The sequence below is a fragment of the Bradyrhizobium sp. AT1 genome (assembly GCF_001590795.1).
Taxonomy (GTDB): Bacteria; Pseudomonadota; Alphaproteobacteria; order Rhizobiales; family Xanthobacteraceae; genus Bradyrhizobium.
This window is the reverse complement of the sequence record NZ_JXDL01000001.1, coordinates 6,351,079-6,406,982: the sequence shown is the minus strand read 5'-3', so window position 1 is coordinate 6,406,982 and position 55,904 is coordinate 6,351,079. Positions and strand designations below refer to the sequence as shown.

The 55,904-nt window shown below is 64.8% G+C and carries 59 protein-coding genes and 1 tRNA gene (1 of these 60 running past the window's edge); 11 read left to right on the top strand and 49 right to left on the bottom strand.

What is annotated here, in order from left to right:
- From flhA to motA, 32 genes are all read right to left on the bottom strand, one after another.
- Positions 1-522, bottom strand: partial view of a flagellar biosynthesis protein FlhA gene (gene flhA, locus SE92_RS29735; protein ID WP_063201535.1) — the 5' end (the start) only. 1,560 nt of this gene lie to the left of the window's left edge; only the first 522 of its 2,082 coding nucleotides appear in the window; it begins with the start codon at positions 520-522; the stop codon falls past the left edge of the window.
- A 78-nt stretch (positions 523-600) separates the two neighbouring features.
- Positions 601-867 (bottom strand): flagellar biosynthesis protein FliQ, encoded by a 267-nt coding sequence (gene fliQ / locus SE92_RS29730; RefSeq protein ID WP_061020746.1) that lies wholly within the window; start codon positions 865-867, stop codon positions 601-603.
- Positions 864-1,283, bottom strand: coding sequence for a flagellar hook assembly protein FlgD (flgD, locus tag SE92_RS29725; protein WP_063201532.1), 420 nt, complete (start codon positions 1,281-1,283; stop codon positions 864-866). Before flgD ends, fliQ begins: the two co-directional genes overlap by 4 nt.
- A gap of 14 nt (positions 1,284-1,297) precedes the next feature.
- Positions 1,298-1,708, bottom strand: coding sequence for a flagellar biosynthesis repressor FlbT (gene flbT / locus SE92_RS29720; protein ID WP_063201529.1), 411 nt, complete (start codon positions 1,706-1,708; stop codon positions 1,298-1,300).
- Positions 1,708-2,052 carry a flagellar biosynthesis regulator FlaF gene (gene flaF, locus SE92_RS29715; protein ID WP_063201526.1) on the bottom strand — a complete coding sequence of 115 codons (345 nt, stop codon included), beginning with the start codon at positions 2,050-2,052 and terminating at the stop codon, positions 1,708-1,710. Before flaF ends, flbT begins: the two co-directional genes overlap by 1 nt.
- A gap of 56 nt (positions 2,053-2,108) precedes the next feature.
- On the bottom strand, positions 2,109-3,167 hold the full coding sequence (locus tag SE92_RS29710; protein ID WP_063201523.1) for a flagellar hook-associated family protein: 1,059 nt from the start codon (positions 3,165-3,167) through the stop codon (positions 2,109-2,111).
- 3 nt (positions 3,168-3,170) lie between these two features.
- The gene (gene flgK / locus SE92_RS29705; RefSeq protein WP_063201520.1) at positions 3,171-4,649 is read right to left on the bottom strand and encodes a flagellar hook-associated protein FlgK; all 1,479 of its coding nucleotides are present in this window, start codon (positions 4,647-4,649) and stop codon (positions 3,171-3,173) included.
- A 34-nt stretch (positions 4,650-4,683) separates the two neighbouring features.
- Complete coding sequence (locus SE92_RS29700) at positions 4,684-5,913, bottom strand: flagellar hook protein FlgE (protein WP_063201517.1); 1,230 nt, start codon at positions 5,911-5,913, stop codon at positions 4,684-4,686.
- A 120-nt stretch (positions 5,914-6,033) separates the two neighbouring features.
- Positions 6,034-6,615: a transglycosylase SLT domain-containing protein gene (locus SE92_RS29695; RefSeq protein WP_063201515.1), complete on the bottom strand. Its 582-nt coding sequence runs from the start codon at positions 6,613-6,615 to the stop codon at positions 6,034-6,036.
- On the bottom strand, positions 6,566-7,912 hold the full coding sequence (gene fliK / locus SE92_RS29690; protein WP_063201513.1) for a flagellar hook-length control protein FliK: 1,347 nt from the start codon (positions 7,910-7,912) through the stop codon (positions 6,566-6,568). Before fliK ends, SE92_RS29695 begins: the two co-directional genes overlap by 50 nt.
- Positions 7,909-9,081, bottom strand: coding sequence for a chemotaxis protein (locus SE92_RS29685; protein ID WP_063201510.1), 1,173 nt, complete (start codon positions 9,079-9,081; stop codon positions 7,909-7,911). Before SE92_RS29685 ends, fliK begins: the two co-directional genes overlap by 4 nt.
- A complete protein-coding gene (locus SE92_RS29680; RefSeq protein ID WP_063201508.1) occupies positions 9,078-10,436 on the bottom strand; it encodes a MotB family protein in 1,359 nt (452 codons plus the stop codon). Before SE92_RS29680 ends, SE92_RS29685 begins: the two co-directional genes overlap by 4 nt.
- 6 nt (positions 10,437-10,442) lie before the next feature.
- Positions 10,443-11,135, bottom strand: a complete 693-nt coding sequence (locus SE92_RS29675; protein ID WP_063201504.1) for a hypothetical protein — start codon at positions 11,133-11,135, stop codon at positions 10,443-10,445.
- Entirely contained in the window at positions 11,132-12,757 is a 1,626-nt protein-coding gene (gene fliF, locus SE92_RS29670) for a flagellar basal-body MS-ring/collar protein FliF (RefSeq protein ID WP_063201501.1), read from the bottom strand. The genes SE92_RS29675 and fliF overlap by 4 nt, the downstream gene beginning before the upstream one ends.
- Before the next feature lie 304 nt (positions 12,758-13,061).
- The gene (locus tag SE92_RS29665; RefSeq protein ID WP_063201499.1) at positions 13,062-13,973 is read right to left on the bottom strand and encodes a flagellin N-terminal helical domain-containing protein; all 912 of its coding nucleotides are present in this window, start codon (positions 13,971-13,973) and stop codon (positions 13,062-13,064) included.
- A gap of 256 nt (positions 13,974-14,229) precedes the next feature.
- Positions 14,230-15,135 carry a flagellin N-terminal helical domain-containing protein gene (locus tag SE92_RS29660; RefSeq protein WP_063201497.1) on the bottom strand — a complete coding sequence of 302 codons (906 nt, stop codon included), beginning with the start codon at positions 15,133-15,135 and terminating at the stop codon, positions 14,230-14,232.
- A gap of 264 nt (positions 15,136-15,399) precedes the next feature.
- The gene (fliP, locus tag SE92_RS29655) at positions 15,400-16,140 is read right to left on the bottom strand and encodes a flagellar type III secretion system pore protein FliP (RefSeq protein WP_063201495.1); all 741 of its coding nucleotides are present in this window, start codon (positions 16,138-16,140) and stop codon (positions 15,400-15,402) included.
- The gene (locus tag SE92_RS29650) at positions 16,137-16,580 is read right to left on the bottom strand and encodes a flagellar basal body-associated FliL family protein (RefSeq protein ID WP_063201492.1); all 444 of its coding nucleotides are present in this window, start codon (positions 16,578-16,580) and stop codon (positions 16,137-16,139) included. The genes fliP and SE92_RS29650 overlap by 4 nt, the downstream gene beginning before the upstream one ends.
- Before the next feature lie 39 nt (positions 16,581-16,619).
- Positions 16,620-17,327, bottom strand: coding sequence for a flagellar basal body L-ring protein FlgH (gene flgH, locus SE92_RS29645; protein ID WP_063201490.1), 708 nt, complete (start codon positions 17,325-17,327; stop codon positions 16,620-16,622).
- Positions 17,328-18,095, bottom strand: a complete 768-nt coding sequence (locus SE92_RS29640) for a MotE family protein (protein WP_063201487.1) — start codon at positions 18,093-18,095, stop codon at positions 17,328-17,330.
- A gap of 67 nt (positions 18,096-18,162) precedes the next feature.
- Positions 18,163-19,293, bottom strand: coding sequence for a flagellar basal body P-ring protein FlgI (flgI, locus tag SE92_RS29635; protein WP_063201484.1), 1,131 nt, complete (start codon positions 19,291-19,293; stop codon positions 18,163-18,165).
- The gene (flgA, locus tag SE92_RS29630) at positions 19,290-19,742 is read right to left on the bottom strand and encodes a flagellar basal body P-ring formation chaperone FlgA (RefSeq protein ID WP_063203836.1); all 453 of its coding nucleotides are present in this window, start codon (positions 19,740-19,742) and stop codon (positions 19,290-19,292) included. Before flgA ends, flgI begins: the two co-directional genes overlap by 4 nt.
- Before the next feature lie 37 nt (positions 19,743-19,779).
- Entirely contained in the window at positions 19,780-20,568 is a 789-nt protein-coding gene (gene flgG / locus SE92_RS29625) for a flagellar basal-body rod protein FlgG (RefSeq protein WP_063201481.1), read from the bottom strand.
- 18 nt (positions 20,569-20,586) lie between these two features.
- A complete protein-coding gene (gene fliE, locus SE92_RS29620; protein ID WP_063201478.1) occupies positions 20,587-20,916 on the bottom strand; it encodes a flagellar hook-basal body complex protein FliE in 330 nt (109 codons plus the stop codon).
- Positions 20,917-20,918: 2 nt separating this feature from the next.
- Positions 20,919-21,335 (bottom strand): flagellar basal body rod protein FlgC, encoded by a 417-nt coding sequence (gene flgC / locus SE92_RS29615; RefSeq protein WP_063201475.1) that lies wholly within the window; start codon positions 21,333-21,335, stop codon positions 20,919-20,921.
- A gap of 11 nt (positions 21,336-21,346) precedes the next feature.
- Positions 21,347-21,748: a flagellar basal body rod protein FlgB gene (gene flgB / locus SE92_RS29610; protein WP_063201472.1), complete on the bottom strand. Its 402-nt coding sequence runs from the start codon at positions 21,746-21,748 to the stop codon at positions 21,347-21,349.
- A gap of 64 nt (positions 21,749-21,812) precedes the next feature.
- Positions 21,813-22,898: a flagellar biosynthesis protein FlhB gene (gene flhB / locus SE92_RS29605; RefSeq protein ID WP_063201470.1), complete on the bottom strand. Its 1,086-nt coding sequence runs from the start codon at positions 22,896-22,898 to the stop codon at positions 21,813-21,815.
- A gap of 13 nt (positions 22,899-22,911) precedes the next feature.
- On the bottom strand, positions 22,912-23,952 hold the full coding sequence (locus SE92_RS29600; protein WP_063201467.1) for a flagellar motor switch protein FliG: 1,041 nt from the start codon (positions 23,950-23,952) through the stop codon (positions 22,912-22,914).
- A gap of 2 nt (positions 23,953-23,954) precedes the next feature.
- Positions 23,955-24,344, bottom strand: a complete 390-nt coding sequence (fliN, locus tag SE92_RS29595; protein ID WP_063201464.1) for a flagellar motor switch protein FliN — start codon at positions 24,342-24,344, stop codon at positions 23,955-23,957.
- Positions 24,345-24,420: 76 nt separating this feature from the next.
- Positions 24,421-24,735: a hypothetical protein gene (locus SE92_RS29590; RefSeq protein ID WP_063201462.1), complete on the bottom strand. Its 315-nt coding sequence runs from the start codon at positions 24,733-24,735 to the stop codon at positions 24,421-24,423.
- Positions 24,716-25,657 (bottom strand): flagellar motor switch protein FliM, encoded by a 942-nt coding sequence (locus tag SE92_RS29585; protein WP_063203835.1) that lies wholly within the window; start codon positions 25,655-25,657, stop codon positions 24,716-24,718. The genes SE92_RS29590 and SE92_RS29585 overlap by 20 nt, the downstream gene beginning before the upstream one ends.
- A complete protein-coding gene (gene motA / locus SE92_RS29580) occupies positions 25,657-26,553 on the bottom strand; it encodes a flagellar motor stator protein MotA (RefSeq protein WP_063201459.1) in 897 nt (298 codons plus the stop codon). The genes SE92_RS29585 and motA overlap by 1 nt, the downstream gene beginning before the upstream one ends.
- 142 nt (positions 26,554-26,695) lie before the next feature.
- On the opposite strand from motA, the gene SE92_RS29575 reads away from it, so the two are divergent.
- The 4 genes from SE92_RS29575 to SE92_RS29560 all read left to right on the top strand — a co-directional run bounded on the left by SE92_RS29575 (position 26,696) and on the right by SE92_RS29560 (position 31,067).
- Positions 26,696-27,481, top strand: a complete 786-nt coding sequence (locus SE92_RS29575; protein WP_063201458.1) for a DUF1217 domain-containing protein — start codon at positions 26,696-26,698, stop codon at positions 27,479-27,481.
- A gap of 3 nt (positions 27,482-27,484) precedes the next feature.
- The gene (gene flgF / locus SE92_RS29570; protein ID WP_063201455.1) at positions 27,485-28,213 is read left to right on the top strand and encodes a flagellar basal-body rod protein FlgF; all 729 of its coding nucleotides are present in this window, start codon (positions 27,485-27,487) and stop codon (positions 28,211-28,213) included.
- A 42-nt stretch (positions 28,214-28,255) separates the two neighbouring features.
- Entirely contained in the window at positions 28,256-29,581 is a 1,326-nt protein-coding gene (fliI, locus tag SE92_RS29565) for a flagellar protein export ATPase FliI (RefSeq protein WP_063201452.1), read from the top strand.
- Positions 29,582-30,431: 850 nt separating this feature from the next.
- Positions 30,432-31,067, top strand: coding sequence for a MarR family winged helix-turn-helix transcriptional regulator (locus SE92_RS29560; protein ID WP_063201449.1), 636 nt, complete (start codon positions 30,432-30,434; stop codon positions 31,065-31,067).
- A 430-nt stretch (positions 31,068-31,497) separates the two neighbouring features.
- Here the strand turns inward: SE92_RS29560 and SE92_RS29555 are convergent, their stop codons facing one another.
- Positions 31,498-33,069: a porin gene (locus SE92_RS29555; RefSeq protein WP_063201448.1), complete on the bottom strand. Its 1,572-nt coding sequence runs from the start codon at positions 33,067-33,069 to the stop codon at positions 31,498-31,500.
- A gap of 538 nt (positions 33,070-33,607) precedes the next feature.
- Between SE92_RS29555 and SE92_RS29550 the strand changes: the two genes are divergently transcribed.
- A complete protein-coding gene (locus SE92_RS29550; RefSeq protein WP_063201445.1) occupies positions 33,608-34,087 on the top strand; it encodes a MarR family winged helix-turn-helix transcriptional regulator in 480 nt (159 codons plus the stop codon).
- A 24-nt stretch (positions 34,088-34,111) separates the two neighbouring features.
- Here SE92_RS29550 and SE92_RS29545 read toward each other — a convergent pair whose 3' ends face one another.
- A complete protein-coding gene (locus SE92_RS29545) occupies positions 34,112-35,182 on the bottom strand; it encodes an alpha/beta hydrolase family protein (protein WP_063201442.1) in 1,071 nt (356 codons plus the stop codon).
- 680 nt (positions 35,183-35,862) lie between these two features.
- Here SE92_RS29545 and SE92_RS29540 point away from each other — a divergent pair.
- The 3 genes from SE92_RS29540 to SE92_RS29530 all read left to right on the top strand — a co-directional run bounded on the left by SE92_RS29540 (position 35,863) and on the right by SE92_RS29530 (position 39,595).
- Positions 35,863-36,927, top strand: a complete 1,065-nt coding sequence (locus SE92_RS29540; RefSeq protein ID WP_063201439.1) for a ketopantoate reductase family protein — start codon at positions 35,863-35,865, stop codon at positions 36,925-36,927.
- 234 nt (positions 36,928-37,161) lie between these two features.
- Positions 37,162-37,980, top strand: a complete 819-nt coding sequence (locus SE92_RS29535; protein WP_063203834.1) for a YkgJ family cysteine cluster protein — start codon at positions 37,162-37,164, stop codon at positions 37,978-37,980.
- A gap of 103 nt (positions 37,981-38,083) precedes the next feature.
- The gene (locus tag SE92_RS29530) at positions 38,084-39,595 is read left to right on the top strand and encodes a helicase HerA domain-containing protein (protein ID WP_063201437.1); all 1,512 of its coding nucleotides are present in this window, start codon (positions 38,084-38,086) and stop codon (positions 39,593-39,595) included.
- 4 nt (positions 39,596-39,599) lie between these two features.
- Here SE92_RS29530 and SE92_RS29525 read toward each other — a convergent pair whose 3' ends face one another.
- The 8 genes from SE92_RS29525 to SE92_RS29490 form a co-directional block, all read right to left on the bottom strand.
- Positions 39,600-40,340: an ABC transporter ATP-binding protein gene (locus SE92_RS29525; protein WP_063201434.1), complete on the bottom strand. Its 741-nt coding sequence runs from the start codon at positions 40,338-40,340 to the stop codon at positions 39,600-39,602.
- Entirely contained in the window at positions 40,337-41,185 is an 849-nt protein-coding gene (locus SE92_RS29520) for an ABC transporter ATP-binding protein (RefSeq protein ID WP_063201432.1), read from the bottom strand. The genes SE92_RS29525 and SE92_RS29520 overlap by 4 nt, the downstream gene beginning before the upstream one ends.
- Positions 41,185-43,008 (bottom strand): ABC transporter permease, encoded by a 1,824-nt coding sequence (locus SE92_RS29515; RefSeq protein WP_063201429.1) that lies wholly within the window; start codon positions 43,006-43,008, stop codon positions 41,185-41,187. Before SE92_RS29515 ends, SE92_RS29520 begins: the two co-directional genes overlap by 1 nt.
- A gap of 54 nt (positions 43,009-43,062) precedes the next feature.
- A complete protein-coding gene (locus SE92_RS29510) occupies positions 43,063-44,220 on the bottom strand; it encodes an ABC transporter substrate-binding protein (RefSeq protein WP_063201427.1) in 1,158 nt (385 codons plus the stop codon).
- A gap of 60 nt (positions 44,221-44,280) precedes the next feature.
- Positions 44,281-44,859, bottom strand: coding sequence for an alkylhydroperoxidase domain protein (locus SE92_RS29505; protein WP_063201424.1), 579 nt, complete (start codon positions 44,857-44,859; stop codon positions 44,281-44,283).
- A 15-nt stretch (positions 44,860-44,874) separates the two neighbouring features.
- A complete protein-coding gene (locus tag SE92_RS29500; protein ID WP_063203833.1) occupies positions 44,875-45,474 on the bottom strand; it encodes a CMD domain protein in 600 nt (199 codons plus the stop codon).
- Positions 45,475-45,511: 37 nt separating this feature from the next.
- Complete coding sequence (locus tag SE92_RS29495) at positions 45,512-46,546, bottom strand: putative FMN-dependent luciferase-like monooxygenase (protein WP_063201421.1); 1,035 nt, start codon at positions 46,544-46,546, stop codon at positions 45,512-45,514.
- 150 nt (positions 46,547-46,696) lie between these two features.
- Complete coding sequence (locus SE92_RS29490) at positions 46,697-47,479, bottom strand: MetQ/NlpA family ABC transporter substrate-binding protein (protein WP_063203832.1); 783 nt, start codon at positions 47,477-47,479, stop codon at positions 46,697-46,699.
- Positions 47,480-47,726: 247 nt separating this feature from the next.
- Between SE92_RS29490 and SE92_RS29485 the strand changes: the two genes are divergently transcribed.
- The 3 genes from SE92_RS29485 (at position 47,727) to SE92_RS29475 (ending at position 52,091) form a co-directional block, all read left to right on the top strand.
- A complete protein-coding gene (locus SE92_RS29485) occupies positions 47,727-48,113 on the top strand; it encodes a hypothetical protein (protein WP_063201418.1) in 387 nt (128 codons plus the stop codon).
- 321 nt (positions 48,114-48,434) lie between these two features.
- A complete protein-coding gene (locus SE92_RS29480) occupies positions 48,435-50,222 on the top strand; it encodes a peptide ABC transporter substrate-binding protein (protein WP_063203831.1) in 1,788 nt (595 codons plus the stop codon).
- Positions 50,223-51,194: 972 nt separating this feature from the next.
- Positions 51,195-52,091, top strand: a complete 897-nt coding sequence (locus SE92_RS29475; protein WP_084251905.1) for a 4a-hydroxytetrahydrobiopterin dehydratase — start codon at positions 51,195-51,197, stop codon at positions 52,089-52,091.
- A gap of 94 nt (positions 52,092-52,185) precedes the next feature.
- Here SE92_RS29475 and SE92_RS29470 read toward each other — a convergent pair whose 3' ends face one another.
- From SE92_RS29470 to SE92_RS29435, 7 genes are all read right to left on the bottom strand, one after another.
- Positions 52,186-53,073: a LysR family transcriptional regulator gene (locus SE92_RS29470; protein WP_063201413.1), complete on the bottom strand. Its 888-nt coding sequence runs from the start codon at positions 53,071-53,073 to the stop codon at positions 52,186-52,188.
- A gap of 344 nt (positions 53,074-53,417) precedes the next feature.
- Positions 53,418-53,705, bottom strand: a complete 288-nt coding sequence (locus SE92_RS29465; protein WP_063201410.1) for a DUF2934 domain-containing protein — start codon at positions 53,703-53,705, stop codon at positions 53,418-53,420.
- Between the two features lie 113 nt (positions 53,706-53,818).
- Positions 53,819-54,004: a hypothetical protein gene (locus SE92_RS29460; protein WP_063201407.1), complete on the bottom strand. Its 186-nt coding sequence runs from the start codon at positions 54,002-54,004 to the stop codon at positions 53,819-53,821.
- Positions 54,001-54,192, bottom strand: a complete 192-nt coding sequence (locus SE92_RS29455) for a DUF2934 domain-containing protein (RefSeq protein WP_063201404.1) — start codon at positions 54,190-54,192, stop codon at positions 54,001-54,003. The genes SE92_RS29460 and SE92_RS29455 overlap by 4 nt, the downstream gene beginning before the upstream one ends.
- Positions 54,193-54,426: 234 nt before the next feature.
- Positions 54,427-54,503: transfer RNA gene (locus SE92_RS29445), tRNA-Met, on the bottom strand.
- A gap of 196 nt (positions 54,504-54,699) precedes the next feature.
- A complete protein-coding gene (locus SE92_RS29440; protein ID WP_063201398.1) occupies positions 54,700-55,056 on the bottom strand; it encodes a hypothetical protein in 357 nt (118 codons plus the stop codon).
- Between the two features lie 44 nt (positions 55,057-55,100).
- Positions 55,101-55,739: a class I SAM-dependent methyltransferase gene (locus tag SE92_RS29435; RefSeq protein WP_063201395.1), complete on the bottom strand. Its 639-nt coding sequence runs from the start codon at positions 55,737-55,739 to the stop codon at positions 55,101-55,103.
- Positions 55,740-55,904: the final 165 nt, after the last annotated feature.

The window sequence follows — 55,904 nt, the reverse complement described above, 5'->3', positions numbered from 1 at the left end:
GTCGATCAGGCCGGCGGACAGGTCGGCGTCGATCGCCATCTGCTTGCCGGGAATGGCGTCCAGGGTGAAGCGGGCGCCGACTTCGGCGATACGCGTCGCACCCTTGGTGATCACGACGAAATTCACCGTGACCAGGATGGCGAAGATGATCAGGCCGATGACGAAGTCGCCGCCCATCACGAACTTCGAGAAGCCGGCTACGACGTGGCCGGCGGCCTGTTCGCCCTCTCCGCCCCGCGACAGAATGAGGCGCGTCGTCGCGATGTTCAGCGCCAGGCGCAGGATCGTCGCGATCAGCAGCACGGTCGGGAACGCCGAGAAGTCGAGCGGTCGCTGGATCCACAGCGCGACCATCAGGATCAAGGCCGACAGCGCGATCGAGAACGCAAGGCCGAGATCGATCAGGATCGGTGGAATCGGCAGGAACAGGATCGTGAGCATGGCCACGATGCCGCCCGCGAAGAAGGCGTCCGCCCCGAGGCGGCGCGGGCTGGGCAGGCTAGCAGCTAACGTATCGGCCATGGGTCACCGGCGGAAGGGTCCGGTTCGCAATCTGCCGCGCAAAGCTTACGCGAGGGTGGTGGCGGGCCCTGTCCGAGATCAGAAGCCGCGTTCGATATGCGAATAGACCATCTCGGTGAAGGTGGAGAGATGGGCGCCGATGAAGGAGCCGGAGACGGCAACGACCACGAGAATGACGATGATCTTCGGGACGAAGGTCAGCGTCACCTCCTGGATCTGGGTCAACGCCTGGATCAGCGCGATGACGGTGCCGACCAGCATCGCGGCGCCGACCGCGGGCCCGGAGGCGACGATGATGGTCCAGATCGCCGCCTGGACGATATCGAGAGCGTCGCGCTCGTTCATGACTGGCTGATCGTGAGCCCGGGCCCGACGGCGACCTTGGTGCCGTCCTGGAGGGTGGCGATGGAGCCGTCACTGTTGATGGCGACCGAAACGACCTTGCCGCTGAAGCTGGCACCGGTGGAGTCGGTGAAGCTGACGGTTTTCCCGATCAGGCCGTTGGCCTGCGACAACGACTGCGACGACAGCAGCGCGTCCAGCTTCGAATTGGTCTGCATCGCCTGCTCGACCGTCGAAAGCTGGGCGAACTGGCTCATATATTGCGAGGTGTCCATCGGATTGGTCGGATCCTGGTTCTTCATCTCGGCGATGAGGAGCTGAAGAAACGTATTGTAGTCGACGCTGTTGCTCGACGTTGTCGTCAGGGAGTCGGTCGAATTGGACTTGCCGGTCGTGTCGGTCGCGCTGGTGACGTTCATGTGTCTCTCCGCTGTCAGGCAGCTTCGACGGGGGAAATGGTGGCGGCGCCGGCCAGGATGGCCTGCTCCACCGGGAACAGAGCCCGGATCCGCTTGAGCGCCTCGAAGTAACGGGTCGCCTCGACCAGCTCGTCGACCGCGCCAAGCCCGTCCAGCATCTCGCGGCTCTCGCACACGGCACACAGGGCGGCGTGATGCTGCGCGTAGAGCGCCGCGGCATCGCGGATGTCGGTCGGGTTCATCAGCATGAGCTGGACGATGAAATAGAGCTGCCGCAGCGCCGTGGTGGCGTCGGAGGCCTGCATGACCTGCCCTTCGAGCAGGAACATCACGTCATTGACGAGCTCGACGGAGACCTTGCGGTCCACGCGAAGCACCGCGCCGTTGATGTAGATCCGTTCGCCCGCCCGCAAGGAGACTTTCATCAAAGAGCGTCTCGGATCAGGCGGTTGATTTCGATCAGCTGCATCACGTCGTTCGACCTCTCTTCGCGAAGACGGTCGGCTTCCTTGACGACCCACAGGCCGATCGAGATGATGTCGGCGCGCAGCTTCTCCGGCAGGCCGTTTTCCGGGTGCGAGAGATCCTCGATGAAGATGGTCCACAGCCGCCGCACATAGAGCAGGCTCTCGACCAGATCCTCGAGGCTGAAGCGCCCCCTCTGGAGCCGTTCGAGCCGGTCGATGCCGAGGCTGAGCGCCTGCCGCTCGCGGCCGCGCGCCTCGTAACCACTCTCGTCGACCACCGCTTCATAGGCTTCAAACGTCATCAGAACCACTCTGCGCAGGAGACCGAATAACAGGACAAAGGTTGCGAGCCCCGACTTTAGAGATAGTTGATGAGGCTGATCTGCTGGAGCTGCGAGGTCAGCGCGAGCGCCGTCTTGATCTGCGTCTGCAAGGTGTTGACGCGGACCGAGGCCTCGGTCGGATCGACCGCCTCCAGCTTGACGATCTGGTTGTTGAGGATGTCCTTCTGGATCTTCAGCTTCTCGGTTGCGCCGGTGACCCGCTGCTGGATCGAGCCGACGGTACCGCCGAGCACGGCGAGGTCGTTGATCGCGCCGCTGACGAGACTGATGGCCTTGTCGACCACGACCTGGAACGTGTCCTTGCTGAGGCTGGTGTTGCCGAGGTCCGTGAGCATGGTGTAGGCCTCGGCCAGCTTGCGGAAGCCGGGCTGGTTGGCGCTGACCGAGCTGTCGACGACCTCGGTCGTGGAGATGCGGCTCGACAGCGTCTGGTCCGTGGCCGTCGACCAATTGGTGTTCCAGGCCGGGCTTGCGAACTCGGGATCGAGGGTGTTGTTCAGGAAGGTCTGCATCTGCGCCGGCGTGATCGTGCTCACGCTGGCCGAGGATTGCGGGAAGCCGAAGCCCGTGGGCGGGATCGCCGCGAAATCCGCGTCGAGGGCATTCTTGCTGGTCGAACCGGCCACATAGTTTGCGACCGGCACGGTCTGCGTATTGATGCCGCCGAACAGATACGCCCCGTTATAGGAGACATTGAGCGCGCCGATGAGGTCCTGAAGGTTGGCGGACGCGCTCGGCAGGATGATCTTCGCACCGCTGTCGGCATCGCGTGCCGCGATCAGGTTCTTGAGGAATTCCGAGGCGGTCGTGCCGAGCTGCGTGATGCGGTTCTGGGTCACGTCGAGGCGCCCCGAAACCAGCTCGTTGGTGTCGACCAGTTGATCGGCGAAGTTGAAATCGGCCCGCAGCGCCAGGTCGCGGCCCGTTCCCGTCCCGAGCTCGAGGCCGACATCGGCGAAACGGCCGGTGGTCGCCTCCTTCGAGGCCTTGGTCAGCGCGGCCTGGTTGTTCGTGATCGACGACCTCAACGACGACGACAGCATCAGGGTCGAGATGTAGTTGGCGCTCATCATGACTTAATTCCCCACGGCAGCCAGCAGGCTCTGCAACATCTGATCGACGGTCGAGATGATCTTCGACGAGGCCGAATAGGTGCGCTCGACCTGGAGCATCAGCGACATCTCGTCGTCCATGTTGACGCCGGCGACGTTGGACAGCGCCGCGGTGCTGCGGTCGAGCAGCGTGTTCTGGTACTGGACGCTGTCGTCGGCGGCCTTGCGATGGCTTTCGATCCAGCTCGCCGAAGACGAGGCGAACTCGACCACGCTGCCGCTCGGCTTGCCTTGCGCCGTGACGTCGAACGGCTGCGGCGCGTTCATGTTGTCGATGAGCTGCTGGAGCCGCGTCGAGAAGCCGGCATTGCCGGTCGTGTTGTAATTATACGCGGCAACGCCGCTGATCGCGCCGTCGCGCAGCAGGTTCGGGTTTCCGCCCGCGGCCGGATCGACCGACGCGGCAACCGAGATCATGCCGGCGAGGCCGACCGAGATCGTGGCGCTCGCGGGCATCGCGGGCGCCCCGGGATAGGTGAACAGACCGGGCCTGTCGGCCAGCGTGGGGACCGGCGATTGATCGCTTTCCTTGAAAGCATCGATCAGGCCGCGCGCGATCTCGTCGAGCTGGCTCTGATACGTCACAGTGTCCTGGTCGCGCAGCTGAGCGAGGCCGGCGAGCTTGCCGGACTTGAGCGGCATGACGGAATTGGCGCCGGTCACCGGCACGCCGTCGATGAAGACCGCATTGCCCGTGGTGCCGGCGGTGTAGGCGTTGGTCGGCGCGAAGCTCACGGTGCGCGCGGTCTTGTCGAACAGCACGACGCCGCTGTCGGTGTAGAGCGCCGCATCGCCATTGGTCCGGAGCGACATGGTGACGCCGAGGTCCTGCGACAGCTTCGAGACGATGCTGTCGCGCTGGTCGAGATAGTCGGTGACGTCGTCGCCGGTGATCGTGCCCTTCACGATCGCGGTGTTGACGGTCTGGAACTGGGTCAGGAGCTGGTTGATGTTGGCGACCGACGTCGCCATGTCGGCGTCCGCGCCCTCGCGGACCGACTGTACCGTCCTGGTGGCCTGGTTGAGCGCGGTCACCATGTCCTTGGCGGAGGTCACGGCGGCCTGCGCCAGCGTCGCGTTGTCGGTGGAGTTGGCGTATTGCTGCAGCGCCTGCTTCAGCTTGGTGAGCTGTGCGGTGGGCGACTGCTCGAGCTCGGGATCGTCGACGGTCGCGGTCGCGATCTTCTGCAGACCGTCATAGATCACGCTCTGCTTGGCGGACGACGAGGTCGCGGTCAGGACGTTGCTGTAGAGGCCGGACGAGGCCGCGCGCTGGATCGCCGCGACATAGACGCCGGCGCCGGGAAAATTGTCCAGCATCGTGAGCTTGCGCGAATAGCCGGGAGCGCTGGCCCCGGCGATGTTGCGCGAGATCGTCGCCGACTGGATGCCCGACGCCATGAGCGAGGAGCGGGCGGAGTTGAGAGCGGCGGTAATGGACATGACGTGCCCTTGCCCGGAACGAGCGCTGAAGGGTTCAGCGCTTCAGGTTGACGACGACGTCCAGCAGGTCGGCGCCGGTCTGGAACGATTTCGAGTTCGCGGTGAAGCCGCGCTGAGCCTCGATCATCGAAGTCAGCTCGTCCGCGAGATCGACGTTGGAATCTTCCAGCGCGCCTGACTTGACGGTGCCGAGACCGCCCTGGCCGGCGAGGCCGACCTGCACGTTTCCGGACTCCAGGTTGGGAGAATAGACGTTGCCGACCTCGGGCGTCAGATGGTCCGGGCTCGGCACGGTGGCGAGCGCGATCTGGAAGCTCGGCAGCGTGGTGCCGTTCTTGAGCACGGCGGTGACGATGCCCTTCTCGTCGATGTTCACCTTCTCCACGGCGGACGGAGCGTTGCCGTCGACCGTCGCCTTGAAGTCGAAGGCGGCCGCGACCTGGGTCATCGCCGACATATCGATGTTGAAAGCTGCGGAGCCGCCGGGGATCGCGACCGACAGCGAGGTTGGGCTCGCCGCGGCGAGCTTGCCCTTGCCGGCCGCGGTGACGTCGAAGGTAAAGGTGGTCGTGGGGCCGGGCGTCGTCAGCGCAGTCGCGCCGTTATAGACCTGGATGTCCCAGGTGTTGGCGCCGGTCTTGGCGGCGTAGACGTCGAGCGTCACGGCATTGCCGATATTGTCGTAGGTCACCATCGACGTCTTCGACGTGTAGTTGGCGGGCCCTGCCGGCGCCGCGATCGCGGTTGCGCTCGGATCGAGATTGGCGGCCACGGTCGCCTTGGTCGACGGCGCGGCCTGCAGCGCCATCTGGTTGACGTTGATGACCTGAAGACCGCCAAAACCGTTGGCGGCGACGGTGGGCACGGCGCCGTTCGCGATGTTGTAGCCCATCAGCTGGAAGCCGGCGGTGTTGACGAGGTTGCCGGTGTTGTCGGGCACGAACGCGCCGGCGCGGGTGAGGAAGTTGTTTCCGTTCGCGTCCTGCACCACGAAGAAGCCGTTGCCCTGGACCGCAAGATCCGTCGTCGACGTCGTGAAGTGGTAATTGCCGGCGTCGGAGATGGCGTAGCGGACCGTGGTCTCGACCGCGCCGGAATCGTAATTGCCGGAGCCGCTCTTCAGGATCAGCGAGGAGAATTCGGTGGAAGCCCGCTTGTAGCCGGTCGTGTTGACGTTGGCGATGTTGTCCGAGACCGTCGACAGCTTGTTGGACTGCGCGTTCATTCCGGAAACGCCGGTGCGCATAACACCATACAGGCTCATGAAGGGGGCTCCTTTGGTAGGTTGCAGCTACAATGGGGGTTCTTGCTTGCGCGGGGCTGATGATTGGCAGCGATACACAACTTGTCGTGGTCGCGCCCGTCGTTGCTTCAGCTCGTCATGTCAGGTTGCCTTCGGCTGACAGAGCGAGCGCGCCTTGTCGGTCCACGCGCCGAAGCCGCTCGAGACGAGATGAGTGACGATGTGGCAGACATAGCGCTTCTGCGCCGGCTGGTTGTTGGGGCCGGCATTGTAGCGCGCGACCGCCATGGTCCAGCTGCCCTCGCGCTGCTTCAGCTCTTTCAGGAAGCGCGCAGCGTAGTCGACGTTTCTGGCGGGGTCGAACATCGCGCGCACCGAGGCGAACTTGTCGCCGTGATAGTAATGGTTGATCTGCATGCAGCCGAGGTCGATCAGCTTGATCCCCCTGGCCCGCATCGCCTCGAAATTCGCCATCGCATCGTTCATGTCCTTGGCGAACACGGTCTGGCCGTCGGCGCCGAGCGCGAAAGGATGCAGCGCGCCGCGCCGTCCGGTCTCGGTGAGGCCGACCGCATAGAGAATGCCGAGTGGAATTCCGTGCTGCTGGGCCGCACGCGCCATCTCGCGCTCGCAGGGGCGAGCGTTGTCGGTCGCCGCTGCCGCGCTGCCGGCGCTACAGATAAACAGGGCCGCGGCGGTTCTGCTGGCCCAATTCCTGATCATGACGCGTCTCCTGGTTGGACTGGCGCTCCTGCCGGGCCTGTCTGCCGTCGCTCTCGGACCGTCCCGACGACGAGCCGGCGCCGCCGAACGTTCCCTGCGATTGCGACGAAGGCTGTTGCTGGCTAGAGAGCTGCGGCTGCGACTGGCCGGAGCCGCTCTGGAATCCGTCGAGCGAACCGTGCTGCACGGGCGCGACGTCTGCGACGTAACCCGCCGACTGCATGAGATCGCGGATCTGGTCGCGCTGCTGGTCCAGCATCTGGCTGGTGTCCTTGCGCTCGGCCGCGAGGTTGATGGACACTTCGGTGCCGACCAGGCGAAGGCGCACGGTGACGTTGCCGAGCGCGGGAGGCTCGAGATTGATGGTCAGGATCTTGAGCGGCTGGTCCGGAGCATTGGTCTGGGACGCCGCGAGATCGGGTGCTGCGGCCGCCGCAGGGCTTGCCGTCTCCTTCAGCTCGGCGACGACCGCATTGGCGACTTGTTGCGGAGCGTTGAACTGCGCGGGCGGAAGATGGGTCTCCTGCTGGACCACGGTGACCTTGGTCGTCTCGGGCAGCGCATCACGCCCCGAAGCCTTGGCGGCGCGCTCGACATTGGCCGCGACCTCTTCGAAGCCTGACGTCGCGGGCATTGCGCCCGACCGCTCGCTGTCCTGTGCAGGCAAGGATTGCGGCGCCTGCGAACCCTGCGAAGCCGCCGCGCGCGGGTGCGCGGCAGCCGGAGCATCATCGGATGGGGCGGTGTCGGCCGTTGCCGCGGCCTTCGCCGTGCTTTGAACCTCGCGCTTCCCGGACGACCGCTCCTCGCGCGCGGGCGCATCCTTGTCGGCGGACTGCAATTGCAGATGCGGCTTCACGACAGGCGCGGCTGCGATCTCCTGCCCGATCACCACGACCGTGTTCGTTGAGGCCTGAACATCCGACTTAGCGGCATGATCGGCCGGGCGCTGCTTCTCAGATGCCTTATCGGTCTTCTTGTTGGACGACTCTTCGCTCGACTTCGAATGCTCCGACGTCGCGACGCGCCCGTGCGCCGCCGCGCTTTTCGGCTTCTCGGTCTCGGCCGGGTGGGCCAGACGCGGGCGCAGCGTTGCGGCCTTCGCGGTCGTCTCGCTGCCCTCATCGCTCAGGGCCTGCTTGGCGAGGTTCGAGACGGTGTGAAGCAGATCGTTGAACGATGAGCTCGGATGCGATTTGGCTCCGGCGCCTTTCGCCGAGCGCGACGTCCCGCGCATGTTGAGGCTCTCGGCGAGGCCCGAGAAAAGCTGTCCGGAGGTTCCAGTGAGCTTGGTCATGGACGGCGGTCCCTGGTGAGGAGTTCGAGTTCGCCGAGCTGCTTCTGCGCGCGCGCCAGCGTCACGGTCGATGACGCCAGATCGAGACGCGCCGGCGTTGCCGGCGGCTTGGCGGCGGTGGTGCCGCCCGGGAGCGGCTTGCGGATGTCGAGCGCAAGCTGCACCGTGGCATTCAGCAGCGGGACGTCGCGCTCGGGCAGTTTCGACCGGTCGATCGCCTTCAGCTCGGCGAGACCGCCGTCATATTCGTCGGTGAGCGCGCGCGAGACGCCGCGAAAGAAATGCGCCCGTTCGCGCTCGGTGGAGGCATCGGCGCTGAGCGTCAGCGCCCGCTCGCCGGCGAGCCGCGTCACGGACAGCTGTCCGCGCAGCATCGCCGCGCGCGCGATCACGAGATAGAGCTTGAGGCGGCTGGCGCGATCGATCTGCTCCAGCAGGGCAGCGATCCGCGCAAAGCGGCGCCCGTCGAGCGCCAGGCTCGATTGCGTCAGGCCCGTGGAGAAGCGCTGCCAGAAATCGCCGGCATAGACCGAGTTGCGGTAATGGCGGAGATAGGCCAGCGTCAGGAACTCGAACTTGTCGAAATCCTCCGCCTGCCCCACCAGCAGGATCTCACGCCGCAGCGCCGCTTCTTCCACCAGCGTACCGGGCAGCAGCAGGCGCGCATCGTCCAGGCGCTCGATCGCGAACGATGCCTCGGCGCGCGCGAACAGCGCGCCCTGGACCAGCGCGACCTGCCCGCCGAGGCCCGAGGGAAGCGTTCGCGGCTTGACGTCCTTGAGCTGCTCCCGCGCCTCCTCCTGGCGACCCTCGACATAGGCGAGCGCACCGTTGAACAGGTGTTCGTCGACGTTCATCTTGTCGCGCGGCAGCTTGCGGACGATTTGCGGCGCGCCGCCGCTGAGCAGATAGATGACCACGGCCTGGCCGTTCTGCGGATTGCTCCACACGGCGGGATCGGCGGCGAGAAACTTTTCTCCGATCTGCCGGATCAGCGCGACGTGGCTGCCATGCGCGGCGGTGTCGCCGTTGGCGATGCCATCCTGCACTGCCTGCAGCGCGCGGACGAGCTCATAAGGCTCGCCCGGCTGCCGCGCGGGCTGGGCAAGCACGTTCGCCGCCGTGAACGGCAGCAGCAGCACGGCGATGCGGAGCAGCGGCCTGATCAAGGGCGCTTCTCACGGATCAGGATCTCGATCCGGCGATTCTGCGCGGCAGCGGGATCGTTCGGAAGCTTCGGCCGCCGGTCGGCGTAACCTTCGACATGCTCGATCCGCTGCGCATCGACGCCGGAGCGGACCAGCATGTAATAGGCCATCTGGGCACGCGCGGTCGACAACCGCCAATTGTCGTAAGTCTCCGAACGATACGGCCTGTTGTCGGTATGGCCGCGGACGATGATCATGCCTTGGCGTTTCGTCAGCAGCGGCCCGATCTTGTCGATCACGCGGATGAGTTCGGGCCGCGGCTCGGCCGAACCGACCGCGAACATGCCGAAGCTCGCATCGTCGGTCAGGCTGATCAGGAGACCTTCCTCGACCTGGCGCACCTCGGCCGCCGGTCCTGCGCCGGCCTTGATGTCCGACAGCGCGTCCGCGATCGCGGATTGAAGCTGCTTGACGGTCGGCTGCTGGGTTTGCGCGGCATCGCGCGGCTCGCTCTCCTTCGCCGCATCGCCCTGACGCGCCTGCGCGGCGGCGTTGGCTTGAACGGAGGCTTGAGCAGTAGCTTGAGCAGTGGCTTGAGCAGTGGCTTGGGCAGTGGCTTGGGCGCCCTCGCGGGACGATTGCGCCGGCGCGGGCGCCGGGGGCAGCAGTGGTGACAGGTTTGCGGACGAGGCGTCCGCGCTCTGAGCGACGCTTCCGCCGGCATCGTCCGCCTTGGCACGACGCGCCTGCGGCTCGTTCTGACTTGTGGCGGGGGCGCTGTCGCGCGCGGAGACATTCGGCTTGGTCTCGCTCTCGATCAAGCGATCGGCGTCCTTGGACGCTTGCGGGGCCAGCTTCCAATAGCCGGGATCGAACGGATCGCGGTAGGCGTCGCCGCCCTTGAGGCCATCCTCTTCGGCCGACGTCAGCGCGCCGGCGCGCCGCTGGCCCGAGGCCTGGTTGGCGCTGCTCGCGATCTCGGCGAGCGTCGCATAGGGATCGCGGAACAGCACCTTCTCCTCATAGAAGGGCGGCTTCTCGGCCGTCGGGGAATCGCCGCGACGCTCTTCGCTCGGACCGGCCGGCTGACGCCTGCCGTCCTGGCCTTCGAATGTCGTCGGCTCCTTCTTGGACAGATCCTTCAGGCCCTTCGGAGCAGGTGCATTCTCCGCGAGCTTGATCGGGTTGAAATAGCTCGCGACCACTTGCTTCTGGTCCTGGTTGAGGGCGTTGATCAGCCACATCACCAGGAAGAACGCCATCATCGCCGTCATGAAGTCCGCATAGGCGATCTTCCAGACGCCGCCGTGATGCGCCTCCTCGGCGAAGGCGCTGCGGCGGCGGACGATCACGAGCTCATGCTTGACCTCTTCCATGGCGGACTACCGGCGCGCCTGCTTCAGTCGTTCACTCCAGGCCGTGATCTGCGTCTCGATCACGGTCTGATCGGCCACGACGCGAACCTCGAGAGACTCGGCCGCCTCGTATTCGATGCCGATCCGCCTCGACGTCTCGAGCTGTGTCTTGACGAGGTCGAGCAGCTCGCTGGGGCCGGTGACCTTGAACGCCGGCGCCGACGAATTGCCGGTCAGCGCCGCGATCTGCTCCACCAGCGATCCGATCGCCTTGTCGCGGACCGCGTCAGCGAGGAACGGCAGCAGGATCCGCGCAACCGAGCTTGCGATGTTGGTCTCGATCTCGCGGCAAGCCGCCTCGAAGCCGCTGACGATCGCGACCGCCTGCTGGTCGGACCATTTGGCGCGCTCCTCGCCGAGCCGGATCGCGCTTCGGACGCGCTCCTCGGCGAGCTTGGCATCGCCTTCCGCGACGCCGGCCGCCTGGCCGCGCCGGTAGGCATCCTCCAGCAGATTGGCCGGCGGGGCTTCCGCCTTCGGCGCCGAAGGCGGCGACTGGGGCTGCGGCTGAGGCTGGACCTGAAGCTGCGGCTGTGGCTCGCGCACGACCTCCTTCGGCCTGGTCAGCACGTCCTGGATCCGGGGCGGCGGAGGCGGTGGCGCCTTGGCCCGGCCGTTCGCGTCGAACTGCGTCAGGAACTTTCCGATTGCCGCGTTCATGCCGCCTCCTCGCGTCGCATCCAGTCTTTAAGGATCGCTGCCGCCTGCGCCTGGTCGAGCCGCACGATCTGCTCCAGCCGCTTCTGCGGCGTTCGCTGCATCTTGCCTTCGAGGTCTTCGACGAGATTGAGTTCGGGATCCTGATTCTCGGCCAGCGCCAGGGCTGCGGCAGCTTCGATCTCCGCGACCTCGGCAGCCTCGGCCTGCTCCTGCTCCGCGCGATGGGTCAGGATGCCATTGACGGCCGGGCGCAATCCGAACCAGACCAGCATCGACGCAACGGCCAGGATCGTCACCGCGTTGATGACGCTGCCCAGTTGCTTGTTGATCATCTCGACGAAGCTGATCGGAGGCACCGGCGCCAGCTCGCGCGAGCCCTCGATGAAGTCGACGGCCGTCACCTGAATCTGGTCGCCGCGCGTCTTGTCCAGCCCGCCGGCCGTCGCCGCGAGCTGGCTGATTTCGGCGAGCTTGCTGTCGACGATGGCCTGGTTGCTCTTGTCGCCGAGATCGGCGACCAGCCGCGCGCGATTGACCAGGACGGCGATGAAGAGTTTCTTCACCGAATAGCCATCGCTCACCGTCGTCGTGGTCTTGGACGAGACCTCGAAATTGGTGACGTCCTCGCGGCGGGTCTTGTCCTCGCTGGAGTTCTTGCCGCCGCCGGCGTTGACCTGCTGGTCGGGAAGGTTCTGCTGCACCGTCGTCGGCGTCGAACGGTCGGCGTTCTGCGACGATTCCTTCTCGCGCACGTTGCGCACCGAGCGCTCGGCGCGGCTCTCCGGATCGTACACGGTCTCGTTGATCTGCTTCTTGTCGGTGGAGAGCTGCGGCGAGACGCTGACCTCGAAATTATCGAGGCCGAGATACGGCGTCAGGGCCTTGCGGATGTTCTCCTGCACCATGCCGCCGACCGTCTTCTGCAGGCTCGCCATCTTGGTCGGGGCGGCGCTGGCCTCGTCCTCTTCGGCGAGCAGCATCGAGCCGTCGGCGTCCAGCACCGTCACCTTGTCGCGGCTCATACCGGGAATGGCGGCGGCGACGAGATGACGGATCGACTGCGCCGTGCGCGCCTCGATCGCACCGTCGGTGCGCAGCACGACCGAGGCCGATGGCGACTGCTGCGTCGCGCGGAACGAGCCGCGCACCGGCAGCACGATATGCACCCGCGCCGCCTTGACGCCCTTCATCAGTTGCACCGTGCGCGCGATCTCGCCTTCCAGCGCCCGCAGCTTGGTGACCTCCTGCATGAACGAGGTCAGGCCGAGCGAGCCGATCTTGTCGAACAGCTCGTAGCCGGAATTGGCGCTGGTCGGCAGCCCCTTCTCGGCGAGCAGCATCCGCGCTTGCATGGTCTGGCTCGGGCGCACCGAGAGCGCGTCGCCGGCCGTATTGACGTCGAAGGTGATGTTCTGCTCGCGCAGCGCCGCGCCCATGCGCGTCACGTCCTCGCGGGTCAGGCCGGTATAAAGCGTCTCGAACTCGGGACGGCTGAGATAATACGCGCCGCCGACGACGGTGACGAGAACGGCAAAGCCGATCAATCCCAAGGCCATCAGGCGCCGCGGCCCAAGCTCCAGCAGATTGTTGAGCAGTTGCTGTATCTGCGCACGACTGAGCATATGACCTCGTACCAAAGCGAACGGAGACGACACTCCGCTGCCAACCTTGTCTGAAGGTTGCGCGAGGCTACGATCGTGCCGGTTCGCGGGCACGGCGTTGCAATTTTACAAGAAGCTGGCGGAGGCAATCAGCCGGCGGCAACGCGCGGAAAGCCCCGGGCGCATCATGGTGCGGTCGGTTGCGGCGTGCCGTGTGAAATCTGGCGTCGGGTCGATTGCGGGCACGTCATGTGCCGTCACGTCCGCCGGTCACGGCGGGGACCGTGCTCCCATAAGGGAGCACGGCCGTTTTCGAAAGCGCCGCTTAGCCGCGGAACAGCGACAGGATGCTCTGGCTGTTCTGGTTGGCGATCGAGAGCGCCTGAACGCCGAGCTGCTGCTGGGTCTGCAGCGCCTGGAGCCGGGTCGATTCCGCGTTCATGTCGGCGTCGACGAGCTGGCCGATACCGCGATCCACCGAGTCCATCAGCGACTTCACGAATTCCGTGTTGTTCGAGATGCGGTTCTTGATGGCGCCGAGGTTGGCGGCCGACTGGCTGACCGTGTTGATCGCCGTGGTGACCTGCGCGATGTAGCCGTCGATGATGGTCTGGTGGGCGGCCGAGTCGGTCAGCGCACCGATGTTGAGGCTGTCGATCGACGCGGTGCCGCTCACCGTGTCGAGGATGCCGCTCGTGGAGGACGTATAGAGCGAGTAGTTGGCAACCGTGACCGTGATGGTGTTGATCGTCGGCGTGCCGCCGACGCGCGAGAACGACGACACCAGGTTGACGGTGGTCGGCGTGGAGGCGTTGGTGCTGAGCCAGTTGACGCCGTTGAAGGTCGCCGCGTTGGCGACGTTCTTCATGTCCTGCTGGATCTGGGTGATTTCAGCCTGGATCTTGGTGCGGTCGATGCCGGCGGTCTTGGCTTCGACCAGCAGCGCCTGCAGCTTGGTCAGGCCGGAGTTCTGGTCGCCGATGACCTTGTTCAGAGCGGTGTATTCGGTGTCGACGGTCGCGGCCGACAGACCGAGCGAGTCGGAGACGGCGGAGAGCGCGGCGTTGTCGGCGCGCATCGAGGTCGCGATCGACCAATAGGCCGAGTTGTCCGACGCGGTCGCAACGCGCTGGCCGGTGGAGATGCGGTTTTCGGTGGTCTGCAGGCTGGCGCTGACATTCCGGAGGGTCTGGAGCGCAGTCATTGCAGCGGAGTTGGTAAGCAGGCTGGAAGCCATCTTTGATGTCCCTTTGAATACAGATTGAATGGGGACATACCGGACTTGCACCGGTACGACAGGGCGGCATCATGCCTTTGGGTTTGCGCAAAATGCGCGTGAACCCAACCCGTCGTAACGGCCAGACTAGCCAGCGAAGCTTGTGCGGGGCTTGTGGCGCTGTGATTGCTCTGCAACAGGGCAGCCGGAATCGTGCGCGGCAAACGAAAGGGCCGCGCTTCGCGAGAAGCGCGGCCCTCCGCAGACTGTCGAGAACTTAGCGGAACAGCGACAGGATGCTCTGGCTGTTGTTGTTGGCGATCGAGAGCGCCTGAACGCCGAGCTGCTGCTGGACCTGGAGAGCCGCCAGGCGGGTGGACTCCTGGTTCATGTCGGCGTCGACGAGCTGGCCGATACCGCGATCAACCGAGTCCATCAGCGACTTCACGAATTCCGAGTTGTTCGAGATACGGTTCTTGATCGCGCCGAGGTTGGCGGCACCGGAAGACACCGTGCCGATCGCGGCGGTGACCTTCGCGATGTAACCGTCGAGAATGGTCTGGTCGGCCGCCGAGTCGGTCAGCGCACCGATGTTGAGGCTGTCGACCGACGCGCTGCCGCTCACCGTGTCGAGGATGCCGCTCGTGGACGAAGTGTAGAGCGAGTAGTTGGCAACGGTCACGGTGATCGAGCTGGTGGTCGGCGTGGAGCCGACGCGCGAGAACGACGACACCAGGTTGACGGTGGTCGGCGTGGAGGCATTCGTGCTCAGCCAGTTGACGCCGTTGAAGGTCGCCGCGCTGGCGACGTTCTTCATGTCCTGCTGAATCTGGGTGATTTCCGACTGGATCTTGGTGCGATCGATACCGGCGGTCTTGGCTTCGACCAGCAGCGACTGGAGCTTGGTCAGGCCGGAGTTGCTGTCGCCGAGCACCTTGTTCAGAGCGGTGTACTCGGTGTCGACGGTCGCGGCCGACAGACCGAGCGAGTCGGAGACGGCGGAGAGCGCGGCGTTGTCGGCGCGCATCGAGGTCGCGATCGACCAGTAGGCGGCGTTGTCCGCGGCCGTGGCCACGCGCTGACCGGTGGAGATCCGGCTCTGCGTGGTGGAGAGTTGCGAGCTGACAGACCGCAAGGTCTGGAGCGCGGTCATGGCGGACGAGTTCGTGAGCAGGCTTGACATTGCGAATGTCCCTTTATGTACGCGTTACATTTTCATCAGGGGACATACCGGACTTGCACCGGTACGGAGGGGCGGCATCATGCCTTTGGACTGCTGTGGGTGGGGTCCAACCCGCCGTGACGCGTTGCTAACACGCCGAATCTTGCTTCCGGATTAAGATCGGCTTGAATTCTTCAGCAATATCAGATGGTTAATATTACCCACCGCTAACCATAAGGCGGTACTTTTCGCTAACCATGACAGGGCACTCCGCGGCGCCTCCCTTTACGAGAACGAGCGCACCAGACCGGAGGCGAGCAGATTCCAGCCGTCGATCAGCACGAAGAACAGCATCTTGAACGGCAGCGCCAGGATCGTCGGCGGCATCATCATCATGCCCATCGACATGGTCAGCGTCGCCACGATCATGTCGATCACCAGGAATGGCAGGATGATGAGGAATCCGATTTCGAACGAACGCCTCAGCTCGGAGATCATGAAGGCCGGGATGATGACGCGCAGATCGACCCGCTTGTCGTCGAACTTCTTGCGGAAGCTCTCCGCGGCGAGCGACTCGAAGGTCTGCAGATCCTTGTCCCGGACATGGGCCAGCATGAACTCGCGGAACGGATCGGTGATCTTCAGATAGGCCTGCTCTTCCGAGATCTCGTTCTTCATCAGCGGCTGGACGCCGGTCTCCCAGGCGCGGTCGAAGGTCGGCGCCATCACGTAGAAGGTCATGAACAGCGCGAGGCTGATCATGACAAGATTGGCCGGCGTGGTCTGCAGGCCGAGCCCGGCGCGCAGGAACGACAGCGCCACCGCAAATCGCGTGAAGCTCGTCACCATGATGAGCAGTCCCGGCGCCACCGACAGCACCGTGATCAGGGCCATCAGCTGGATGATCCGGCCGCTGGTCGAGCCGTTGCCGGGCGGCAGCAGCGAGTTGAGGTCCGGGATCTGGGCGAGCGCCACTTCGGGCAGCACCACCAGGATCAAAGCGAGCAGCAGGGCTTTCACTCTCACTGAATCACCAACGTCTCAATGATCAATTCGCGGACCTTGCCGGACGAGCGGATGTTGGCGCGCTCGGTCAGGTCGTCGCGCAGATGCTGGAGCCCGCGCGATCCCTCGAACTGCGCGACCGAGGCCGATCGCAGGTAAGTGACGATGTCCTCGCTGATGTGCGCGGCCAGGATGCCGGCCTCCTCGTCGTTCATGCTATCGGTCACCATGGAGGCCTCGATGCGGGCCCAATTGTTGGCGGGCGCGGCGAGATTGGTCACGATCGGGGACAATTTCCGCAGGCGCGCGCTGCCGGCGTAGCTCGACGCAAGCGGCGGCGGGGTCGCGCTCTTCTTCGCGTCGGCAACGCGCTCGGCGGTCGCAAACAGATGCAGGCCGGCCAGCGCGCCTGCGCCGATCGCGACGAGGGTCAGCACCACGATGGCCGCAATCAGGCGCATGACGTCCCCTGCCCTCGCGCGGCCTTGCCGGCGCGGATCTCAGAATGGTGCCACGGCGTCATAGATCCGATGTCCCCATCCAGGCTGCTGCACGTCGGACAGATTTCCGCGACCGCCATAGGAGACGCGCGCCTCGGCGATCTTCTCGTAGGAAATCGTGTTGGTGCGCGAGATGTCGCGCGGGCGCACGATGCCGCCGACATTGAGCACGCGCATCTCGGTGTTGACGCGAAATTCCTGCGAGCCGCTGATCATCATGTTGCCGTTCGGCAGCACGTCGGTGACGATGGCGGCGATCGAGAGCTTGATATCTTCGGTGCGGTCGATCTGGCCGTTGCCCTTGATCTGGGTGTTGGTGCTGAGGTTGGCGTTGGTGGAGCCCTTGTCCTGCCATCCAGCGACGTCCATCAGCCAGTCGAGCCCGAACTTGACCTGCGAATCGCGCGAGCGTCCGGTCTTGTTGTCGAGCTTGGCCTTGTCCTGCATCGAGATGATCACCGTCACGACGTCGCCGGTGCGCCGGGCGCGCGGATCGCGGTAGAGATCGGTGCCGTCGTCCCAGGTCGAGCGATAGCTGACGGGCGTGCGCATGCGCGGCGTCACCGGGATCGGATCGGCCTGGGTCCGGAGGCCGCTGCCGACCGGCGACATCTGCGGGCCGGTCAGCACTTCGGCCGGATCGTGCATGCAGCCGGACAGTAGCGCGGATGCCAGGACGAGCGGGAGGATGAGGATCGGGTTCTTCATCTATTTGGTCTTTCCGTCGTCCACACGGCGCATGCCGCCCAGGAGGTCGGCGAGGTGCGCCGCGCGTGCCGTATCCATCTCGTTGAAGATCGCGCTCGAGCTCCTCGGGCTGAGCTTGGCAAGCACGGCGGCGGCGGTCTCGTCGGCCATGCCGGCGATCTGGGTCGCCGCGGCGTCGGGCTTCATGCGCGAATAGATCTCGACGACGCTCGCTTCGGCCTTCTTCAGGAAGTCGTCGCGCAGCGCCATCCACCTTTCATATTCCGCGCGCTTGGCCTCGACCTCGGCGATCCGCTCGCGGAGCAGGCTCTCGGCCTTCTCCAGTTCCTTGAGCTGCCAGGCCAGCCTCGCATCGACGGCGGGATCGGCAACATTGCTGCAAAACAGGGCGACCTCGTTGTCCGCGGGCACCGCGGCCTGCGGCGGCGCAGGCTTCGGCGGCACCGTGACGCTGGCAGGCTTGGCCGGGCGTGCGGGCGTGGGTGCGGGCGCAGCCGCCGGCGCAGGCGTCTCGGGCACCGCACCGGTGGTCGCGGGTCCGGAATCCTCGGCCGCCCATGCGGTCGCCCGCATCGAGGCATTGTCGCCGGGCATCGCCGTGACCGGCTGCGGCTTCTGTGGTCCGGATGCGCGGGCGCGCGCGAAGGAGAGCAGGTTGAGCGGCTTCGACGGCTTGGCTTCGTCCAGGGCGAGCACATGCGAGGTGCTCGCGAGCACCGACGCCGCGACCAGCAGGAGAAATTTGGCTTTGTGATCCAGCTTCAACATCGGGCCGCGTGCGATTCTCGGTCGAGACCTGAGCATTGAGCGACCAAGCTTGCACGACGCTTATGCATCATTGCACGATGACATCGGCCTGGAGCGCACCGGCCGTCTTGATCGCCTGAAGGATCGCGATGATGCCCGAGGGCTTGAGCCCGATCTGGTTCAGTCCGCGCACCAGGCGCTGCAGATCGACGCCGCTGAGGATCGCCACCTGTGATCCGGCTTCGTTGGCCTCGACCACGGTCTGGGGCACCACCACGGTCTGGCCCCGCGAAAACGGCGCCGGCTGCGACACCACGGGCATCTCCGTGACACGGACCGTCAGATTGCCGTGCGTCACGGCGACCGTCGATATCCGAACGTCTCGCCCGATCACCACCGTGCCCGTCCGTTCGTTGATCACCACCCGCGCCGGCGTGTCCGGCTCGACCGTCAGCTCGCCGATCTCGGCCAGGAAGCGGACCGGACCGATGTGGCGCGGCTTCGACAGCACGATGGTGCGGTAATCCCGCTCGAAGGCGATCTGCGCCCGGTAGCGTCCGCCGGCGAAGCGGTTGATGGCGTCGAGGATGCGCGTCGCGGTGACGAAGTCCGGGTTCTTCAGCTGCAACACCAGGTACTCCATCTCGTGGAGACTTCCCTTCACCTCGCGCTCGACCAGCGCACCGTTCGGGATGCGTCCAGCAGTCGGCGTTCCCTGGCTGACGTTCTGGGCCTGGCCTCCGACGCTGTAACCGGCGACCATGATCGCGCCCTGCGCCACCGCGTAGACGGCGCCGTCCGCCGCGCGCAACGACGTCATGACCAGCGTGCCGCCGAGCAGCGACGTCGCATCGCCGAGCGAGGACACCGTGACGTCCATGCGCTCGCCGGGCCCGATCGAGGGCGTGAGGTCCGCAGTCACCATCACGGCCGCGACGTTGCGCGTGCGCAGCGTGGTCGGACGCGGCGGATTGTTGGTGCTCGTGGTCTCGTTCCTGACGTTGATGCCCATGTTCTCGAGCATCGATTGCAGGGACTGCTCCGTGAAGGGCGCGTTGCGAAGCGTGTCGCCTGTGCCGTTCAGGCCGATGACGAGGCCGTAGCCGACGATCTGGTTTTCGCGCAAGCCCTTGATGTCCGCGATGTCCTTGATACGGACGGCGGCATGGGCGCTGGCGGCGGACAGCAGCAGGACGAACGCAAGCAGGATCCTGGTCATGACCCGTCCACGACCTTGACGGTGCCGTCCGGCTGGACGATGCCCCTGATGATGACGCCGGTATCGGTATTGCGCACCGGGATGAGCGCGCCGGCCGCGCCCGATTGCATCGCCGCGCCGTAGGTGACGATGGACAAGCCGCTGTCTTCCACCACGACCTTGACCTGGGCGCCGCGGGCGACGGTCCAGGGATCCTCCACCGCATTGCTGGGGATGGGCTGGCCCGGCAACAGCGCGCGCCGCGCCATGCGGCCGACCAGGACCTGGCGCCCTTCGATGAACATGGCAACGCCGAGCAGGCTCGGCGCGAAGGCGCGCTCGGTGATCATGTCGTCGCGGATCAGCTCGCCGGCGCGGATCGAAACCGCCGGCACGGGAAGCCGTTTCTCCTCGGCCACGGCGAGCCGTGCCGAAGCCAGAATCAACAGCACGGCGGCCAACCCGCGCATGATCAGGCCCACCCAGTTCAACATCGAGACACCGGAACTAGCGCATGCCCTTCGAGACGGTCTGGGCCATTTCGTCCGAGGCCTGGATGACCTTGGCGTTCATTTCGTAAGCGCGCTGCGCCGAGATCAACTCGGTGATTTCCTTGACCGGGTCGACGTTCGAGGCTTCGAGATATTTCTGGTTGATCTTGCCGTATCCGGAATCGCCCGGCAGGCCGACGACCGGCGTGCCCGACGCCGTGGTCTCCTTGTAGAGGTTGCCGCCCAGCGGCTCGAGGCCCGCTTCGTTGGCGAAGTTGGCGAGGTTGAGCTGGCCGATCTGCCGCGGGTTCACTTCCGTGTCCAGCTTGGCGAACACCTGGCCGGTCGCATTGACCGTGACCTCGACCGTGCCCTGCGGCACCGTGATCGCGGGATCCAGAAGATAGCCGTCGATCGTGACGAGCTGGCCGTTGGCGTTGGTGTTGAACGAGCCGGCGCGGGTGTATTGCACCTCGTTGTTCGGGCCGAGCACCTGAAACCAGCCGCGGCCGTTGATCGCCATGTCGTAGGGATTGCCGGTTTGCGTGAGCGCGCCCTGGATGTGCAGCTTGCGGATCGCCGCCGACTTGACGCCGAGACCGAGATTGGCGCCTTCGGGGATCGGCGACGAACCATTGACGTTCGCGACGCCCTGCATGCGGTCCATCTGGTAGAACAGATCGGTGAATTCCGCGCGCGCCCGCTTGTACGACGTCGAGTTGATGTTGGCGATATTGTTCGCGATGACTTCGATGTTGGTCTGCTGGGCGTTCATGCCCGTGGCCGCAATGGCGAGCGATTTCACTTATTCCACCCCTTCAGATCAAATCGACATCCGCACGACTTCTTGGTAGGCTTGCACGACCTTGTCGCGAACCGCGACCGCCGTCTGCAGGGCCTGCTCGGCCGACATCAGCGCCTCAACGACGCGCCGCGTCGATTCCTTGCCTTGCATCGCCGAGATCGACGCCGCTTCGCCGGCCTTCAGCGTCCCGATCGCATCGCTCGTCACCTGCTTCATGACAGAATCGAAGCCGACATCGTCCGAGGACTGGACTGCCGTCGTTGCCGCAGGCGAGATCGCCTGCGTCTCGGTCGCGCGCGATGCCGCTTGTCCTGCGGAGATCGCCGTGGATGAAATCGCCTCAAGCATTGTCAGCTCCTTAAGAGGTCGATGGTCATGCCGAGCATCGACCTGACCTGTTTCACGACCTGGAGATTGGCTTCATAGGACCGGTTGACTTCGCGCATGTCCGCCATCTCGATCATCATGTTGACGTTCGGCAGCTTGACATAGCCGGCCTTGTCGGCGGCGGGATGTCCGGGATCGTACTCGACACGGTACGGCGTGGTGTCGACGCCGATCTCCTTGACTTTCGCGAGTTGCGAGCCCGAGGCGCGGTCCATCGCGGCATCGAAGGTGATGGTCTTGCGCTGATAGGGATCGGCGCCGGCGGCGCGTCCGGTCGAGGTCGCGTTGGCGAGGTTTTCCGAGACGATGCGCATGCGCGTCGATTGCGCTTCGAGCCCGGAGCTCGCGACCGTCAGTGATGCGCTCAGTGAGTCCAGCATGTCAGTTCACCTCAGGCCTTGGCACCGGCCAGGACCATGCGGTGGAACGACCGCACGATCGCCGAATTCATCGAATAGTCGCGATTGACGTCGCTACCCTTGATCATTTCCTGCTCGAGGCTGACGGAGTTGCCGGAGTGAACCACTTCCCAGCTGTCCTTCTTCGCGGTCGCGCGCGTGTCGGTCTCGGCTGCGGCCAGCTGCATGTGCGACGGCGACGTCGTGGCGAGCCGCACCGGCATGCCGTCGAGCACCTTGTTGAAGGGCTCGACGTCACGCGCCCTGAAGCCGGGCGTGTTGGCGTTGGCGACGTTGGTGGCGATGGTCGACTGGCGGAGCTCGAGGTAGCGCGCCTGCGACGATGCGAGTTCGAAGAGATAAAGCGGTCCCACGACAGCCCCGTTCTGGTCCATTCGGGAGAAGCCTAGGGCGTTAAGCTTTCGTCAAGCTGTTGGGCCGGACGTCGTCCTCGGAAATCTACTGGACCTTCTCGGTGCGCGGCGCCTGCTTCGACTGCAGGAAGTAGATGATCTCGGCGACGGGCCGGAAAAACTCCGCCGGAATCACCTGATCGACCTGGACCGCCTCGTAGAGCGCGCGCGCCAGCGCCCTGTTCTCGATGACGGGAATTCGGTTCTGCTCGGCGACCTCGCGGATCTTCAGCGCGATCACGTCCATACCCTTGGCCACGACCAGCGGCGCGGGGTTTTCCTCGCGGTTGTAACGCAGCGCGATGGCGAAGTGCGTGGGGTTGGCGATCACCAGCGTCGCGCGCGGCACGGACGCGATCATGCGCTGCCGTGAGCGATCGCGTGCCAGCGAGCGCAGGCGCGCCTTGACCAGCGGATCGCCCTCGGCCTGCTTGTGCTCGTCCTTGATCTCCTGCTTGGTCATGCGCAGCTCGCGCCGCCAATGAAAGCGCGCCCAGGCGAGATCGATTGCCACCAGAACGATGGTCGCGATGCAGATCGCCGAGACGATCCGCATCGCGATGTTGAGGATCATCTCCGGCAGCGCGACGGGATCGGTGTACATCGCCTCGAACGCCCTCGCCTCCGACGCGCGCAAGACGAAGACGACCACGGAGGTCACCGCGGCGAGCTTGAACAGCGATTTGGCGAACTCGACGAGCCCCTGCGTTCCGAACAGCCGGCTCCAGCCGCCGATCGGGGAGATCCGCGACAGGTCCGGCTTGATGCGCTCCAGCACCAGGCGCGGCGCGTTCTGCAGCAGCGAGGACGCAAGCCCGAACACCATGAGGATGACGACCAGCGGCGTCAGGAAGCGCAGCGCCTGGAGGCCGACCACGGTGAGCAGGTTCTGCGCGTCCGCACCGGTCGAAAGCGGAAAGCCTTCGGGATCGTCCAGCAGGCTCGTCAACATCGGCGTCAATTGCTGCACGCCCTGACCGATCAGGAACGCCTGAATGACCAGCAGCGCGGCCATCGAGGCAAAAATGGAGGCCTCCCGAGAGACCGGGATCTTGCCCTGTTCGAGCGCATCACGGACTTTCTTCTCGGTCGGCTCTTCTGTCTTGCTCTCCTGATCGGATGATTCTGCCATGCCCGTTCAGCGGTCAGCGGAAGACCAGCTCATCCTCCTGCTCGGGATTGAGCTCGATTTCGCCCTTCTCCGCGAGGTCGAGCGCGAGATCGGTGATCACGCGCCGCGCCTCCAGCACGTCGCGCTGGTTCGAGGGTTCGCCGATGGCGAGCTCGTGCTCGACGACGCGGCGGACGCGCGATGCGACCGAGGACAGGATCAGTTCGCGGAAATGCTTGTCGGTTCCCTTCAGCGCGATGACGATGCGATCGGTCGGCACTTGGTCGAAGATCATGGTGCGTGCCTTCGGCGTCAGGTTGGTCACGTCGTCGAAGGTGAACAGCAGCTCCTTCAGCACTTCGGCCGACTTCGGCCGCTTCTCCGACAGGCTCTTCAGCATGTCCTCGATATGGCCACGCTCCATCTTGTTGATGATGTCGGCGACGCGGGCATAGGTGTCGGCGCCGAGGTTGCGGGCAAAATTGAGCGTCAGGTCTTCGTGCAGCGTCTTCTCGAGCACCTTCATCGCGTCGTCGACGATCGGCTTGAGGCTGAGCACGCGCCGCATCAGTTCGTTGCGCAGGCTCGAGGGCAGCTGGCTCATCACCTTGGCGGCGCAGGACGGCTTGACCTTGGACAGGATCAGCGCCGCGGTCTGCGGATGCTCCTTGGAGAGGTAGGTCGCCAGCGAGTTTTCCGACACCGACGAGACGCGATCCCAGACCGACCGGCTCGAATTGCCGAGCAGGTCCGACATGATCGCCGACACCTGGTCGGCGGGAAGCACGTCGCCGAGCACGGCCTCCAGGCCGCCGAGCGTGCCGAGAATGTTCGCGCCCATCGAGAACTGCTGGGCGAACTCCTCGACGATGGATTCGAGCTCCTGCGCCGTGATCGGTCGCAGCTCGGCCGCGGCCTTGGTGACAACGCGAATGTCCTGGGGCTCGAATTGCGCGAGCACGCTCGCGGCCGCCTGCCGGCCCATGGCCAGCAGCAGCGCCGCGACTTTTTCCGTTCCGCCCAGCGCGGCAACGCCTCGCTGCTTGATGGGAGCGATGCCGACCTGTGCCGCCATGGTCAGCTATCGCCCTGCCCCAGCGGACCGACGATCTCCGTGAGCGAGACGCCGAAGCGGGAATTGTCCTCTTCGACGACGACCACCTCGCCGCGGGCGACGATGCGGCCGTTGACGACGACGTCGACGGGCTCGCCGACCCGGTGGTCGAGCGGAACCACCGCGCCGCGGCCGAGCTTCATCAGGTTCGCGACCGGGATGGTCGCCGATCCCAGCACCACCTGCATGGTGACGGGAATGCGCAGGATGGCGTCGACATTGGCGAACTTGCCGCTCTCTTCCGCGGTGCGCGCGGCGATCTCCGCGAGCCGCTCCAGCGGGGTCGTTTCCGTATGCCCCTCGTCGGCGGCAGGTGCTCGCGTGGCAGAGTCATAGTCGAAGGATTGCGCCATCTGGTATCGCCTCTTGGTCGTTCCGCTCCCGGAACGCCCCAGCGTTCCGTTCGTATTGGTTCTGCCGGCTTCGGCTTCAGTGCTTGTTCACCTCGGGCCCGCCGGCGGTCGCGACCGGCGCGCACCCGCTGCGGGCATCGAGCGCCGCGATCGCCTCATGGGCCTGATCGATCTTGGTGCTCAGCACGTTGGCGAGGCGTCCTAGATTGGCGGTGGAATCATGCGCCGCGGTGATGACCGTGTCGAAGGCGCCCGCCGTCTCGTGCACGATGCTGGAGAATTCGCCCTGGTAGCTGCGCAGACGCGCCAGCTCACGATGCATCCGGGTCACCCGCATGCTGGTGAAGGCCAGCGCGATCAGCAGCACGGCATCAACGAGATAGGATATCATCAACGAACTCCCGTTTCTGATCCACGGGATCGGCCACCTGCATGGCGTAATAGCCATCGAGCTGGCCGATCTGACACCAGAACAACACCTGATTGTTGCTTTCGAGGCGCGCCAGCGTGCGCGGCGTGGCCTCCAGCTCCAGCACCTGCCCCACCTTGAACTGCACGACGTCCTCGAGCGAGATCATCTTCTCGTCGAGCACCGCGCTCAGCGTCACCTCGGTCCGATGGACCTCGCTCTCCATCTGCTCGCGCCAGCGCGGATCGGTCGTGCGGCCGTCGCTGGCGGTGACGGTTGCAAGCTTCTGACGCAGCGGGTTGAGCGCGGAGTGCGGAATGATCAGGAACATCTGGCCGCCGCGGTAGAGCGCCTGCACCATCATGTTCGCGCAGATCGACATGTTGCTGGCGCGCCCGATCGCCAGCGAGGCCATCGCCGTCTCGACCCGCTCGACGCGGAAGGTGACGTTGGACGTTCCGGCGAAGGCGCCTTGCAGCGCTTTGGCGAAGCGCTCGAACAGCGCCTGGACCAGGCGGATCTCGATGTTCGAGAAGGTGCGCTCGACGTCGAGCGGCGGTTCGGCGCCGTCGGAGCCGAACATGGCCTCGACCATCGTGAACACGAAGTCGCGGTCCAGCATGATGATGACGCGCGAATCCCACTGCTCGGCATAGAGCACGGCCGCGACGGCGTTGCCCTCGTAATCCTTGATGATGTCGCCGAGGGGATCGTTGGTGATGCCGTTGACCGAGAAATAGCACGGCGTTCCCGCCATCGGCTGCAGGCTGTCGGTGCACGATGCCGCCATGCGATCGAAGATCACATTGAGCATCGGCATGCGTTCGATCGATATGCCGGCAGCGTCCAGCAGATAGTTCGGGAGCTGCTTCTTGTGATCGACGCTGACGTCGTCTCCCATCATCATGCGCGGGCCGCCTTCGGTTCAGCTTCGGACACGACGGCCTTGGGGCCTGCGATCGTCTCGTTCTCGACCACGTCGATCGAGGGCCGCTCGCTGCTCGCGATCATCTTGCGGCCGTGCTCGACGGCGATCTGCGGCATGGCGCCGTTCATGAAGGCCAGCAGCGTCTGCTTGACGATGATGTAGGGACGGCACTTCTTCTCGCGCGTCATCTTGATCTTGATCGCGAAGGGCGAAAGGACGCCGTAGGACAGGAAGATGCCGGCGAAGGTGCCGACCAGGGCCGCGCCGATGAAGCCGCCCAGCAGCTTCGGGGACTGGTCGAGCGCGCCCATCGCCTTGATGACGCCGAGCACGGCAGCGACGATGCCCAGCGCCGGCAGCGCCTCGGACACCGTCACCAGCGCATGATAGGGCGCCAGCTTGCCCTTCACGATGGTGTGGATCTCCTCGTCCATCAGCGCTTCGATCTCGTGCGTGCGCGCATTGCCCATGATGATGAGGCGGACGTAATCGCAGATGAACTGGAGCAGCGAGGGATCGCCAAGCACGCTCGGGAACGCCTTGAAGATCTCGGAGGACGCGGGGTCGTCGATATGCGCCTCGACCTCGTTGCGGCCCTTGCCCCTGAGCTCGCGCATCAGGGCATGGAGCGCCCCGAGCAGGTCGAGATAATAGCGCTCACTCGGCACCGCGCCGGTGATGGCCTGCATGCAGGCAACCCCGGTATCGACGACCGTCTTCCACGGATTGGCCACGATGAAGGTGCCGATCGCGGTCCCCATGATGATCACGAATTCCCAAGGCTGCATCAGCACGCCCAGGTGCCCGCCCATGGCGGCAAATCCACCGAGCAGCGCCGCTACCGTGATGAAAACCCCCACGAAACTGCCCAACGCGCCGCTCCATCGCCGATCCCATCGGGAATATCTAGTCGGCGAGCCTTGCGCGAAGCTGGTTTCCCCATCGCCAGCCCCACGCAAGCAATTGGCGGCAGCTTGGGACGGCGTCGCAACAGCGGCCAGAGGGGCGCGTGTCATGCTATCCACCATCGCGGACTACACCAGACTGACCAAGGACATGGGCAAGTCGCTGACCCAGGTCGCGACACAGCCGGATGTCAGCCGCGAGACCGATTACTTCCTGAGCCATATCGGCAACGTGAAGACGATCGACGACTTCCTGAAGGACTATCGTCTCTATTCCTACGCGATGAAGGCCTACGGCCTCAGCGACATGACCTACGCCAAGGCGTTCATGCGCAAGGTGTTGACCGAGGGTGTCGGGAACAAGAACACCTTCGCCAACAAGCTGACCGACACCCGCTACCGGGAATTCGCCACCGCCTTCAATTTCGCCGCTCTCGGCAGCAACGCGACCAAGACCGCCCAGGCTACGACCGGCACGGCGACCCATTACGTCACGCAGACGATGGAGCAGAAGGCCGGCGACCAGAACGAGGGTCTGCGGCTGGCGCTCTATTTCACCCGCAAAGCGTCCACGATCACGACCGCCTACCAGGTCCTCGCGGACAAGGCGCTGACGCAAGTGGTTCAGACCGCGCTCGGCCTGCCCTCGACGATCAGCGCGGCCAACATCGACGCCCAGGCCAAGATGATCACGAGCAGGATCAACCTCGCCGATTTCAAGGACCCAGCCAAGGTCACCAAATTCGTGCAGCGCTTTGCGGCGATGTGGGACGCGACCCAGGCCCAGAGCAACAACTCGACCAATTCCGCGCTGGTCCTGATTGGGGGCGCATCCTCGGCCAGCATGGATACCAACATGCTCACGACTCTTCAGAACATCAGGTTCAACAGGTAAGTCATGCAATCGGCCCTCTATGTGGGATTGTCGGCCCAGGTCGCCCTCGAAAAGCGCCTCCAGACGATCGCCAACAACGTCGCCAACGTCAACACGGCGGCGTTCCGCACCGACGTGGTGAAGTTCGAGACCGTGCTGTCCAAGGCGGGCCCGAACCCGGTCGCCTTCTCCTCGCCCGGCGACAACATCATCTCGCGCGAGCAAGGCAACATCACCGAGAGCGGCAACCCGCTCGACGTCGCCGTGGTCGGCCAGGGCTGGATCGCCTTCGCCGGCCCGAACGGCACGGTCTACACCCGTGACGGCCGGCTCCAGATCGCCCCCAACGGCGATCTTCAGACCGTGAGCGGCTTTCCGGTCGTCGATTCCGGGGGCGCGCAGATCACGCTCGACCCCAACGGCGGACCGATCTCGATCGCGCGCAGCGGCGCGATCACCCAGGACAACAACGAGATCGGCACCCTCGGCCTGTTCAACATCCCGGCCGATGCCAGTCTCGAGCGCTACGGCAATTCCGGCGTGACGCCGGACCGGCCCGCGACCGCCATCGCCGATTTCTCCCGCGACGGCTTCAAGCAGGGCTATGTCGAGGGCTCCGGCGCCAACCCGATGATGGAATTGACCAAGCTGATCGCGGCCTCACGCGCCTTCGACGGCACCAATTCGATGATCGAGGGCACCGAGAGCTCACTGCAGAATGCCATCCGGACGCTGGGCGAGCCTGGCAAATAGTCTGCGCCCCGCGCGCATTGAGATTGAGGTTGGACGGATACCTTGAACGCTCTTCGGCAACTCGAGTGGGCGCTGCTGGAGCTTCAGCAGAGCACTCCCCTGGCAAGCGTCAGCGGCGCGATCTCCGAGATCGCGCCGACGCATTTCCGTGTCTCCGGCCTGTCGCGCTTCGTCAGGCTCGGCGAGCTCATCGGCGTCAATTCGGCCGGCAAGCCCCAGATCGGCGAGGTGGTGCGGATCGACAGCGAGGGCATCGTGGCGAAGCCCTTCGACCGGCAATTTGCCGGCGGCCTCGGCTCGGTCGCCTACCGGATGCCGCCTCTGTCATTTGCGCCCGATCCGAGCTGGAAGGGCCGTGTCATCAACGCCCTCGGCGCGCCGCTGGATGGCCTCGGCCCCCTCACCCCGGGCCCCCAGGCGGTCTCGGCTGAGGCCGAGGCGCCGTCGGCCATGAAGCGCGCACGCGTGCACAAGCCGCTGCGCACCGGCGTGCGCGTCATCGATCTGTTCGCGCCGATCTGCGCCGGCCAGCGCGTCGGCATCTTTGCCGGCTCCGGCGTCGGCAAATCGACGCTGCTCGCGATGCTCGCGCGCAGCCAGGGTTTCGACACCGTCGTGCTGGCCCTGGTCGGCGAGCGCGGCCGCGAGGTGCGCGAGTTCATCGAGGATGTGCTGGGCAACGATCGCCAGCGCGCCGTCACCATCGTGTCGACGGGAGACGAAAGCCCGATGATGCGGCGGCTGGCGCCGAAGACGGCCATGGCGGTCGCCGAATATTTCCGCGACCGGGGCGAATCGGTGCTGCTGATGGTCGATTCGATCACCCGTTTCGCCCACGCCGCCCGCGAGGTCGCGCTCGCCGCCGGCGAGCCCGCGGTGGCGCGCGGCTACGCACCGACGGTGTTTACCGATCTGCCGCGCCTGTTGGAACGCGCCGGCCCCGGCGAGGAAGGTTCCGGCACCATCACCGGCATCTTCTCCGTGCTGGTCGACGGTGACGATCACAACGAGCCGATCGCCGACACCATCCGCAGCACGCTCGACGGGCATATCGTGCTGTCAAGGCACATCGCCGACCAGGCGCGCTATCCAGCCGTCGACGTTCTGGCCTCGGTCTCCCGCCTCGCTCACAACGTCTGGGACCCCGAAGAGCGCGAATTGGTGAGCAAGCTGCGCTCCATGATCGCAAAATACGAGGACACGCGCGACCTTCGCCTGATGGGCGGATATCAGTCGGGACGTGATTCGGGTCTCGACCAGGCGATCGACATGGTTCCGAGAATCTACGGCGCGATGCGACAGGATGCTTCCGCGCCCCCGAGCGCCGATCCGTTCCGCGAGCTCAGGGACATGCTCCGGGGCGACTAAGGCGCGATACGGCCACGACGAATCGCCATCGGGCCGGCTCTTTGAGCACGATCCCCGCGCCAATGCGTTCCGCGTTTGTCGCAAGGCAAAGCCGCTTTGCACTGGCCCGGATAATGCTCGACCAGATCGAAAGGCGGGAGCGCACGTGGCATGGGCCCGCCTTCCCGGTCAGCGGCTGAGCGGCTGATTCCGCGGTTGCGACGTCAACAACCGACGCGTGCAATTCCTGCGAGTTCCCTTATCGATTCTCCGATACCACGCACAAGTTGTGGATGACGTGTCGAGACTCGTCGTCGCGATGCACAAGCTTCGATCAGTTTGCGCCGAACACAGACAACAAGATGTCGCGCAATCAAAGCGTCGCAGAGTTGAGTGCATGATGCTTGCCGCACAACGTATTGCGTTCACTATCATGTGTCCCGAAGAACAAGATTGTCTTGAACGTTACATTCGCTTGCAACGACATCTGGGGCTCGCGCGGGTCTGTACTTGATTTTGTTGAGAAGCTCATTCATCGTTTCGGCGGAAGATAAGAAACGTCTGCGTGTGACTTGAACTCAGGGGCTTCGGTTGAGCTATTCCGATCCATCGTCTGCTGGCGAGGGCAACTCGGGCCCCCGCGCGACGACGACGCTGTTGGCATGCCAACGACGCAGTTTCTCACTCCGGAGCACGCGACGCCGAGCGATCGAGATCGGGCGCACTGCAATTCGTTCCTTCGAACGAGAGTTCGACGCGACGTGCTCGCCGGGCAGCTGCAACCGTTCGATGTCGTTCGAAGGATTCGCGGGACAGGGCGGGCAGCGGCTTCAGGACGCCGCAGACGAAGTTCCGGGGACGGGGTAGATTCATGCCATTGGCACGGGAAGCCGTCGAGCTGCTGGTTCAGGCGGCGAGGGCCTGGTATTTCGAAGGCAATCAGCACGGGTTGCGCGATCGGGAATGGATGGCGCTGCGCTTTCTCGGCCGCGCCAACAGGTTTTCGCGCACGCCGTCCGCGCTCGCCGGCTTCATCGGCGCGACCAGAGCCACTGCATCGCAGATCGTGAAGACGCTGGAGAGCAAATCGTTTCTGGTGCGCAAGCCGTCGCATGAGGACAAGCGTTCTGTCGTCCTGCACGTCACTGCGCAGGGCGAGAAGTGTCTCAATCAGCACGACCCGATCAATCACGTGGTGAATGCGGTCGCGGCGCTCGGCAACGACGAATGCGTCAGGTTGCGCGACTCGCTCCGCGAGGTGCTCAATCATCTCGACGCGGCCCATCAGCGGCTCGACGCCAGCATCTGCCGCGACTGCATGTTTCTCGCCGAGCGCAGCCCGGCCACCTCCAAGGGACGCGCGAGCGCCGAGTTCATGTGCCGGTTGTATCGCGCTCCGATCTCGCTCGAGGAGACGGAACTGCTGTGCACGAGCTTCGAGCGCACCCGCGACCGCCCCAAGATCGAAGAGCATCTCGACCGCGCGCGGATCGCAAGCCAGGGCTGACGCGGCCGGCGAGGCGTCTGAATTCGCTTATGGCGTTGCGGGACTGAGCCGGGATCGCGAAGGCGACACGGTCATGCGCGATGAGATGGGCCCCGGCCCTGCCGGCGCACCGCGGAGTGTTTGGCGCGCGCTCTCTCAACGTCATTGCGAGCAGCCCTTGCGACGAAGCAATCCGGAATCCCTCCACGGAGAGATTCTGGATTGCTTCGCTGCGCTCGCAATGACGGAGCAAGGGGCGACTGCTTGCTTTTCCAACCACGCATAAGGTCGCCCATCTCGGATGAGCCGGGATGGACGAGACTTGCGACAAAACCGAATTTCGTTAAAATGGAATCTTTTGCGCGGAAGGAGCGTCCAGCATCACCTAACGCGCGCAAAAAAACACCCGGCGGTTTCCCGCCGGGTGCTCGTCGAAATGCTTCGACTGATCTTACCAGTTGCGCTGGGCGCGGAGCAGCAGGGTGATGCTGTCCTGATCCTTCAGCTCGTACAGGGCGGCCGGCTTGGCCGTCGTGCCGGCACCGGCATAGCCAACCGTGCCCGAGTACTTCTGGTCGAGGCGGGTCCAGTTCAGGTCGCCCGAGAACGTCAGGTTCTTGACGGGGGTCCAGCGGGTGATCACGCCGATCTGGCCGACGGCGAAGTCAGGGTTACAACCCGTGACACCGGCGAGACCGCCGAACACGCCGCCTGCACCGCCAGCACCGCAGAGAGCGGTCTTGGCAGTCGAGCCGTACTGCGCCTGAGCGTAGGCACCATACAGCGCGGTGTTCCAGTAGGCATCCCAGTTGTGGGTGTAAGCACCGCGGAAGCCCCAGGTCTTGACGGTTTCCTGCTGGCCGCCCGTGACGAACACGGTGTCCGGAGCATAGGCAAAGCCGACGCTCTGGTAGGCATTGCTCGAGTTGCCGAACATCGAGTAGGAGCTGCCCGCCAGGTTCTGGAAGTTGTAGCGGGTCGCACCGTCGGTGTAGACGCCCTGGATGTTGATCACGTCACCCGCACCAGTCGGGATGTTCTTGATCGACAGAGCGAGCTGGACAGCCCAGCCCCACTTGTCGTCGGGGTGGCCGGTGGCTTCGGTGGCGCCGTAGTAGGCGACGTGGTTGTCGTGAGCGGCAACCGACGCCTGGAACATGCCCCAGGCCTGGTCGACGCGGACCATACCGACGAGGTTCGGCGAACGCGAGCCGCCGATGGCGTTGGAGCCGTAGGAGCCGCCGATCATGCCGCCGGCGGTCGCGCCGGTCAGGTTCACGTTGCCGGCCTGGTAATAGGCCGTCGCGTCTTCAGCCGAGAACGACGCCGTCACGCCCTGACCGAAGTCAGCGGTGTAGGTGAACTGGTTGACGCCGGTGACGGTGCCCGAACCACCGACGAGGCTGTCGATGTTGTTGCCGGGATAGTTGGTCCAGGGCGCGTCGAACTGCGACACGGCCTTACCCATGGTGAAGCCGGCGAACTGGATGAAGGCGTAGTACACGCCGAGCGAACCGCCCGAGGTGTTGCCGTCGGTGCCGTTGATCGACGAACCAACGAGCGCCGGGGTGGTGCCGGAGGTGTTGAGGCCGAGGTTGCCGGTATAGACCGTGCTGCCCGTGCCCGAGCCGGAGCCCTGGTAGCCGCCGGTGGTCCAGGTGAACACGCCGTCGAAGAAGGTACGGACGACGCCGTATTCGGTGGCGGTGCGCGTGTCGATGTTGAGATCCTGACGAGCGCGCATCTGATAGTAGTTGCTCAGACGGTTGTGCGCGCCGGCCGGGGAGCCGTTCGAGATACCGTAGTTGCTGTTGGTGTTGAACGCGACTTCAGCGCGCAGATAACCACCCAGCTTGATGCAGGTGTCGGTGCCCGGGATATAGTAGAAACCGGCGCCGTACAGCGAGCAGATCTTCACGTATTCGACCGCCTTGGCCTTCACGGGAAGATCGGCAGCAAACGCCCCGGAGGCGGCCATCAGGCCGGCAGCCGAGCCGAGCAAAAGCGTCTTCGTCAACTTCATTAGGTAAACCTCCAGGTCGATTCAGGGGGCTCGGCTTCCTCGGCGGACACCGCTTCACCCTCATAATTTCCGTTCAATTCAGATCCGCACCGAAGGTCCGGATTGAAACGACAGTGAGGTGCCCCCCCTCCGTCGTGCCTCACGTATAGTTTATAAAAACAACAGCCTCAATTTATTGATTTGGTGAATTGTAAGTTCGGCGGGAGATGTTGCCGCAAAGCAACATAGGCACCGGTGAGGCCAACTAACGTACTGAATAAAAAGTAAAAAGCCCTCAGGGGGCATCCCGAGGGCTTTCTTGGAGGTCTCACATCGCTGTCCGTCGACAGGGTCAAGAGCAGCAAAGATTGAGTGGGCCGAGACGTAATTGAGTTAATTGATTTTTGCAAGTATCAAATCTTTAGACCATTTCCACGATGACGCATACGAGGCCCCTGCACGGGCACGACATAGGAGACGTCCTCGCGATATCCCGATAGAACACTGATCCAAGAACAATAAAAAAAGGATCAACGCCAAACGGGAGGGGCAACGTGGCATGATCGAGAAAAAACTCGACAGGGCGATTACGGACTTCATCTGGAACGTCGTCGAAATTCACTCGCAGCTGGAGAACATCCACACCAGCTGGGCCGGACTGCTCGGCATCACCGAGCCGCAATGGCTGATCCTGATGGCGATCACCGAACTCGACGACGGGCGCGGCGTCGCCGGGATCGACATCGCAAACAAGCTGCGCGTTCACCCGGCCTTCGTGACCAACCAGACCAAGAGCCTCGAAAAGAGCGGCTTTCTATCGCGGCGGCCGGCAGCGGACGACGCACGCTTCGTCCTGATGTCACTGACGGCAAAGGCCACGACGGAAATCGAGAAGCTGTCGAAGAGGAAGCTCGCCTTGAACTCGACCATGTTCAACGAACTCGACGAGAAGTCTCTGGCTGAGTTGAACGCCGCGCTTGCGACGATTGCCAAGAACGCGCGGCTGGCTGCGCGGTTGCTGGCGATCGACGCATCGTGACCAGCCGTTGCGCGGCTGACGCGTCTAGAGACGGGTGACAGAATCCAGCTGGCCGCCGGCTCCCAGCTTGTTGTCGAGCCATTCGAGAATGAAATTGTCGACAGCGATGAAATTCTCGACCTCGCCTAGTGGATGGGGAATGCAGGTCGGCACAACAGTCGAGCAGTCAGCTCCGGCCTGCCGATAGCCGGCTTGCAGCGCGAGCGCGTCCTCTTCCCACACCATCGAGCGACTTCCGACGACCACGAGAAGCGGGCAAGGTATGCGGCGCGACGGCTGCAGCCAATCCGGCGGGGTCGCGGCCTGCGCGACGCCACGCCTCGCGCGCAGCCATGCCCGGCGCATGATCGGTGCCGCAATGCCGCCGTCGCACACGGCGGCAGCAATCCTGCGATCCGACATGGCAAGACGGGACGCATGACTGGCGCCCGCTCCTTCGCCATAGACCGCAATCCGCCGCGTATCGACGTCCGGGCGAGCCGCGAGATAGTCGAGCCAGCACGCAAGCATATGCTCGGCCTTGAATGGGCGACGGATGGACGCATTGCCCGCATGAACCAGCAGAAGCGACATGTTGCGGTGGCAGATGGCCGGCGACAATCTGCTCATCATCGCGCCCAGGGTGACCCCCTCGTCGGCGATGCAGATCACGGCGGGAGAACGCTCCTGACGGAATGCCGGCCGAAAGAGCCCCGTCAACGGCCCTTGATCAAGGCCGTCGATCTTCACATGCTGGATCGCCGGGCCGACCTCACTCTCCAAGCCCTTCAGGCCGATATCGAGCCTGTCTGAGAGGTCAGCATCCGCGAGATCTCCCGGAGAAGACAAACTTCGGGCGACTTCGAGCGCCGTCAGCGAACACAGCCACGCGTCCAGGGCAATCGGGGCGGACTCGTCCCTGTGCGCAGATTCGGCGGAGATCCGGTAATCGTCTGCAACCCTCAACCAGTCCGAAACCCACAGATGCCTGGACCTCTCTCGCACCAGATCCGCGACGGACAGGCTATCGAAAAATTCGGACGCGCGGTGGCGCAAGCGTGCCAGATTTGCACCCGCGCCGTCGCACGAGCCATGAGGCCAATGATTACCTTCCATGTCAGTCCCCCGACGGCGCAGTCAGCGAATACCAAGACTTGAATTATCAGGGCTTGGATTCCCCAGACTTGCCGGCTGCACTTTCAGCAGAGCGCTAGACGAAACTGCGGTCGTCAACGAGCCGGTCCGGATACGAAATCCAATCCGGCTCACCTCATTCGTCACGCTGCAGCTCCGTTGCTGATCGTTGGTTAGGGCCCCACGCCATTCTGCCATTTTTGCGGCTCCGAGTTGTAGATTTTGTTGCAGCCGACAGAGGAAAACTTGGACCGCGTTAGATGACCAAGGAGGCACAAACGTTTCAGCATCCTCATGAATTTTCATGACGGCTGTATCCCTGCGGTCAATCACGATCTCGCGAGAACCCGGCCGTTGTCCCCTCATCGGTGACGACTGTCGTCGGTCACACCAGTTGAGCTGGGCGCCGCGCAACAAATGCGATCTTCTAGAATTTCTGCCGAAACGAATCGTCTCGCAGAGCATGCGCCGCTCATCCCACTATGGATGACGGTATTTCCTGCACCGGCGGTGCTCGTTCCGACGCGAAGCGGGGAGATCGGCACCCCCTTGTATGCATTATCCCAGTTGCCATCCCCGCGAACTTCGCTTTACATGCCGGCAACTCGCCCGCGGATGACGGCCGGGGCTCAAAATCACAAACATGGTCAGAGGGACGGAATATGGCGCGCAACATATTGATTCTCGGGGCTTCTTACGGCTCGTTGCTGGGCACGAAGCTGCTGATGGCCGGGCATAATGTGACCCTGGTCTGCCGCGCCAAGACCGCGGAGCTGATCAACCGCGAAGGTACCGAGGTGCGCATCAAGCTGCGCGACGAGGCGGCGCACCGGGCGATCTTCTCGCGCGACCTGCCCGGCAAGCTCGACGCCGTGACGCCGCAGAATGTCGACCTTTCCCGCTACGATCTGGTCGGCCTCGCGATGCAGGAGCCGCAATACACCAACCACACCGTCCGCATGCTCATGGTCAAGATCGCCGCGGCGAAGCTGCCGTGCCTGTCGATCATGAACATGCCGCCCCTGCCCTATCTGAAGCGGATCCCGGCGCTCGCCGATATGGACCTCGAAGAGGCCTACACCAATGCGCAGGTGTGGGAGCGGTTCGAGCCGGGCCTCGTGACGCTGTGCTCGCCCGACCCGCAGGCGTTTCGTCCGCCGGAAGAAGCCGCGAACGTGCTGCATGTCGGCCTGCCCACCAATTTCAAGGCATCGGTATTCGCCGATGAGAAGCACAACAAGGTGCTGCGCGAGCTGGAGGCCGACATCGACGCGGTGACGCTCGACGGCCATGACGTGCCGGTGAAGCTGAAAGTATTCGACTCGCTGTTCGTGCCGCTGGCGAAATGGTCGATGCTGCTGACCGGCAATTACCGCTGCATCACGCCGAACGAGCCGCAGTCGATCCGCGACGCCGTGCACGGCGACCTCAAGCGCTCGCAGACGATCTACGACCATGTCGATGCGATCGCCCGCAAGCTTGGCGCCGATCCGCAGGACCAGGTGCCGTTCGCGAAATACGCCAAGGCCGCCGAAAGCCTGCTCAAGCCGTCATCGGCTGCACGCGCGGTAGCAAGCGGCGCGCCCTTCATCGAGCGCGTCGACCTCCTCGTGAAGCTGATCTCGCATCAGCTCGGCGCGCCCAATCCCGAGATCGACCGCACGGTCGACACCGTGGATCAGAAGCTGAACGAGAAGATCGTGCAGGGCGGATCCGGCGCGCAATAGCGCGCCGCATTCAGCGACGTCGGCGACGTTGCGGCCGAGCGTCGAGCGGGGTGATTGACGCGGCGCCAGCCGTGCCTCGATTTGCGAAAACATTGCATCCGTGCGAGGTCTGGCCTTAAGTAACGGAAGTTGCCGAACTGCCTCGAGCAGCTATTTTCGGATGCCGGTTCCGGGCAGCAGGTTCCTGTCTGCTCGCGCCAGCCGGATGACGGGCGAAAGAACAAGTCAGCGAAGATGGATCAGTTGACGTTGCAGGTCGCTCGCGCGGTGGAGGCCGGCGCGACGACCATGAAAGGCGTCATCGACGCAACCGGATTGTCCCGGCTCAAAGTCGAGCGCGCGCTGAACACGCTGGAGAAGCAGAAGCTGCTCGCCCGCGACGGCCAGGGCTTTCGTGCCATCGGCCTGCCGAAAGCAGCGCCGCTGCCTCGGGAATGCGGATCGTGCAACGCCTGCTGCGACGTTCTCGAGGTGGCCGCCGTCGACAAGCCGGTGAACCAGCTCTGCAAGCACTGGCAGACCGGCACCGGCTGCACCATCTACGATCGCCGCCCCCAGATGTGCCGCGCCTTCGTCTGCGCCTGGCTGCAGGGACATCTCGACGACGACTGGTTCCCGGCGAAGTCCGGCATCATCGTGCATTTCAGCCAGGATGCCGTGAACGTCACGGTCGACGACCATTGCCCCGATCGCTGGCGCGAGGAGCCTTACTTCAGCAAGCTCGCCGAATGGTCGCTGAACGGGATCAGGCGGATCGGCAACCGCGGCTATGCCACCCTCGTCGTCTCCGGCGCCGATCGCTTCCTGCTGCTCGGACGCACCGTCGTTCCCGAGCCGACGCTGTTCGGCACGGCCTTCGTGCCGCTGACGGCCGACACGTTCCGATTCTGGCGGGCAACGTCGCCGGAGCATTTGCAGCGCTTGCACGAGCGGATCGCGGAGATGGAGCGGATCAGGCAGGAATTCGGCTCCTGCGTCATCCCCGAGAACGAGGACGACGATCCGCAGGCCCCCTATCGTCCCGCACTTCTACGGCAATCGAACCACGCCTGAACACCGCCGTGGGCAACGCGGTACGATTCGCACCGTGCCGCTCGACGCGCCGCGACGGGATTGATAAGCCCCTGTCCGCGAATGACGGGGACTTGAGTCGGGCATGACGGTTGCGATCGAGATGGGGCAGACCACGGCGGGCGCCCCGGCCGCCATGGACCTCGAGGAACTGCTGGCAACGCGCCTCCTGGTGCAGGGCAATTCGGGCTCCGGCAAGTCGCATCTGCTCAGGCGTCTCCTGGAACAGAGCGCGCCCTGGGTGCAGCAGGCCATCATCGACCCCGAGGGCGATTTCGTCACCCTGGCCGAGCACTTCGGCCATCTCGTGATCGAGGCCGAGGATCACACCGAGCGCGGCCTTCAGGTCGCCGGCGAGCGCGCGCGGCTGCATCGTGTCTCCACCGTGCTCAATCTCGAAGGCTTAGATGCCGAGAACCAGATGCGCCGTGCGGCCGCGTTTCTCGGCGGCATGTTCGACGTCGACCGCGACCATTGGTACCCGATGCTGGTGGTCGTCGACGAGGCGCAGCTGTTCGCGCCGGCGGTGGCCGGCGAAGTCTCGGACGAAGCGCGAAAGCTCTCGCTCGGCGCGATGACCAATTTGATGTGCCGCGGCCGCAAGCGCGGGCTCGCCGGCATCATCGCGACGCAACGTTTGGCCAAGCTCGCCAAGAACGTCGCGGCGGAGGCTTCCAACTTCCTGATGGGCCGCACCTTCCTCGACATCGACATGGCGCGCGCCGCCGATCTGCTCGGCATGGAGCGGCGGCAGGCCGAAGCCTTTCGCGACCTCGAGCGCGGACAATTCATGGCGCTGGGCCCTGCGCTGTCGCGCCGCCCGCTGCGTTTGAACATCGGCCCGACCGCGACCAGCCCACGCAATTCCACGCCGCGGCTGATGCCGCTGCCGGAAGCGGCGACGGAAGATATGCGCGCCATGATCCTGGCCGCGCCGCCGCCCGATGCCAGCCGGCCACAGCGACGGCCCGCTCCGGATCTGCTCGAGCAGCTCCGCGCCGCAAAAGCGGCCGCGCCGGTGATCCAGCCGGAGATGGACGAGGTGCCGGTCAGCGCCGAGGAGCTCGCCGAGCGGCGCGAACGCGTCGATCGCACGCTGCGGGCCGTGCTCGCCGAGCCCGACGCCGGCTTCCGCGCCGTCGGCGTGCTCTATCAGGAGTTCGTGGTCCGCTGCCGCATCGAGGGACTGGGCTCGGCCGTGCCTGACCTCACCGAATTCCGCCGCATGCTGACGCGCGCACGCGCGGGGCTCGGCGCCGAGCATGCCGAAGATGACGCCTGGCAGGACGTGTCGCTGCGCGCCTCCATATTGCCCGACGACATGCAGGGCGTGTTCATGATGATCGCGCGCGCTGCGAAGGAAGGCTGGCCGTGTCCCGGCGACGCTGCGATCGCGCGGGCCTACGGCTCGCATTCGCTGCGCCGGGCGCAGCGGCTGCTCGGCTACATGGAGGAGCAGGGGCTGATCGTGGTCCAGCTCGACGGCGCCGGCCGCCGGATCGTGACACTGGTGGAGCTGGCCTGGGCCACGGCCCCCGGCGATCCCAATGGCGATGACCTGCCGGCGGAGCAGGTCGCGCGCGCGGCGTCGGCCTGAATCGTCAGGCCGCCTCGGGGCCGCCGAGATAGGCGTCGCGGATGCGGGGGTCGTCCTTCAGCGCACGCGCCGGGCCTGACAGCACGATCTTGCCGGTCTGCAGCACATAGGCTTCATGCGCGATCTCCAGCGCGAGGCTGGCATTCTGCTCGACCATGAACACGGAAACGCCCTCCTGGTTGATGGTGCGGATCAGCTCGAGCACGCGGTCGACATAGAGCGGCGACAGCCCCATGGTCGGCTCGTCCATCACGATCATCCGCGGACGGCTCATCAGTGCGCGCGCCATCGCGACCATCTGCTGCTCGCCGCCGGAGAGCGAGCCGGCACGCTGCGACAGGCGCTGGCCGAGCTTCGGGAACAACGTCAGCATCTTGTCGAGATCCTGCGCCACAGCATCCCGGTCGTTGCGCACGAAGGCGCCCATCAGGATGTTCTCGCGCACGCTCATGTCCGCGAACAGCCGTCGCGCCTCCGGCACCGAAGCGATGCCGCGGCGGACGATCTGTGGCGTGGTCAGGCCGATGAGCGAGGCACCATCGAAGGTCACGTCGCCCGAGCGCGGCTTCACGAGTCCCAAAATGATCTTCATCGTCGTGGACTTGCCGCTGGCATTGCCGCCGAGCAGGCAGACGATGTGGCCGCGCGCAACCGTGATCGAGAGATCGAAATGCACCTGGGCCTGGCCGTAGAACGTATTGACGTTCGACAGCGCCAGCAGCGGTTCGGGAGCGCCCGTCGTCATGCCGCGCTCTCCTGCTCCGACGATCCAGACAGCCCATGGCCGAGATAGGCCTCGATCACCTTGGGATCGCTACGCACCTGTTCCCCCGAACCTTCCGCGATCTTCTTGCCCTCGTCCATGACAATGACGCGGTCGGAGAGGCGCATCACCATCTCCAGCTTGTGCTCGATCAGGAGGATGGTCAGGCCTTCCGCTTTCAATTCAGCGACGAGCGCCTGCATCTCCGCCGTCTCGGTCGGGTTCATGCCCGCGGTCGGCTCGTCGAGCAACAGCAGGCGCGGCTTCAGTGCCAGCGCACGTGCGATCTCGACGCGGCGGCGGTTGGCATAGGACAGGCTGTAGGCGGGCTGGTCGATGCGCGGCAGCAGCCGCTCGCCGAAACGCGCGAGGATGATTTTCACCTCCTCGCGCAGCCGCTCTTCCTCGGCCTTGACGCTGGCGGGGCGCAGCAGGGCAAGGCCGAGCTCCAGCAGCGGGCCGATCACCGGCACGGCCGGCTTGACGGCGCGCAACCGCGTGTGCGCGCCGATCAGGACGTTGTCCATGACGCTGAGATTGCCGAAGACGCGGCCGAGCTGGAACGTACGCGCGATACCTTCGGCCGCGAGTCGCTCCGGCGACAGGCCCGTGATGTCCTGTCCTTCGAAATGGACAGTGCCGGCATCGGGCCGGTCGAGGCCGGTCACGAGATTGAATAGCGTGGTCTTGCCGGCGCCGTTGGGGCCGATGATGCTGACGAGTTCGCCCTTGGCGAGATCGAGATCGATGGCGTTGACGGCGGTGAGACCACCGAAGCGGCGCGTCAGCCCGCGCAGGGACAGCATGGAATTGAGCTGCTCCGCCATCACATCGTCCCCAACAGGCCCTGCGGCCTGAACCGCACCAGCAGCAGGAGTACGATGCCGTAGATCAGGATGCGATACTCCGCCGCGATCCGGAACACCTCCGGCAGGCCGACCAGCGCCACCGCGCCCAAAATCGCGCCGACGACATTGCCGAGGCCGCCGAGGATGACGACCGTCAGCGCCAGGATCGATTGCTGCGTGTTGAAGGTCTCGTGGTTGATGTAGGAGTAGAGATGCGCGGCGATGCCGCCGCTGATTCCGGCGGCAAACCCGCCGAAGATGAAGGCCAGCGACTTGTAGCGGTTCAGGCTGAGGCCATAGGCACGCGCGGCGACGTCGTCGTCGCGGATGGCGCGGAAGCTGCGGCCGAGATGCGAAGTCAGCAAGCGGCCCTGCAGCAGTGCCAGCACCACCATCACCGCGAAGCTGAACCAGTAGATCGAGGTCGGGCTGATCAGATCGGTGCCGAACAGCGACAGCGGCGGGATGCCGGAGATACCGATCGGCCCACGCGTCACGCTCTCCCAGTTCAGGATCACCAGCGACACGATCTCGCCGATCGCGAGCGTCGCGATCGAGACATAATGCCCGCGCAGGCGGAACGAGGGCGAGATCAGCAGCGTGCCGAGCGCAGCACACATCAGGCCACCGCCGATGATGGCGAGGCCGACCGGGACGTTGAAGGTCAATGACAACAGCGCGGATGTATAGGCGCCGATCGCGAGCAGCGCGGCGTGACCGAGCGAGACCTGGCCGATCGTGCCCGCGACCAGCGTCAGGCTCAGCGCCAGCATGCCGAGCAGCCAGGCATTGATCAGGGTCTGCAGCACGTAGAACGACACCGGGAACAACGGCAGGACCGCAAAGCCGGCAGCGGCGACCGCCAGGGCCCAGCGCGGAATGCGCACCGGCCGGCTCGGCGCAATGAAGGTGCCGGTGAGCGGCTCGGGCGGCGCCTGCCGCGCGCTGGCGAACAGGCCGTTCGGCCGCAGCACGAGCACCACGACGAGCAGCAGGAACGCGAACAGATTGCGGTAGCTGGTGCCGAACACGGCGACGCCGTAGCTCTCGACGAGGCCGAGCAGCAGGCTGCCGATCACCGCGCCCGGCACGTTGCCGGCGCCACCGACCACTTCCGCGACGACGCCCTTGAGCGTCGCCTGCAGGCTCATCGCGGTATCGATCTGATTGTAGTACATGCCGACCAGCATGCCGGAGACGCCGCCGAGCGCGGCGGCAATGCCGAACACGGCCTGATTGACGCGGTTGACGTCGACGCCCATCTGCATCGCGGCGTCGCGATCCTGCGAGGCCGCGCGCACCGCCCAGCCGAGCTTGGAGTAACGCAGGAACACGAACAGCAGCAGAGCGCTGGTGAGGCCGACACCCGCGATGAGCAGATCAAGAGGCCCGATCGTGCCGCCGCCGACCTGGAAGCGCACGTCCGGCAACTGGCTCGGCAGCGCGCGCGGATTGGGCGAGAAGGTCAGCATCACCAGCTGGTCGAGCACGAAGCTGATGCCGATGGTCGCGAGCAGCGGCGCGATGCGCACCGAGTTCTGCAGCGGTCGCAGGCCGAACCGTTCGATGATGAGCCCGACGATCGCCGCCGCTACGGCGACCACGATGATGGTGAGCGGCAGCGGCGTATGCAGCTGCACCACCGCAACCCAGCCGATATAGGCGCCGACGAGATAGATCGATCCTTGCGCGAAGTTGATCAGCCGGCTGACGCCGAAGATCAACGCAAGCCCGACCGCAACGAGCGCGTAGACATTGCCGACGATCAGCCCGTTGATGGTGTAGTCGAGCCAGGAAGACACGCAGGGTTCCTACTGAAGGGAGAACGGGCTGGAGCGATCGCTCCGACCATCAGGTCAGGTCGGCTTGCCGTCCCAGAGCGCGAACTGGCCCTTGCGCACGACGAGCTCGGCGTTCATGGCGCCCTTGACCCGGCGGCTCTCGACGTCGAACGTCGCCTGGCCGAAGATGACGCTGGAGACGTCCTTCACCTTCGCGAAGGCATCGCGGATGGCGCGGCGGTCCGTGCCGCCGATCTTGACCACGGCGGCGGCCATGTTCATCGCATCGTAGGAATAAGCGTTGAAGGCGTCGGGCTCCTGCCCGCCATACTTGGCCTTGAAGCCGTCGATGAATTTCTTCACTTCTGGCCTGGGATCCTGGGGGAAGTAGCGCGTGCCGAGATGCACGTCCTCGACCGCCTCGCCACCGAGCTCGATGAATTTCGGCGAGTAGACCGAGCTCGCGGCGCACATCACCTGCTTCAGGCCGACTTGCCGCGCCTGACGGGCGATCAGCGCACCGTCCGAATAATAGGAGATCAGGATCAGCCCGTCCGGATTGGCGTCGCGCACGCGCACCAGCGTCGAGCGGAAGTCGCGTTCCTCAGCGATATAGCCCTCGGTCACCGCGATCTCGGCGCCGTATTCCTTGGCGGCCTTGACGAAATAGTCGCGGCTGGTGCGGCCCCAATCGGTGTTGAGATGCAGCACCGCGAGCTTCTTGAGACCAAGGCGCTTCACCGCGTAGGCCGCCAGCAGCGGCTGCTCGTCGGCCTGGCTGACCGAGGTGCTCCACATGAAGTCGCCGCCCTTGGTGAAGTCGGGGTGCGAATTGGTGAAGCCGAACTGCACCAGGCCGCCGCGCTGGTAGATCGGGGACGCCGCCATCGAGGCCGGGCTCGAGAAGTCGCCGAGCTCCATGACGATACGGGGATCGGACACGAACTTCTGCGCGATCGCCACCGACTGGCGCGGATCGCTCTGGCTGTCCTCGAACTGGTAGGCGAGCTTGCGCCCGTTGATGCCGCCGGCCGCCATGATCTCGTCGAGTGCGAGATCAAAGCCCTGCTTCCACTGCGTGCCGTATTGCGCGTTCGGTCCCGTGAGGGGGCCGCTGACGCCAAGCAGGATCGGTTCGGACGTTTGCGCAGAGGCGGCACGCGAGAAAGCGGCGCCTGCCATCATGGCGGCGAGCGAGCCCTTGACCAGGGTACGACGATCAATGTTGCTCATTTAACGGCTCCATCCACTCAGGTGTTGAACAAGCAGCAAGTCTTGTGCCGGTGACATTGCCTATTTCGAGGGCTCGCCGAGCGACAGCATCAAGCGGTTCGCCCAGTTGAAGAACGAGGCGCCGTTGATGACGTCGACGATCTCGGCGTCGTCAAGGCCGACGCGGCGCAGCTCTGCGACATTGTCGGGACCGAACGCGATCGGTGTCGCCGCCAGCGCCACCGATGCTTTCACGATCGCATTCCAGCGCTCGCCGAGATCGGCCTTGACGCCCTCGTCGAGCAGCTTCTGCACGTCGTCGCGGCGCTTGGAATAGGTGCTGGCGAAGCGCGCATGCACGGAAGCGCAATAAATGCAGCCGTTGTAACGCGAGGTCGCGGCCGCCGCGAGCTCACGCTCGGCGCGCGGCAGGCCGTCGGCGACGTTGTAGAAGATGTCCTTGTCGGTCTTGGTGCGGGCTTCCAGCACCTCGGGATCGCGCACCAGCAGGCGAAAATATTCCGACTTGGCGCGGGCGCGATCGACCAGGCCATTGAAATGCCGCTCGGTCAGCCCGGCTTCGGGCAGCGGATCGATCCAGGAGACCCAGCCGAGCTCGTCCTGGGTGAAAGCGACGGGGGGATTGACCGTGGCACTCATGATTGCGGCCTCCTCTTATGCGTTCGCGGCGGCGAGCGTGCGCAGGCCGCTGACGACCCGGACCTGGAACGACAGGAATGCGACGAGCTGGGAGAAGGTGACGATGCCGGTGCTCGACCATCCGGCGTCCAGCAGCGCCTTCATGTCGTCGGATGCCGCATCGCGCGGGCGGAAGACCAGGAGGTGCGCGTGCTCGAGCGCTGCGACCAGCCTGATGCCGAGAGCGGACTTGCTCGCCGCGCTCACGCGATAGATCAGGCCGGCGGTGTTCTCGACCGACAGCGGACCGGCCGGATACGAGCCATACGGACCCGAGGTCCTGCCCCGCGCGATCTCGGCGTCGATCGCCTCGAGCAAGCGCGCGCCGTCCGGGTTTGCCACGAGCTTGTCGCGATAGAAGGCCGCCACAGGGGATTCGCCATGAAGTCCGGTCACGAAGGCCGCGACGGCGGCGCGCTCGGCTAGCGAAAAATTGCGCGCGTCGATCGGCTCGAACAGGGAGAGATAGCTCTTCTGCGCATTCTCGCGCGCCTGCAGGCGGCGGGCGCGGATGGCGTCCAGCGCCGAGCCCGGCGCGATCCCGGCGAGCGTGTCGATGATATCCGGTGTTGCCATCATTCAGCCTCGTGCAACGCGATCGCGTTCATTGCGGTTAACCTGCGAGCGCCACGTCGGGTGCCGTCCGGGTCCAGCCCAGCGCCGGCGCGACCTTCTCGGCGACCAGATCGATCGAGCGCAGGACATGGGGATGCGGGGCATCGACGGAATGCACCTGGAAGACGAGATCGGTGATCCGTTCCAGCGTCGCATCGGCCCGGAGCGAGGCGATGACGTGATCGGCGTCGCCGACATGGGTGTCGAACGCGGCGATCATCTCCTCCAGCGTCTCGCCCGGCGGAAGGTGACCGCCCTTCATGAATTGCGGCAGCGCGCGGCGCAGGCCGATATCGGCAAAGCGCAGGGCTTCGGCATGGTCGTCGGCGACGAACACGCTGCGCGAGGCCATGATGCGCGGCTCGGCTCCCTTGGGCAGCGCTTCCAGATAGGCATCGATCACCGGGTTCTGGATGTCGGCGAGCGTGGCCTTGGGCGCCTCCTTCGGTCGCGGTTGGGTGCGCGACAGCAACAGGCCGTCGCCCGCCTTGCCGGCCCGTGCGCCGCCGGCGACCGAGAACGTCGCCTGCCAGATCCGCTTGTCCAATTGCGGCCGCTGCGGATAGATCGTGTCGCCGCCATCGAGCGGCTTGCCGACCAAAGCGGTGCGGACGACCTCCAGATTGCGCGCGAAAATCTCGTTGCGCTGGGCGCTGTCGAGGCCGAAGGCGGCAAAGGCCGACGGGTTGCCGCCGGTGCCGACGCCGAGCTCGAAACGGCCGTTGCAGATGAGATCGAGCACCGCTGCGTCCTCCGCCACCCGCACCGCATTCTCCAGCGGCAGCGTCACGATGCCGGTGCCAAGCCTAATGCGGGAGGTTTGGGCTGCGACGTAGCCGAGGAAGGTGAAGGGTGACGGCAGGCCGCCCTCACGCTCGTGGAAATGATGCTGCGCGATCCACGCGGAATCGAGGCCGGCCTTTTCGGCGCGCACGATCTGCTCGGCCGCGAAGCGGTAGCGCTCCGCCGGCGGGGCCTCGTCGAGCAGCCGCGTGAAGAAGCCCAGGCGTTTCAGATTGGCAAAGCGTTTCATGCGACCCCTGTCGGACCGGGATGACCAGGCCGCCGATGATGTCGGTTACTGCTGCTCCAGACAAGCGGGCATTGCGCAAGGCTCATACGCAAGACGCATGCGAAATGCCGCCCGCCGTGAGGGCTGCTGCGCTGGAGCTGGGCAGATTGCCTACCAGCTCGGCAGCACCGCGCCCTTGAACTTGGTCAGGACGAACTCCTTGACCTCGCTCGTGTGGTAGCTGTCGACCAGGGTCTTGACCCAGGGCTTGTCCTTGTCGGCGGTGCGCACCGCGATCAGGTTGACATAGGGGCCCTTGGGGTCCTCGCGCAGGATCGGATCCTTGACCGGATCGAGGCCGGCCTGGGTTGCATAATTGGTGTTGATCGCGGCGGCATCGACATCGTCGAGCGCGCGCGGCGCCTGCGCCGCGTCGACCTCGATGAATTTCAGCTTCCTGGGGTTCTCGGTGATGTCGAGCACCGTCGGCTTGAAGCCGGTGCCGTCCTTCAGCTTGATCACGCCCTTGTCGCGCAGCAGCAGCAGCACGCGGCCGCCATTGGTCGGATCGTTCGGGATCGAGACCTTGCCGCCCTCGGGGATGTCGGCGATGGCCTTGTGCTTCTTCGAGTAGACGCCGATCGGGAAGTTCACGGTGAGGCCGACGGCCTCGATCTTGTAGCCGCGGTCGGCCTTCTGGTTGTCGAGGTAAGGCTGGTTCTGGAACGAGTTGGCCTGGATCTCGCCGGCATCGAGCGCGGCGTTCGGCACGACATAGTCCGAGAACTCGATGAGCTGGATGTCGAGGCCCTGCTTGGCGGCGATCGGCTTCACCGCCTCCAGGATCTGTGCATGCGGGCCCGGCGTCACGCCGATCTTGATGGTCTCGGCCGCAGCGCTCGCAGACCATGCGGCGAGGATGGTGGCAAGGATCAATGGAAGGCGAAACGACATCTTGGTCTCCGAAGGTCTGCAGCAACGCGTGGAACCGTATTCGCTTGTCCCTGGGCCGAAATCAATGAAATGGAAATCCATATTGCATGCCTGGGGCGGGGGCCGCGTTCTCCATTCGGCGGCAAACGCGGAACGAATTCGCGGGCCGCGGCGAGGCCTCCATCAAGCGTGAGCCGCATCACGGCAATGCGGCACACGGCGGGCGAGATTGGCGGCACCACCACCGGACCTCAGCGAGGAATCGACCATGTCCGCACTTGCCGCACCGAAGCTCACCAGCCGCCAGCAACTCGAATGCCTTGCGCTCTATGGCGTGCTCCAGGGCGTGCCGATCTATTCCGGCGTCGCGCTGGCGATCAAGCTGATCAACGCTGCCGAATTCGTCGGCGAGCCGTTCGGCGCCGTCACCTTCGTCGCCATGATGTCGATTTTCCACGCCTTGCTGACCTCGGGGCTCGGCGCCAAGTTCCCGCATTTCTTCAGGCACAGCTACGAGCCGCTGTTCGCCGATACGACTTTGTCCTTCTCCGAGAGGGTCACGCGCTGGCTGGCGCAGCCGAATACGGCGCTGCAGCTGCTCAGCCAGGCCCTGCTGCTGTCGGCCCTGGCGATCGGCGTCGCCAGCATCGGGTAGATGCCGGCTCGCCGAGAGGGCATGTGTGGCGATGTCGTGGCGGCTGCAATGAATCTCCGGACGCGGCAACATCACGAAACTTGATGCGCCCGCGGCGGCCGCGCTAGCCTTCCGGCGCGGCCTTAGAACTTCCCCAAGTTCAGACAAGTTCGCACTGGATCGCCGCCCGGGTCTCTCGGGCGGCGATCCAACCAGCGGCCCGCAAGGGCCCTCCCCATCGTCATTTCGTCGCATGGCCCGACAGTCACGCCGGCATTGCCGCCTCGTGTTTGATGCCACATGATGCCGGCGAGCGATGTCTTCGAGGTGGAGGGTCTTCTGATGAACGAGAATGAAATCCGGGGTCTGGTCGGACAGGTGAAGCAAGGCACGCTGTCGCGACGCTCGTTCATCCGCAAGGTGGCCGCGGCCGGAATCGCGGCGCCCATCGCGAGCCAGATCCTGGTCTGGAACGGCGTGGCGATGGCGGATGCCACCCTGCCCTACAAGCCGACCAAGGCCGGCGGCGGCGGCACGCTCAAGATGCTGCTGTGGCAGGCGCCGACCTTGCTCAATCCGCATTTCGCGCTCGGCACCAAGGACCAGATTGCCTCGCGCGTGTTCTTCGAGCCGCTCGCCGGCTGGGACAAGGACGGCAATCTGATCCCCTGCCTTGCCGCCGAGGCTCCGACCAAGGCCAATGGCGGCCTTGCGGCCGACGGCCTCAGCGTGACCTGGAAGCTGAAGCAGGGCGTCAAATGGCACGACGGCAAGCCGTTCACCGCCGACGACGTCGTCTTCACCTGGCAATACGCCGCCGACCTCGCCACGGCGGCCTACACCACCGGCTCCTACAAGGACATCAAGGTCGAGAAGATCGACGACTACGCCGTCAAGGTGATCTTCAAGGCGCCGACGCCGTTCTGGGCCGATCCGTTCGTCGGCTCGGTCGGGATGATCCTGCCAAAGCATCTTTTCGGAGATTATGTCGGCGCCAAGTCGCGCGAGGCGCCGGGCAATCTGAAGCCGGTCGGCACCGGCCCGTACAAATTCGTCGAGTTCAAGCCGGGCGACATGATCCGTGCCGAGCGCAATCCCGACTATCACATCAAGAACCAGCCCCATTTCGACACGCTCGAGATCAAGGGCGGCGGCGACGCGGTGTCCGCGGCGCGCGCCGTGCTGCAGACCGGCGAATACGACTTCGCCTGGAACATGCAGGTCGAGGAGGAGGTGCTCAAGCGCATGGAGGCGGGCGGCAAGGGCAAGCTCGACATCACCCCTTCGGGCAATGTCGAGTTCATCATCCTCAACACGACCGACCCCTGGACCGAGGTCGACGGCGAGCGATCGAGCGTCAAGACCAAGCACCCGACGCTGTCCGACCCGGCCGTTCGCCGCGCGATCAATTTGCTGATCGACCGCGATTCGATCCAGAAGTTCATCTACGGCCGCGGCGCCATCGCCACCGCGAGCTTCGTCAACGCGCCCAAGCAGTTCAAGTCGCCCAAGCTCAAATACGAATTCAGCATCGACAAGGCCAACAAGATCCTCGACGAGGCCGGCTGGAAGAAGGGCGCCGACGGCATCCGCGAAAAGGACGGCAAGAGGCTCAAATACGTTTTCCAGACCTCCACAAACGCGCCGCGCCAGAAGACCCAGGCCATCATCAAGCAGGCTTGCGAGAAGGCCGGCATCGACATCGAGATCAAGGCGGTCACCGCCTCGGTGTTCTTCTCCTCCGATGTCGGCAACCCCGACACCTATTCGAAATTCTACGCCGACATGGAGATGTACAACACCACGCAGCCGCAGCCCGATCCGGAACGCCTCCTGAACCAGTGCGTGTCCTGGGAGATCGCCACCAAGGACAACAAATGGCTCGGCCGCAACAATTCGCGCTACTCCGATCCCGAAGCCGACAAGGCCTACAAGGCGGCGCAGAACGAGCTCGACCCGGCCAAGCGCGCCGCGCTGCTGATGAAGGTGGACGAGCTCTTCTGCGAGGCCAACGTCTTCCTGCCGCTGCTCTCGCGCCATATCGTCAACGCCGGCGCCAACAATCTGATGATCGACATCTCGGGCTGGGACACCATCACGTGGAATGTCGCGGCGTGGTATCGGGCCTGAGGGAGCGGGGCTCGTGTCCCGGACAAGCCGCAACGCGCCTGGCGCGTTGCGGCGCAGAGCCGGGACCCAGGGCGGCACGGCACAATGCGGATCGATGGGCCCCGGCTCTGCAGCGCACCGCTCTTCCGCACCATCTCGCTTGCAGACGCGCTTTTTTGTTCTCGCGGCTGAAATCGCCCGAGCTTTGCTTCATCTTCGCACCCTCAAATCCAAGAGGGCACAGGGAAGGCCGGGTGCCGACAGGCACCCGCGGTCCGCTGCGCGAAATGCACACGCAGGAAGAACCGCACAGCAGCATACAGGTGGTGCCGATCACTCGGCCTTCCCTGCGCGATGGTCGGACGGCTTATGCCGTGCTCTCCCGGGAGCCGAACTTTCCTTTGGCCTCCCTCGCCGTTCGAATTGGATGATGCCGTCCACCCGGTTGGGCTCGCGCACATCTTCGATCCGGCTTGACCGTAGCAACGACGGCCAGGACCACACGGTTTTGCCGTACGCACGGCCCGCCCTTTCGCCGCAGTATTCCCGGCCCCGTCGACGAAGCCGGAAACTTACAGGCGAGACGAAGCCTAGCAGCGCCGTTCGTCACACGCGGGGTTCAGGCTCACAGGGACTACCCGCCCTGCCCGCACCTCTCATGCCGACGCTGCCGCGTCCACCGCAACCCCGGCTCGCGATCAAGACGACCTCGAGATCGCCCCTCTTGGTGAGCCGGGATGAGCGACACATACGCCAAAACCGAATTTCGGTAAAGTAGAATATTTTCGCGGGGAGGGGTTGACGGGGTTGCGAAACAGAGGTGTTTTTACCGGGGCGGGCGTCGATCGGCCTCGATGCCGCCAACCGAGACGTCAAACGTCATCCCATAACGGGATGGGAACTTATAGATCTCGTTCTATCCGAACGATCCGGGATTATGAAAGTTCGCATTAAGTGGTATGATCGTGCAATATCAACCGACGGGAGCCGGCAGTGGTTCCAAAATGCGATATCTTCATCAGCTATCGTAGACTCGATAGCGCAATCTTTTCACAGTGGCTGGCTGCCCAACTAGGTGCCGCCTACGGCCAAAATTCGGTGTTCATAGATACCCAGAACATCCGGACCGCCGATGTTTGGACCGAACAGATCGAGCAACGCCTGAGGAATTCTGCCCTCGTCTTGATTATCATTGGAAAGAGCTGGCTATCGCTTGCGGATGAGTTCGGTCGCCGCCGGATCGACCTTCAAGATGATTGGGTTCGCCGTGAGATCGAGGTTAGCCTAAGCAGCAAGAAAAAAGTTCTCCCGGTTCTGATCGAGGGAACGACACTCCCGACAAAAGACGCTTTGCCGGCGTCTATCGCCCCGCTACTCGATATTCAAGCGCGCTCAATGGACGTCGAAGCCGTTCAGCACGACATGGCTAAGTTCGTTAGCGAGGTCGGCAGCTTGCTCGGGAGAAAGCCTGCTTCCGTTGAAATCGCATATCCCTTCCCTCTTCTCTCGATAAATCCTCTAGACGAACACAATCTTAGAGTGTTCGCGGAGAGATTGCCCACATGGCAGATCGCGACGCGAACCGTCGACAACGGGGTAAAGACCGAACTGGTTCGGAAGTTCGAATTCAAAACCTTCCGCGATGCCATTCATTTCATGAATACGGCAGCGCGCTTTATTGATCAGAGAGATCACCATCCAGAGTGGACCAATATCTGGCGTACAGTAATCGTACGTTTGACCACGTGGGACATTGGCTCAAAGCCATCAATGCTGGACGTCGACGTTGCCGCATATCTCGACCAATTGCACCAAGCATATGCCCCCAAGATCCGGCAGAAGGATATTGGAGATATTTTGCCGACCAAAGCGCCTGAGCACAGTCCGTAGGACGGGTACAGCGAAGGAAAACCCATTAGAGTCTTGATTGCAATGAACCCTGATGGGTTTCGCAAGTGCTCTACCCATCCTACATGCCTCCTCCTCAGCCCGCCTCAAACGCCCCCCGCGCCGCCTTCACCGACGATGCGATGAACCTGTGCACTTCCTGCACTCTTCGCGTCCCGTGCGTATCCGGATGTGACGTCAGCCAGTAGCTCCGTACGAAGCGCACCTCGGGGAGCAGGCGGCGGAGTTCGGGATAACGGCTGGCGGCGTAGTCGTGCAAAATGCCGATGCCGTGGCCGGCGCGGACGGCCTCGATCTGCGCTACGATGCTGCCGCATTCGTAGCGGCGGGACATCAAGCGGCCGAGGGCGGCGGCGTGGTCGAGCGCGCGGCTGTAGGCGAAGTCTTCGATATGGGTGACGAACAGGCGGCCGGCGAGATCGGCCTGCGCCTCGATCGGGCCCTCGCGCTCCAGATAGGCTTGCGAGGCGTAGACGCTGAGGCTGTAGTCGGTGAGCTTGGACAGGATGAGCCGGCCCTGCTTCGGCCGGTCCAGCGTGATGGCGATATCGGCCTCGCGGCGCGACAGCGAGAAGGTGCGCGGCAGCGGCACGAGCTGGATCACCAGCCCCGGATGGCGCGCGGCCAATGCGCCGAGATGCTCCGCGAGGAAGAAATTGCCAAGGCCGTCGGGCGCGCCGACGCGCACCGTGCCGCTGACGGTGTCCGCGCTGCCGCCGATGCTGGCGCCGACCTTGAGAAACTCGCTCTCCGCGCGCTCGGCCGCCTGCAGCAGCGCCTCGCCGGCGGCGGTGAGCGTGCAGCCGGCGGTGTGCCGATCGAGCAGCTTGGCCTTCAGGCTCTTCTCCAGCGCGGTCAGCTGACGCGCCACCGTGGTGTGGTTGAGGCGCAAATTCTTCGACGCCTTGAGGATCTGGCCGGCGCGCGCGACCTCCAGAAATATCCTCACCCGCTCCCAATCCATTGACGGCACCCTCTTCGACCACGCTGGCCAGAACGACACGTCCTGCACAACGGAGGCATCTCATCGTTCATCGATGTGCGATTTGTGCGCCGCACATCGTGCGGGTCAAGCCTGCAATGGGGCGCGGCGGGCAGGACAGCCGCTCTCGCAGGCGCCCGCCATCGTCCGTCCACTGTGTGGTTCAGATCACAGCGGAATCATGCGCCTGCGCCTACAATGTCCGGGCATGGCCGCAAACAAGGTAACGGCGGTACGCGCGAGGCTGCGAAGACGATCAACAGCTACGGACTTGTCGAGGCCGCCAGGGTGAAGAACCCGGCGGCTTTTTCTTGCGAAGCGCCGAGCTATCCCTTCGAGGACGCGTCGGGCGATTTCCGCTCCTCGCGTTCTTCCTCGAGCTGCCGCTCGGCTTCGAGCCAGAACTCCAGCTCGCGATCCGCCGGACGGCCGGCCTGCTCCCACAGCTCGTAGGCGCGCGAGCGCACCTGGCCGCGCCGCATCATGCGACGGAGCTTTCGCTTCAGCTCTTCGGCAAAACTCCTGAAGCGATGGCCGGTGCTCTCGTCCCTGACAAGCGCGGCCGCTCGCGTTGCGAGTTCGATCTGGTGCTCGATTTTCTTCTGCTCGTCCACCGCTGCTCTGCCGTGGGAAGGAGTATTGTCAGAGCCCATAACGCTCAGACATTGAATTCCTTTCCGGGATGGTCCGTTCCTTCAGACGCAGCTCGCACGTCGAATCCTCGCCGCTAGTGCCACGTCGTGTCGGCTTCGACGATCACCACGCGCGTTTCAGGATCTTCGGTCGCGTTGCAGGTGCAGGGCATGCCCTCGCCGCAGCGGCAGCCGCCGAGCTCCTCGTTCCAGGCCCGGAGCGGATGGTTTTCGCAGACCCATCCCAGACCTTGGCAGAATGGGCAATTCTTGTCGGTCACAGCGTGTCCGGCGTCCGCAACGTGCTCGACTTGTCGGCGTTGCGCAGCTCCTGCTCGGCGGCGTGCCAGAATTCCTCCTCGCGCCCTTCGGGTCTGCCGGCCTGCTCCCACAGCTGGTGCGCGCGGTCTCTGATGTCTTGCTCGGTGATGTCTTGCTTGGTGATGTCTTGCTCGGTCGGATCGGACAATTGCGTCTCCTGCTGGTGAAGCGCGGCCCCACCCTGGGGGGTATGGGGGGCTTGGAGGCGGGGCCGCGCAGGCCGGCGATCGGCGGCGAAGGCCGGCCCGCGGATTCAAGCGTCGATCATGCGCGGGAGTTCCTAGTCGCGGCTGCGCCAGGTGACGAGGCGACGGACAATGTCGCGCCGTGCGGCTTGGCGCCCAAGCCGGGCCGGACAGATCGGATGTGAGGAGATGGAATTTGGTAGCGGGAGAGGGACTCGAACCCCCGACCCCAGGATTATGATTCCCGTGCTCTAACCAGCTGAGCTACCCCGCCACAGGGTCGCGAGGGCCGATACGGCCGATCTCGCGAACGCGCGGCATATAAGGAAGGGGGCGGCGGGCTGTCAATCCGCCTTCGCTGCGCTTCGGCGCGACAAGTCCGCAGGAGGGTGGAAAAGTGGCCGGTTTCGGCGCCGAAATCGCCCGTTTTTGTCTCTCCCCGAGCGTGGGGAGAGGCAAAAGAATCGGGCCTATTTCGGCCTGACAGTCGGGTCGCCGCCGGGGCTGCCGGGGGGCGGAATGACAGGGGTGTTGCCGCCGGTGTCGGGCGCCGGGGCGTGCATGTCGGGATCGACGCCGGAGGGCGGGCAGAGCACGCCGTCAGTCTTGGCCAGCTTGTCGCCGAGCGGTTCCCGGGACTGGCCGGTGGTGGTGCCGTCCGGGGTCGTGGTCAGCCGGTCGGATGGGGCACAGCCGGCGGCGCGTTGCGGGGATGGCGGCGCGGTCGCTTGCGGCGGCGTCGCCGGGGCGGGCGGAGCCTGCGCGATCGCACTGCCGGAGGCGGCGATCACGAGGCTGGCCAGGATGATGTTCGATGTCGTGCGCATGAGAGGGAAACGCGCCGATCAAGGCGCGTGTTCCCGAGAAGCGATCACGATTTGTGGTAGCGGATCAGCGAAAAATGCCCCATCGGCGGCATCGGGCGGCGCTCGGCCAGCGTGACGCCGCCGTGCCTGGCCGCCCAGTTCACCAGGCGCGCCCACGGGAATTCCGGGCGCCAGCCGAGACGGCGGGCGACCGGCGCGAAGGCGAGCTCGAACAGTTTGCGCGGACCGCTCTCGGCGCCGATGTGGTTGACCAGGATCAGCTCGCCGCCCGGCTTGAGCACGCGCACGAACTCGTCGAGCGTGCCTTCGGGATCGGGCACGGCGGTGATGACATATTGCGCGACCACCGCGTCGAAGAAGTTTGATGGGAAGGCGAGGTTCTTCGCGTCCATCACCGAGAGCACCTCGACATTGGAGAGCCGAAGCGTGCGCACGCGCGCCTGCGCCTTGCGCAGCATCGGCTCGGAGATGTCGACGCCGCAGATCTTGGTGGTGCGCGAATAATCCGACAGCGATAGCCCGGTGCCGACGCCGACGTCGAGGATGCGGCCGCCGATGCGGTCGGCCTCGGCGATGGTCGATTGCCGGCCGGCGTCGAACACCTTGCCGAACACGAGATCATACACCGGCGCCCAGCGGCCATAGGCCTTCTCGACCCCGGCCCGCGAGATGTCTGCTGCCATGCCCCCTGCCCTGCCTGATGCTCTTACTTTAGGTGATGGTCATTGGTGATGCCGGTCCTCGCCCGGAATTCGGTCGAGCGCCTCTCCCGCTTGCGGGGGAGGTCGGCGCGAAGCGCCGGGTGAGGGTTCTTTCCGCTTGCGAGATATCGCTTGTGGAGAGAGCCC

What these genes read in the sequence shown, in the direction of transcription:
- SE92_RS29640 (WP_063201487.1), bottom strand. Translation starts at nt 18,095, where the DNA reads ATGTTGAAGCTGGATCACAAAGCCAAATTTCTCCTGCTGGTCGCGGCG.
- SE92_RS29545 (WP_063201442.1), bottom strand. Translation starts at nt 35,182, where the DNA reads ATGGAAGGTAATCATTGGCCTCATGGCTCGTGCGACGGCGCGGGTGCA.
- SE92_RS29575 (WP_063201458.1), top strand. Translation starts at nt 26,696, where the DNA reads ATGCTATCCACCATCGCGGACTACACCAGACTGACCAAGGACATGGGC.
- SE92_RS29500 (WP_063203833.1), bottom strand. Translation starts at nt 45,474, where the DNA reads ATGGCAACACCGGATATCATCGACACGCTCGCCGGGATCGCGCCGGGC.
- SE92_RS29540 (WP_063201439.1), top strand. Translation starts at nt 35,863, where the DNA reads ATGGCGCGCAACATATTGATTCTCGGGGCTTCTTACGGCTCGTTGCTG.
- SE92_RS29440 (WP_063201398.1), bottom strand. Translation starts at nt 55,056, where the DNA reads ATGCGCACGACATCGAACATCATCCTGGCCAGCCTCGTGATCGCCGCC.
- SE92_RS29665 (WP_063201499.1), bottom strand. Translation starts at nt 13,973, where the DNA reads ATGGCTTCCAGCCTGCTTACCAACTCCGCTGCAATGACTGCGCTCCAG.
- SE92_RS29550 (WP_063201445.1), top strand. Translation starts at nt 33,608, where the DNA reads ATGATCGAGAAAAAACTCGACAGGGCGATTACGGACTTCATCTGGAAC.
- SE92_RS29695 (WP_063201515.1), bottom strand. Translation starts at nt 6,615, where the DNA reads ATGATCAGGAATTGGGCCAGCAGAACCGCCGCGGCCCTGTTTATCTGT.
- SE92_RS29600 (WP_063201467.1), bottom strand. Translation starts at nt 23,952, where the DNA reads ATGGCGGCACAGGTCGGCATCGCTCCCATCAAGCAGCGAGGCGTTGCC.
- SE92_RS29650 (WP_063201492.1), bottom strand. Translation starts at nt 16,580, where the DNA reads ATGCGCCTGATTGCGGCCATCGTGGTGCTGACCCTCGTCGCGATCGGC.
- SE92_RS29505 (WP_063201424.1), bottom strand. Translation starts at nt 44,859, where the DNA reads ATGAGTGCCACGGTCAATCCCCCCGTCGCTTTCACCCAGGACGAGCTC.
- SE92_RS29495 (WP_063201421.1), bottom strand. Translation starts at nt 46,546, where the DNA reads ATGAAACGCTTTGCCAATCTGAAACGCCTGGGCTTCTTCACGCGGCTG.
- flgC (WP_063201475.1), bottom strand. Translation starts at nt 21,335, where the DNA reads ATGCTGGACTCACTGAGCGCATCACTGACGGTCGCGAGCTCCGGGCTC.
- flgB (WP_063201472.1), bottom strand. Translation starts at nt 21,748, where the DNA reads ATGGACCAGAACGGGGCTGTCGTGGGACCGCTTTATCTCTTCGAACTC.
- SE92_RS29510 (WP_063201427.1), bottom strand. Translation starts at nt 44,220, where the DNA reads ATGAGCAACATTGATCGTCGTACCCTGGTCAAGGGCTCGCTCGCCGCC.
- SE92_RS29490 (WP_063203832.1), bottom strand. Translation starts at nt 47,479, where the DNA reads ATGTCGTTTCGCCTTCCATTGATCCTTGCCACCATCCTCGCCGCATGG.
- SE92_RS29585 (WP_063203835.1), bottom strand. Translation starts at nt 25,657, where the DNA reads ATGATGGGAGACGACGTCAGCGTCGATCACAAGAAGCAGCTCCCGAAC.
- SE92_RS29560 (WP_063201449.1), top strand. Translation starts at nt 30,432, where the DNA reads ATGCCATTGGCACGGGAAGCCGTCGAGCTGCTGGTTCAGGCGGCGAGG.
- SE92_RS29710 (WP_063201523.1), bottom strand. Translation starts at nt 3,167, where the DNA reads ATGATGAGCGCCAACTACATCTCGACCCTGATGCTGTCGTCGTCGTTG.
- SE92_RS29590 (WP_063201462.1), bottom strand. Translation starts at nt 24,735, where the DNA reads ATGATATCCTATCTCGTTGATGCCGTGCTGCTGATCGCGCTGGCCTTC.
- SE92_RS29660 (WP_063201497.1), bottom strand. Translation starts at nt 15,135, where the DNA reads ATGTCAAGCCTGCTCACGAACTCGTCCGCCATGACCGCGCTCCAGACC.
- SE92_RS29555 (WP_063201448.1), bottom strand. Translation starts at nt 33,069, where the DNA reads ATGAAGTTGACGAAGACGCTTTTGCTCGGCTCGGCTGCCGGCCTGATG.
- SE92_RS29700 (WP_063201517.1), bottom strand. Translation starts at nt 5,913, where the DNA reads ATGAGCCTGTATGGTGTTATGCGCACCGGCGTTTCCGGAATGAACGCG.
- SE92_RS29525 (WP_063201434.1), bottom strand. Translation starts at nt 40,340, where the DNA reads ATGACGACGGGCGCTCCCGAACCGCTGCTGGCGCTGTCGAACGTCAAT.
- SE92_RS29435 (WP_063201395.1), bottom strand. Translation starts at nt 55,739, where the DNA reads ATGGCAGCAGACATCTCGCGGGCCGGGGTCGAGAAGGCCTATGGCCGC.
- flgI (WP_063201484.1), bottom strand. Translation starts at nt 19,293, where the DNA reads ATGACCAGGATCCTGCTTGCGTTCGTCCTGCTGCTGTCCGCCGCCAGC.
- SE92_RS29480 (WP_063203831.1), top strand. Translation starts at nt 48,435, where the DNA reads ATGAACGAGAATGAAATCCGGGGTCTGGTCGGACAGGTGAAGCAAGGC.
- SE92_RS29680 (WP_063201508.1), bottom strand. Translation starts at nt 10,436, where the DNA reads ATGGAAGAGGTCAAGCATGAGCTCGTGATCGTCCGCCGCCGCAGCGCC.
- fliF (WP_063201501.1), bottom strand. Translation starts at nt 12,757, where the DNA reads ATGCTCAGTCGTGCGCAGATACAGCAACTGCTCAACAATCTGCTGGAG.
- flgF (WP_063201455.1), top strand. Translation starts at nt 27,485, where the DNA reads ATGCAATCGGCCCTCTATGTGGGATTGTCGGCCCAGGTCGCCCTCGAA.
- SE92_RS29530 (WP_063201437.1), top strand. Translation starts at nt 38,084, where the DNA reads ATGACGGTTGCGATCGAGATGGGGCAGACCACGGCGGGCGCCCCGGCC.
- SE92_RS29485 (WP_063201418.1), top strand. Translation starts at nt 47,727, where the DNA reads ATGTCCGCACTTGCCGCACCGAAGCTCACCAGCCGCCAGCAACTCGAA.
- flgD (WP_063201532.1), bottom strand. Translation starts at nt 1,283, where the DNA reads ATGAACGTCACCAGCGCGACCGACACGACCGGCAAGTCCAATTCGACC.
- flaF (WP_063201526.1), bottom strand. Translation starts at nt 2,052, where the DNA reads ATGACGTTTGAAGCCTATGAAGCGGTGGTCGACGAGAGTGGTTACGAG.
- fliK (WP_063201513.1), bottom strand. Translation starts at nt 7,912, where the DNA reads ATGACCAAGCTCACTGGAACCTCCGGACAGCTTTTCTCGGGCCTCGCC.
- flgA (WP_063203836.1), bottom strand. Translation starts at nt 19,742, where the DNA reads ATGCGCGGGTTGGCCGCCGTGCTGTTGATTCTGGCTTCGGCACGGCTC.
- flgH (WP_063201490.1), bottom strand. Translation starts at nt 17,327, where the DNA reads ATGAAGAACCCGATCCTCATCCTCCCGCTCGTCCTGGCATCCGCGCTA.
- SE92_RS29520 (WP_063201432.1), bottom strand. Translation starts at nt 41,185, where the DNA reads ATGGCGGAGCAGCTCAATTCCATGCTGTCCCTGCGCGGGCTGACGCGC.
- SE92_RS29535 (WP_063203834.1), top strand. Translation starts at nt 37,162, where the DNA reads ATGGATCAGTTGACGTTGCAGGTCGCTCGCGCGGTGGAGGCCGGCGCG.
- SE92_RS29470 (WP_063201413.1), bottom strand. Translation starts at nt 53,073, where the DNA reads ATGGATTGGGAGCGGGTGAGGATATTTCTGGAGGTCGCGCGCGCCGGC.
- SE92_RS29675 (WP_063201504.1), bottom strand. Translation starts at nt 11,135, where the DNA reads ATGAACGCGGCAATCGGAAAGTTCCTGACGCAGTTCGACGCGAACGGC.
- fliE (WP_063201478.1), bottom strand. Translation starts at nt 20,916, where the DNA reads ATGCTTGAGGCGATTTCATCCACGGCGATCTCCGCAGGACAAGCGGCA.
- fliQ (WP_061020746.1), bottom strand. Translation starts at nt 867, where the DNA reads ATGAACGAGCGCGACGCTCTCGATATCGTCCAGGCGGCGATCTGGACC.
- flgK (WP_063201520.1), bottom strand. Translation starts at nt 4,649, where the DNA reads ATGTCCATTACCGCCGCTCTCAACTCCGCCCGCTCCTCGCTCATGGCG.
- flhB (WP_063201470.1), bottom strand. Translation starts at nt 22,898, where the DNA reads ATGGCAGAATCATCCGATCAGGAGAGCAAGACAGAAGAGCCGACCGAG.
- flbT (WP_063201529.1), bottom strand. Translation starts at nt 1,708, where the DNA reads ATGAAAGTCTCCTTGCGGGCGGGCGAACGGATCTACATCAACGGCGCG.
- fliN (WP_063201464.1), bottom strand. Translation starts at nt 24,344, where the DNA reads ATGGCGCAATCCTTCGACTATGACTCTGCCACGCGAGCACCTGCCGCC.